General features: G+C 66.9%; 58 protein-coding genes and 1 tRNA gene (2 of these 59 running past the window's edge). 31 read left to right on the top strand and 28 right to left on the bottom strand.

From position 1 onward, the window contains the following. From larB to cgi121, 5 genes are all read left to right on the top strand, one after another. Positions 1 to 726: the 3' portion of a nickel pincer cofactor biosynthesis protein LarB gene (gene larB / locus OQF70_RS00605; RefSeq protein ID WP_280535296.1), read on the top strand. 96 nt of this gene lie to the left of the window's left edge; only the last 726 of its 822 coding nucleotides appear in the window; its start codon lies off the left edge, out of view; its stop codon occupies positions 724 to 726. A 101-nt stretch (positions 727 to 827) separates the two neighbouring features. Next, positions 828 to 1,073 carry a GIY-YIG nuclease family protein gene (locus OQF70_RS00610; protein ID WP_280535492.1) on the top strand — a complete coding sequence of 82 codons (246 nt, stop codon included), beginning with the start codon at positions 828 to 830 and terminating at the stop codon, positions 1,071 to 1,073. A gap of 60 nt (positions 1,074 to 1,133) precedes the next feature. After that, complete coding sequence (locus OQF70_RS00615) at positions 1,134 to 1,388, top strand: hypothetical protein (protein WP_280535297.1); 255 nt, start codon at positions 1,134 to 1,136, stop codon at positions 1,386 to 1,388. A 162-nt stretch (positions 1,389 to 1,550) separates the two neighbouring features. Then, entirely contained in the window at positions 1,551 to 4,016 is a 2,466-nt protein-coding gene (locus OQF70_RS00620) for an ATP-dependent DNA helicase (protein ID WP_280535298.1), read from the top strand. Next, positions 4,013 to 4,678 carry a KEOPS complex subunit Cgi121 gene (cgi121, locus tag OQF70_RS00625; protein WP_280535299.1) on the top strand — a complete coding sequence of 222 codons (666 nt, stop codon included), beginning with the start codon at positions 4,013 to 4,015 and terminating at the stop codon, positions 4,676 to 4,678. Before OQF70_RS00620 ends, cgi121 begins: the two co-directional genes overlap by 4 nt. Before the next feature lie 114 nt (positions 4,679 to 4,792). Here the strand turns inward: cgi121 and OQF70_RS00630 are convergent. Next, positions 4,793 to 4,865: transfer RNA gene (locus tag OQF70_RS00630), tRNA-Gln, on the bottom strand. 146 nt (positions 4,866 to 5,011) lie between these two features. On the opposite strand from OQF70_RS00630, the gene OQF70_RS00635 reads away from it, so the two are divergent. Further along, the gene (locus OQF70_RS00635) at positions 5,012 to 5,620 is read left to right on the top strand and encodes an IMP cyclohydrolase (RefSeq protein WP_280535300.1); all 609 of its coding nucleotides are present in this window, start codon (positions 5,012 to 5,014) and stop codon (positions 5,618 to 5,620) included. Between the two features lie 80 nt (positions 5,621 to 5,700). Here OQF70_RS00635 and OQF70_RS00640 read toward each other — a convergent pair whose 3' ends face one another. Further along, positions 5,701 to 6,885 (bottom strand): aspartate kinase, encoded by a 1,185-nt coding sequence (locus OQF70_RS00640; RefSeq protein WP_280535301.1) that lies wholly within the window; start codon positions 6,883 to 6,885, stop codon positions 5,701 to 5,703. 189 nt (positions 6,886 to 7,074) lie between these two features. On the opposite strand from OQF70_RS00640, the gene OQF70_RS00645 reads away from it, so the two are divergent. Next, positions 7,075 to 8,862 carry an excinuclease ABC subunit C gene (locus OQF70_RS00645; protein WP_280535302.1) on the top strand — a complete coding sequence of 596 codons (1,788 nt, stop codon included), beginning with the start codon at positions 7,075 to 7,077 and terminating at the stop codon, positions 8,860 to 8,862. A gap of 289 nt (positions 8,863 to 9,151) precedes the next feature. Further along, positions 9,152 to 9,601, top strand: coding sequence for a DUF5807 family protein (locus OQF70_RS00650; RefSeq protein WP_280535303.1), 450 nt, complete (start codon positions 9,152 to 9,154; stop codon positions 9,599 to 9,601). Positions 9,602 to 9,672: 71 nt separating this feature from the next. Here OQF70_RS00650 and OQF70_RS00655 read toward each other — a convergent pair whose 3' ends face one another. After that, on the bottom strand, positions 9,673 to 11,013 hold the full coding sequence (locus OQF70_RS00655) for a phosphohydrolase (protein ID WP_280535304.1): 1,341 nt from the start codon (positions 11,011 to 11,013) through the stop codon (positions 9,673 to 9,675). A gap of 78 nt (positions 11,014 to 11,091) precedes the next feature. Beyond that, positions 11,092 to 11,520 carry a universal stress protein gene (locus OQF70_RS00660; RefSeq protein WP_280535305.1) on the bottom strand — a complete coding sequence of 143 codons (429 nt, stop codon included), beginning with the start codon at positions 11,518 to 11,520 and terminating at the stop codon, positions 11,092 to 11,094. Between the two features lie 93 nt (positions 11,521 to 11,613). Here OQF70_RS00660 and OQF70_RS00665 point away from each other — a divergent pair, with 93 nt between their 5' ends. Continuing rightward, a complete protein-coding gene (locus OQF70_RS00665) occupies positions 11,614 to 12,063 on the top strand; it encodes a universal stress protein (protein WP_280535306.1) in 450 nt (149 codons plus the stop codon). Positions 12,064 to 12,105: 42 nt separating this feature from the next. On the opposite strand, the gene OQF70_RS00670 is transcribed toward OQF70_RS00665, so the two are convergent. From OQF70_RS00670 to OQF70_RS00685, 4 genes are all read right to left on the bottom strand, one after another. After that, positions 12,106 to 12,663: a GNAT family N-acetyltransferase gene (locus tag OQF70_RS00670; RefSeq protein WP_280535307.1), complete on the bottom strand. Its 558-nt coding sequence runs from the start codon at positions 12,661 to 12,663 to the stop codon at positions 12,106 to 12,108. Beyond that, on the bottom strand, positions 12,660 to 13,034 hold the full coding sequence (locus tag OQF70_RS00675; protein WP_280535308.1) for a universal stress protein: 375 nt from the start codon (positions 13,032 to 13,034) through the stop codon (positions 12,660 to 12,662). The genes OQF70_RS00670 and OQF70_RS00675 overlap by 4 nt, the downstream gene beginning before the upstream one ends. A 148-nt stretch (positions 13,035 to 13,182) precedes the next feature. Further along, positions 13,183 to 15,846: a cation-translocating P-type ATPase gene (locus OQF70_RS00680; protein ID WP_280535309.1), complete on the bottom strand. Its 2,664-nt coding sequence runs from the start codon at positions 15,844 to 15,846 to the stop codon at positions 13,183 to 13,185. A 23-nt stretch (positions 15,847 to 15,869) separates the two neighbouring features. Further along, positions 15,870 to 16,073, bottom strand: coding sequence for a hypothetical protein (locus OQF70_RS00685; RefSeq protein WP_280535310.1), 204 nt, complete (start codon positions 16,071 to 16,073; stop codon positions 15,870 to 15,872). Positions 16,074 to 16,173: 100 nt separating this feature from the next. On the opposite strand from OQF70_RS00685, the gene OQF70_RS00690 reads away from it, so the two are divergent. The 6 genes from OQF70_RS00690 (at position 16,174) to OQF70_RS00715 (ending at position 20,010) form a co-directional block, all read left to right on the top strand. Continuing rightward, positions 16,174 to 16,347, top strand: a complete 174-nt coding sequence (locus OQF70_RS00690) for a hypothetical protein (protein ID WP_280535311.1) — start codon at positions 16,174 to 16,176, stop codon at positions 16,345 to 16,347. Between the two features lie 3 nt (positions 16,348 to 16,350). Continuing rightward, on the top strand, positions 16,351 to 16,905 hold the full coding sequence (locus OQF70_RS00695; protein WP_280535312.1) for a cytochrome c oxidase subunit II: 555 nt from the start codon (positions 16,351 to 16,353) through the stop codon (positions 16,903 to 16,905). Next, entirely contained in the window at positions 16,902 to 18,791 is a 1,890-nt protein-coding gene (locus OQF70_RS00700) for a b(o/a)3-type cytochrome-c oxidase subunit 1 (protein WP_280535313.1), read from the top strand. The genes OQF70_RS00695 and OQF70_RS00700 overlap by 4 nt, the downstream gene beginning before the upstream one ends. After that, positions 18,791 to 19,015, top strand: coding sequence for a CbaC protein (locus tag OQF70_RS00705; RefSeq protein ID WP_280535314.1), 225 nt, complete (start codon positions 18,791 to 18,793; stop codon positions 19,013 to 19,015). Before OQF70_RS00700 ends, OQF70_RS00705 begins: the two co-directional genes overlap by 1 nt. 136 nt (positions 19,016 to 19,151) lie before the next feature. Then, positions 19,152 to 19,415, top strand: a complete 264-nt coding sequence (locus OQF70_RS00710; protein WP_280535315.1) for a hypothetical protein — start codon at positions 19,152 to 19,154, stop codon at positions 19,413 to 19,415. A gap of 133 nt (positions 19,416 to 19,548) precedes the next feature. Then, on the top strand, positions 19,549 to 20,010 hold the full coding sequence (locus OQF70_RS00715) for a universal stress protein (RefSeq protein ID WP_280535316.1): 462 nt from the start codon (positions 19,549 to 19,551) through the stop codon (positions 20,008 to 20,010). Between the two features lie 37 nt (positions 20,011 to 20,047). On the opposite strand, the gene OQF70_RS00720 is transcribed toward OQF70_RS00715, so the two are convergent. The 8 genes from OQF70_RS00720 to OQF70_RS00755 all read right to left on the bottom strand — a co-directional run bounded on the left by OQF70_RS00720 (position 20,048) and on the right by OQF70_RS00755 (position 26,262). Beyond that, a complete protein-coding gene (locus tag OQF70_RS00720; protein ID WP_280535317.1) occupies positions 20,048 to 20,395 on the bottom strand; it encodes a DsrE family protein in 348 nt (115 codons plus the stop codon). Between the two features lie 126 nt (positions 20,396 to 20,521). Continuing rightward, the gene (locus OQF70_RS00725; RefSeq protein ID WP_280535318.1) at positions 20,522 to 20,968 is read right to left on the bottom strand and encodes a pyridoxamine 5'-phosphate oxidase family protein; all 447 of its coding nucleotides are present in this window, start codon (positions 20,966 to 20,968) and stop codon (positions 20,522 to 20,524) included. Positions 20,969 to 21,031: 63 nt separating this feature from the next. Continuing rightward, complete coding sequence (locus OQF70_RS00730; protein ID WP_280535319.1) at positions 21,032 to 23,023, bottom strand: SLC13 family permease; 1,992 nt, start codon at positions 23,021 to 23,023, stop codon at positions 21,032 to 21,034. A 132-nt stretch (positions 23,024 to 23,155) separates the two neighbouring features. Next, positions 23,156 to 23,716 (bottom strand): class I SAM-dependent methyltransferase, encoded by a 561-nt coding sequence (locus OQF70_RS00735; protein WP_280535320.1) that lies wholly within the window; start codon positions 23,714 to 23,716, stop codon positions 23,156 to 23,158. 81 nt (positions 23,717 to 23,797) lie between these two features. Further along, positions 23,798 to 23,947 carry a hypothetical protein gene (locus OQF70_RS00740; RefSeq protein WP_280535498.1) on the bottom strand — a complete coding sequence of 50 codons (150 nt, stop codon included), beginning with the start codon at positions 23,945 to 23,947 and terminating at the stop codon, positions 23,798 to 23,800. Positions 23,948 to 24,037: 90 nt separating this feature from the next. Next, a complete protein-coding gene (locus tag OQF70_RS00745; protein ID WP_280535321.1) occupies positions 24,038 to 24,493 on the bottom strand; it encodes a YeeE/YedE family protein in 456 nt (151 codons plus the stop codon). Further along, a complete protein-coding gene (locus OQF70_RS00750) occupies positions 24,490 to 25,047 on the bottom strand; it encodes a YeeE/YedE family protein (RefSeq protein WP_280535493.1) in 558 nt (185 codons plus the stop codon). Before OQF70_RS00750 ends, OQF70_RS00745 begins: the two co-directional genes overlap by 4 nt. A gap of 21 nt (positions 25,048 to 25,068) precedes the next feature. Beyond that, on the bottom strand, positions 25,069 to 26,262 hold the full coding sequence (locus OQF70_RS00755; protein WP_280535322.1) for an MBL fold metallo-hydrolase: 1,194 nt from the start codon (positions 26,260 to 26,262) through the stop codon (positions 25,069 to 25,071). 429 nt (positions 26,263 to 26,691) lie between these two features. On the opposite strand from OQF70_RS00755, the gene OQF70_RS00760 reads away from it, so the two are divergent. From OQF70_RS00760 to OQF70_RS00770, 3 genes are read left to right on the top strand one after another with little or no spacing between them, the layout of a single operon-like run. After that, positions 26,692 to 26,937, top strand: a complete 246-nt coding sequence (locus OQF70_RS00760; RefSeq protein ID WP_280535323.1) for a sulfurtransferase TusA family protein — start codon at positions 26,692 to 26,694, stop codon at positions 26,935 to 26,937. Then, a complete protein-coding gene (locus OQF70_RS00765; RefSeq protein ID WP_280535324.1) occupies positions 26,937 to 27,569 on the top strand; it encodes a DsrE/DsrF/DrsH-like family protein in 633 nt (210 codons plus the stop codon). The genes OQF70_RS00760 and OQF70_RS00765 overlap by 1 nt, the downstream gene beginning before the upstream one ends. Before the next feature lie 56 nt (positions 27,570 to 27,625). Continuing rightward, positions 27,626 to 28,423 carry a ZIP family metal transporter gene (locus OQF70_RS00770; RefSeq protein WP_280535325.1) on the top strand — a complete coding sequence of 266 codons (798 nt, stop codon included), beginning with the start codon at positions 27,626 to 27,628 and terminating at the stop codon, positions 28,421 to 28,423. Between the two features lie 60 nt (positions 28,424 to 28,483). Here OQF70_RS00770 and OQF70_RS00775 read toward each other — a convergent pair whose 3' ends face one another. The 3 genes from OQF70_RS00775 to OQF70_RS00785 form a co-directional block, all read right to left on the bottom strand. Continuing rightward, positions 28,484 to 28,834 (bottom strand): hypothetical protein, encoded by a 351-nt coding sequence (locus tag OQF70_RS00775; RefSeq protein ID WP_280535326.1) that lies wholly within the window; start codon positions 28,832 to 28,834, stop codon positions 28,484 to 28,486. 3 nt (positions 28,835 to 28,837) lie between these two features. Continuing rightward, positions 28,838 to 29,953 carry an aminotransferase class V-fold PLP-dependent enzyme gene (locus OQF70_RS00780; RefSeq protein ID WP_280535327.1) on the bottom strand — a complete coding sequence of 372 codons (1,116 nt, stop codon included), beginning with the start codon at positions 29,951 to 29,953 and terminating at the stop codon, positions 28,838 to 28,840. A gap of 235 nt (positions 29,954 to 30,188) precedes the next feature. Next, positions 30,189 to 30,590: a helix-turn-helix domain-containing protein gene (locus OQF70_RS00785; protein WP_280535328.1), complete on the bottom strand. Its 402-nt coding sequence runs from the start codon at positions 30,588 to 30,590 to the stop codon at positions 30,189 to 30,191. 334 nt (positions 30,591 to 30,924) lie between these two features. On the opposite strand from OQF70_RS00785, the gene trxA reads away from it, so the two are divergent. The 4 genes from trxA (at position 30,925) to OQF70_RS00805 (ending at position 33,836) form a co-directional block, all read left to right on the top strand. Beyond that, positions 30,925 to 31,284 carry a thioredoxin gene (gene trxA / locus OQF70_RS00790; protein WP_280535329.1) on the top strand — a complete coding sequence of 120 codons (360 nt, stop codon included), beginning with the start codon at positions 30,925 to 30,927 and terminating at the stop codon, positions 31,282 to 31,284. A 408-nt stretch (positions 31,285 to 31,692) separates the two neighbouring features. Continuing rightward, the gene (locus OQF70_RS00795; protein WP_280535330.1) at positions 31,693 to 31,860 is read left to right on the top strand and encodes a hypothetical protein; all 168 of its coding nucleotides are present in this window, start codon (positions 31,693 to 31,695) and stop codon (positions 31,858 to 31,860) included. Between the two features lie 127 nt (positions 31,861 to 31,987). Beyond that, positions 31,988 to 33,031: a sulfite exporter TauE/SafE family protein gene (locus OQF70_RS00800; protein ID WP_280535494.1), complete on the top strand. Its 1,044-nt coding sequence runs from the start codon at positions 31,988 to 31,990 to the stop codon at positions 33,029 to 33,031. 112 nt (positions 33,032 to 33,143) lie between these two features. Next, the gene (locus OQF70_RS00805) at positions 33,144 to 33,836 is read left to right on the top strand and encodes a DUF5806 family protein (RefSeq protein ID WP_280535331.1); all 693 of its coding nucleotides are present in this window, start codon (positions 33,144 to 33,146) and stop codon (positions 33,834 to 33,836) included. Between the two features lie 283 nt (positions 33,837 to 34,119). Here the strand turns inward: OQF70_RS00805 and OQF70_RS00810 are convergent, their stop codons facing one another. Continuing rightward, the gene (locus tag OQF70_RS00810; protein WP_280535332.1) at positions 34,120 to 34,878 is read right to left on the bottom strand and encodes an Lrp/AsnC family transcriptional regulator; all 759 of its coding nucleotides are present in this window, start codon (positions 34,876 to 34,878) and stop codon (positions 34,120 to 34,122) included. Positions 34,879 to 35,085: 207 nt separating this feature from the next. Between OQF70_RS00810 and OQF70_RS00815 the strand changes: the two genes are divergently transcribed. Next, positions 35,086 to 35,499, top strand: a complete 414-nt coding sequence (locus OQF70_RS00815; protein WP_280535333.1) for a universal stress protein — start codon at positions 35,086 to 35,088, stop codon at positions 35,497 to 35,499. Continuing rightward, the gene (locus OQF70_RS00820; RefSeq protein ID WP_280535334.1) at positions 35,496 to 37,760 is read left to right on the top strand and encodes an amino acid permease; all 2,265 of its coding nucleotides are present in this window, start codon (positions 35,496 to 35,498) and stop codon (positions 37,758 to 37,760) included. The genes OQF70_RS00815 and OQF70_RS00820 overlap by 4 nt, the downstream gene beginning before the upstream one ends. Positions 37,761 to 37,878: 118 nt before the next feature. Here the strand turns inward: OQF70_RS00820 and azf are convergent, their stop codons facing one another. The 4 genes from azf to OQF70_RS00840 form a co-directional block, all read right to left on the bottom strand. Next, the gene (azf, locus tag OQF70_RS00825) at positions 37,879 to 38,667 is read right to left on the bottom strand and encodes an NAD-dependent glucose-6-phosphate dehydrogenase Azf (RefSeq protein ID WP_280535335.1); all 789 of its coding nucleotides are present in this window, start codon (positions 38,665 to 38,667) and stop codon (positions 37,879 to 37,881) included. 52 nt (positions 38,668 to 38,719) lie between these two features. After that, entirely contained in the window at positions 38,720 to 39,073 is a 354-nt protein-coding gene (sepF, locus tag OQF70_RS00830) for a cell division protein SepF (protein WP_092812795.1), read from the bottom strand. 191 nt (positions 39,074 to 39,264) lie between these two features. Further along, the gene (gene thsB / locus OQF70_RS00835) at positions 39,265 to 40,920 is read right to left on the bottom strand and encodes a thermosome subunit beta (RefSeq protein WP_280535495.1); all 1,656 of its coding nucleotides are present in this window, start codon (positions 40,918 to 40,920) and stop codon (positions 39,265 to 39,267) included. 421 nt (positions 40,921 to 41,341) lie between these two features. Continuing rightward, positions 41,342 to 41,503, bottom strand: a complete 162-nt coding sequence (locus OQF70_RS00840; RefSeq protein ID WP_177167385.1) for a hypothetical protein — start codon at positions 41,501 to 41,503, stop codon at positions 41,342 to 41,344. A 170-nt stretch (positions 41,504 to 41,673) separates the two neighbouring features. On the opposite strand from OQF70_RS00840, the gene OQF70_RS00845 reads away from it, so the two are divergent. The 3 genes from OQF70_RS00845 (at position 41,674) to OQF70_RS00855 (ending at position 43,797) form a co-directional block, all read left to right on the top strand. Then, positions 41,674 to 42,234 carry a TATA-box-binding protein gene (locus tag OQF70_RS00845; RefSeq protein ID WP_092812789.1) on the top strand — a complete coding sequence of 187 codons (561 nt, stop codon included), beginning with the start codon at positions 41,674 to 41,676 and terminating at the stop codon, positions 42,232 to 42,234. 6 nt (positions 42,235 to 42,240) lie between these two features. Next, on the top strand, positions 42,241 to 42,618 hold the full coding sequence (locus tag OQF70_RS00850; RefSeq protein WP_280535336.1) for a hypothetical protein: 378 nt from the start codon (positions 42,241 to 42,243) through the stop codon (positions 42,616 to 42,618). 201 nt (positions 42,619 to 42,819) lie between these two features. Next, complete coding sequence (locus OQF70_RS00855; protein ID WP_280535337.1) at positions 42,820 to 43,797, top strand: type II CAAX endopeptidase family protein; 978 nt, start codon at positions 42,820 to 42,822, stop codon at positions 43,795 to 43,797. Positions 43,798 to 43,832: 35 nt separating this feature from the next. On the opposite strand, the gene hisG is transcribed toward OQF70_RS00855, so the two are convergent. The 4 genes from hisG to OQF70_RS00875 all read right to left on the bottom strand — a co-directional run bounded on the left by hisG (position 43,833) and on the right by OQF70_RS00875 (position 49,236). Continuing rightward, a complete protein-coding gene (gene hisG / locus OQF70_RS00860) occupies positions 43,833 to 44,756 on the bottom strand; it encodes an ATP phosphoribosyltransferase (RefSeq protein ID WP_280535338.1) in 924 nt (307 codons plus the stop codon). Positions 44,757 to 44,870: 114 nt separating this feature from the next. Further along, a complete protein-coding gene (locus OQF70_RS00865) occupies positions 44,871 to 46,112 on the bottom strand; it encodes an ABC transporter ATP-binding protein (RefSeq protein WP_280535339.1) in 1,242 nt (413 codons plus the stop codon). Continuing rightward, positions 46,102 to 47,916 carry an iron ABC transporter permease gene (locus OQF70_RS00870; protein WP_280535340.1) on the bottom strand — a complete coding sequence of 605 codons (1,815 nt, stop codon included), beginning with the start codon at positions 47,914 to 47,916 and terminating at the stop codon, positions 46,102 to 46,104. Before OQF70_RS00870 ends, OQF70_RS00865 begins: the two co-directional genes overlap by 11 nt. A 204-nt stretch (positions 47,917 to 48,120) precedes the next feature. After that, positions 48,121 to 49,236 carry a thiamine ABC transporter substrate-binding protein gene (locus OQF70_RS00875; protein WP_280535341.1) on the bottom strand — a complete coding sequence of 372 codons (1,116 nt, stop codon included), beginning with the start codon at positions 49,234 to 49,236 and terminating at the stop codon, positions 48,121 to 48,123. 222 nt (positions 49,237 to 49,458) lie between these two features. Here OQF70_RS00875 and OQF70_RS00880 point away from each other — a divergent pair, with 222 nt between their 5' ends. The 4 genes from OQF70_RS00880 to OQF70_RS00895 all read left to right on the top strand — a co-directional run. Next, positions 49,459 to 49,698, top strand: a complete 240-nt coding sequence (locus tag OQF70_RS00880; RefSeq protein WP_280535342.1) for a hypothetical protein — start codon at positions 49,459 to 49,461, stop codon at positions 49,696 to 49,698. Positions 49,699 to 49,771: 73 nt separating this feature from the next. Continuing rightward, a complete protein-coding gene (locus OQF70_RS00885; RefSeq protein ID WP_280535343.1) occupies positions 49,772 to 50,773 on the top strand; it encodes an AI-2E family transporter in 1,002 nt (333 codons plus the stop codon). A 98-nt stretch (positions 50,774 to 50,871) separates the two neighbouring features. Beyond that, positions 50,872 to 53,904, top strand: coding sequence for an excinuclease ABC subunit UvrA (gene uvrA, locus OQF70_RS00890; protein ID WP_280535344.1), 3,033 nt, complete (start codon positions 50,872 to 50,874; stop codon positions 53,902 to 53,904). A 199-nt stretch (positions 53,905 to 54,103) separates the two neighbouring features. Then, on the top strand, positions 54,104 to 55,381 hold the 5' portion of the coding sequence (locus OQF70_RS00895; protein WP_280535345.1) for an adenosylhomocysteinase. The gene runs 42 nt beyond the window's last position; only the first 1,278 of its 1,320 coding nucleotides appear in the window; it begins with the start codon at positions 54,104 to 54,106; its stop codon lies off the right edge, out of view.

The raw sequence follows: 55,381 nt of genomic DNA on the forward strand, positions 1-55,381 counted from the left end.
TTCGACGCGGCCCGCGAGACGCGCCGTGGGATCCCCGAGGCGATCCTCGCCGAGGGAAAGACGCCGGCGGAGACGGCCGAACTCGCGCGGACCGCGGTCGAGACCGCGGGACGGGCAGTCGTGACCCGGATCGAACCGGGTGTCGCCGAGTCGGTCGCCGAAACGGTGATCGCCGCGGTCCCCGACGCCGAGATCGAGCACGATGACCGGACGCGAACGTTCGTCGCCCGCGCGCCGGAGTTCGATCGGCCCACGTTGGACGCTCGGGTGAGCGTGGTCACGGGCGGCACGAGCGACGCCCCGGTGGCCGGCGAGGCCGCGGTCATCGCCCGCGAGATCGGCGCCGAGGTCGAGGTGATCGAGGACGTCGGCGTCGCCAGCCTCGTCCGGATCGTCGACCAGATCGACCGGGTTCGTGGCGCCGCCGCCGTGATCGTCGCCGCCGGCCGAGAGGGTGCGCTCCCGACCGTGGTCGCCGGCCTCGTCGACGCGCCCGTGATCGCGTTGCCGGTCTCGACGGGCTACGGCGTCGGCGGCGACGGCGAGGCGGCACTCCACGGCGCACTCCAGTCGTGTACCGTCGTGAGTGCGGTGAACGTCGACGCCGGATTCGTCGCCGGCGCCCAGGCCGGTCTCATCGCCCGCGGCGTCGGGGCTGCACGCGAACGAAACGGTGAGGAAACCGGGACCGAAGCCGGTGACGAGAACGAACCATCCGACCGATGAGCGACCGGGGCGACAACCGATCGACCGACGAGGGTCCCGATCCATCGACCGACGAGGGTCCCGATCCATCGGCCGACGGCGCTGGTGGCCACCACGTATACGTGCTCGAGTGTGCGGATGGAACCCTCTATACCGGCTACACGACGGACGTCGACCGACGTGTCGCCGAGCACGATTCCGGCAAGGGTGCCAAATACACTCGCGGTCGGACGCCGGTCGAACTCCGGTACGTCGAGTCGTTCGACACGCGGTCGGCGGCGATGTCCCGCGAGTACGCGATCAAGCAGCTGTCACGCGCCGAGAAGGACCGACTGCTCGACGGCGGCGGGAGAACCGACCGTGGGTGAACAGGGACCGCGGAACGATCGAACCCGATCGATTAACCACCTGCCGCCCGGAAAAGGGGTATGCCCACGCTCTGGCTCGTCGATCGGGAGTTCGACTCGAAGGGACTCGTCAGGCTCACCTACGCGACGACCGACGGTGATCGGACGTACACGAAGGAACTGGCCGAACAGCGGCTGTACGCGAGCGGCGGCGTGACGGCGGCGACCGAGGTCGAGGCGGACGCGCTCGAGGCGGCCGACCCGGCCGACGAGGACCGGTTCGCCGCCGAGGCACGGCGGATGGCCGCGGACCACGACCCCGACGAGACGATCTGAGCACGGACGACGAACGGTGGGAGACGGTCTGAGCACGGACGACGAACGACGAGACGAACGGCAAGACGAACGGCAAGAGACGAACAGCGATCGAATTCCAGTCCACAGACGGAACGGTCCACTCCGAGCGTTTAAACCGAATCGGGAGCCAAGAAGGGGACAATGGAACCGACTTCGCTCTCCGGACTCCCGTCGGGAGTCGGAGAGGCGCTGGAAGCCGAGGGCGTCGCGGATCTGTATCCCCCGCAGGCCGAGGCGGTCGAGGCGGGACTGCTCGAGGGGGAGAACCTCGTGGCGGCGGTGCCGACGGCCTCCGGAAAGACGCTCATCGCCGAGCTCGCGATGTTGTCGGCGATCGAACGCGGCGGGACCGCCCTCTACATCGTCCCGCTTCGAGCGCTTGCCTCGGAGAAGCGTGCCGAGTTCGAACGGTTCGAGGAGTTCGGCGTCACGGTCGGCGTCTCGACCGGCAACTACGACTCCGACGGCGAGTGGCTGGCCACCCGCGACGTCATCGTGGCGACCAGCGAGAAGGTCGATTCGCTGATCCGCAACGGGGCACCGTGGATCGACGACCTCTCCTGTGTCGTCAGCGACGAGGTCCACCTGGTCAACGACCGCTCCAGGGGGCCGACCCTCGAGGTGACGCTGGCGAAGCTGCGCCGGATCAACGAGGGGCTCCAGACGGTCGCGCTCTCGGCGACGGTCGGGAACGCGCGGGAGATCGCCGACTGGCTCGACGCCGCCCTGGTCGACTCCGACTGGCGGCCGATCGACCTCCGGATCGGGGTGCACGCGAACGGGACGATCGACTTCGACGACGGCAGCCGGACGGAGGTTCCGGTTGGTGATCCGCCGACTGACGACCAGACGGCGGCGCTCGTCGACGACGCGCTTGGGACGGTGGAGGACGGACAGGGTGGCTCCTCGCTCGTCTTCGTCAACTCCCGCCGCAACGCCGAATCGGCGGCCGGCGATCTCGCCGCCGTGACCCGACGGCACCTCGAGGAATCAGAACGAGCGGAGCTCGACGCGCTCGCCGAGGAGATCCGGTCCGGATCGGAGACGGACACCGGCGAGACGCTTGCCGATGCGGTCGAGTCGGGCGCCGCGTTTCATCACGCCGGCCTCACGTCGGCCCACCGCGAACTCGTCGAGGACGCGTTCCGCGACCGGCTGATCAAGTGTATCTGTGCGACGCCGACGCTTGCCGCCGGGGTCAACACGCCCGCCAGGCGGGTGATCGTTCGCGACTGGCGGCGGTACGACGGGGACTTCGGCGGGATGAAGCCGCTCGACGTCCTGGAGGTTCACCAGATGTGCGGCCGGGCCGGCCGACCGGGACTCGATCCGTACGGCGAGGCCGTATTGCTCGCGAACAGCGCCGAGCGATCGGAGGAACTCTTCGACCGATACGTCTGGGCCGACGCGGAGCCGGTCCGGTCGAAGCTGGCGGCCGAGCCCGCGCTTCGAACGCACGTTCTCGCGACGGTCGCCACGGGGTTCGCGTCGACGCGCGACGGGCTCTTCGAGTTCCTGACCAACACCCTGTACGCCGAGCAGGCCGACGACGACCATCACCTCCGCAGCGTCACCGACGGCGTGGTCGAGTACCTCGTCGCGAACGACTTCCTCGAGCGCGATCGCGACGGCGACCGTGACGCGATCGCCGCGACGTCGATCGGCCACACCGTCTCGCGTCTCTACCTCGACCCGATGAGCGCGGCCGAGCTGATCGACGGGCTGCGTGCGGCAGGACGGAGGGACGGAGTCACGGATGCGGAAGGCACGGGCGACGAGCGGGCGGACCGAAAATACGCCCCGAGTGGTGAAACGGACGAGGCAGCCGAGGGGTTCGTGACCTACGGCCGCGTCGACGGGGACGACGGCCGTGAGGAGGCCGACTCCGAAGCGGCCGACGGCCGAGCCGAGCTCACGCCGCTTGGACTCTACCACCTCGTGAGCAGAACGCCCGATATGTACGAGCTGTACCTCAAGTCCGGCGACGAGAAGCGGTACACCCAGACGTACCACGATCGCGAGGACGAGTTGCTCGGACCTGCGCCCAGCGAGTACGAGGAGGTCCGGTTCGAGGACTGGCTCGCCTCCCTGAAGACCGCCCGGCTCCTCGAGGACTGGGCAACCGAGGTCGATGAGGAACGGATCGCCGAACGGTACCAGGTGGGTCCGGGCGACGTTCGCGGGAAGGTCGACACCGCCGAGTGGCTGTTGCGCGCCGCCGAAACGCTGGGGCGGGAGATCGGCCTTCCGGACGAGGCGGTCGCCGCGGTTCGAGACGCTCGAAAGCGCGTCGAGTACGGGGTTCGCGAGGAACTGCTGGATCTCGCCGGCGTCCGCGAGGTCGGGCGCAAGCGTGCGCGTCGGCTGTACGAAGCCGGGATCGAGTCCCGAAGCGACCTCAGGGAGGCCGAGAAGGCGACGGTGCTCGGTGCGCTCCGGGGTCGTGAGCGAACCGCCGAGACGATCCTCGAAAACGCCGGCCGAGAGGACCCATCGATGGACGACGTCCGTCCCGATGCGTCGGCCGCCGCGGCGGCGACGGCGGGAACCGCCGGCAATGACGGTGAGGGCGGGAACGGGCAATCGAACCTCGGTGATTTCCGATGACCGACGACCGATCGACCAACGGAACGACGGGCGACACGGCGTACCCGACGCCACATCTCCTCGCCGGCGATCTCGCGATCGACGACCTGGACGCGTTCCTCGGGACCGTCCGGACGATCCGCGAGGAGACGAACACCGTGATACAAGTCGTGGACGCACGCTACGTCGTCTCACGAACCCATCTCGACCGAGCGGTCGCACGTGCCGAACGGGCGATCGACCGGGACGCGGCGGTCGCAAGCGATCCGGCGGTCGAAGTCCTCCTGTATGCGGCCGGTCGGCGCCAGATCGACGAGGCGCTCGGGATGGGCGTCGCGGAGGGATCGATGCCCGCGATCGCGATCGTCTACGACTCGTCGTCACCGACACCCGGAGACGAGGACGACCGCCAGAACGAGACGGCACGGAGGGGCACGCCACCCCGAGAGACGACTCCGGAGGCGGTTTCGGCCGCCCTCGACCGGCTCGAAGAGCGGTTCGACGACGCCACGAGACATCCACCTGGGGAGCGAACCGCCGTCGAGTCGTGGCTCGAAGACGTGACCGATCCGGGCCGCGTCCGGTCGTTTCACGACGTCACGGAGACCGAACTCGCCGCAACGTCGGGTACGCTCAGGGACCTGATCGAGGAACGAGTGGCGCTGCTCGACGTCGAGAAGTGACGTGTTTCGAGCCCGGCGGGTCGCGTCGAACGGCGGGGATCTGACCGCGGGACGGGTGCGGATGGACACCGACGTCGAGCCGACCGGCTTATGGATCGACGTCGCCGGAAGAAGTAGTCCATCCTGGATTCGAACCAGGGTCGTTGCCCCCAGAAGGCAACAGGATTGGCCACTACCCCAATGGACTGTGTCGGCACCAATTGCTATCCCGTCGATGGTTATGAGTGTTGCGAACCGAGCCGGTCGGTCGTCGCCGACCGGATCGACAGGACCGGCCGGACCGGTGCGGACGGAACCGACATCGACATACCGATGCGGTCACCAGCGACGGGTATGTACATCGGACGATTCGTCGTCGTTGCCCCGGGGATCGGCGCCTACCGCGTCTCCTCGCGATCATTTCCCAACCGCCAGGTCGTCGATCGGGATGGAACACTCACCGTCTCGCCGACCCCGGATGCGCCGCCGACGGAGAACCCGTACATCTCCTACAACTGTGTTCGAGCAGTCGAAACGCCGAGCGGAAAGCGACTCGCCGCGGTCGGGAACGGGTCACACGTCGATCCGATCGCCGAGAAGCTCGAGATCGGATATCCGGAACGGGATGCACTCGCAGAGCCGCTGCTCGCGCTCGACTACGAGAAGGACGACTACGACACCCCACGGATCGCGGCCGTGATCGGTCCGGACGCCGCGACGATCGGCACCGTCCGCCGCGATGCGCTGCTCGTCGAGACGGTCAGCGAGCCCACGATCGTCGCCACCTACGAGATCGACTCGCCGGACGCACACTCCCTCGAGGCAACCACGGCGAGCGAGGCGGCAACCGAAGTGCTCACGGCGTCGTTCGAACACCCGGTCTGTGCGGCCGGCGTGACGGTCGACGACGGCGGCGTCGACGTCGCCTTGGATAACGGAGCAGCCGATACCACTGACGCTTAACCGGCCCGAACGGTCCGGTCGGCACCGGATCGATCCGGTCGTACAGTCGAACGCCTCGTCCGATCGAACACCTCGTGCAGCTATTGGTCGAACTCGTCTTGAACGATCTCGAGTGCCTGCTCGCGGTCGTCCCACGCCACGAAGAGGGCGACCGAGGTGGCGCTCGTGATCAGGTCGACGATGTTGATCCCGGCAGCCGCCAGCGGCCCGACGATCTCCTGAATGATCCCGGGCTGATTGGGTAGCTCGCCACCAGTCAGCCGGATGACGGCGATCGGGTCGTGAACGGTGACCGACGAGAGCGTGTCGTCCGCGACGACCCGCTCGTGAAGCACCGCCTCCGCGTCCTCGGAGCGCTCCCGATCGATGTAGAAGGTGACCGAGTCCATCCCTGACGCGACGGCGTCGACGTTGATCTCCTCGTTCCGGAGGGCGTCGGAGAGTTCGGCGAGGATCCCCGGACGGTTGCGGATCGCCCGACCCGCGACCGTGACGCAGGCGAGCGGCTGTTCTTGCATATCGATCAGGTTCTCGAATTCGCCCTCGATCCGCGTGCCGCCCTCGAGGAGATCGCCGTGTTGGTAGTGAACGACCCGAACGGCGAGATCCTCGTTCTTGTAGGAGAGCGCGCTCGGCGCGACCACTTCGGCGCCGCGGAACGAGAGATTCCGTAGCTCGTCGACCGAGATCCGCCCGACGTTTCGGGCGCCCTCGACGACGCGGGGATCGCCGGTCATTACGCCCTCGACGTCGGTGACGATGACGACCTCGTCGGCGTCCATATAGTTACCGAGCATCACGGCAGTGGTGTCCGACCCGCCGCGGCCAAGCGTCGTGACGTTTCCGAGGTGGTCCTGGGCCAGGAAGCCCGTGATGACGGGCACGACGCCGTCGAGTTCGGCCGCGAGCTGTTGGGCCCGTTCGCGGGTGGCCTCGACGTCGAGTTCGCCGACATCGTTGGTGATCACCGGCCACTGGTCGCTGCCGGGCTCGAGGAAGATGGCGTCGACGCCGCGGGCGGCGAGAGCGGCCTTCAGCATCCTGACGCTCGTCCGCTCGCCCATCGAGACGATCTCAGCACGGTCGGCCTCGTCGGCCTCGAAGGAGATCTCGTCGAGGAGCTCGTCGGTCGTCGACCCCATCGCGCTGGCGACGACCGCGATCTCGTGGCCCTTCTCGACCGCCGTCGCGATCGAGTCCGCCGCGCGGTTGATCCGGTCGCCGCTACCGAGGCTCGTGCCGCCGAACTTCGCGACTACTCGCATCCCGATCCCCCAGCATAGGCCGCGTGATGGTCAGTCATAGGCGGCCGTAACGGAGGGTCCTGCATAACTGTGTCTGTCTCGGTCGGCCGGAGACGGTCGATCGGCAACCGGATTCGGAACGCGATCCCGGCAGTCGTGCCGTCCCGCCGACCGCCGAGTTGAAACCCGCGAGAGACCAAGGACGGATCGATGGAGACCGGGGAGGTTCGAACGCGCGCCACCGACCTCCCGCGAGAGCCGGGAGTCTACCAGTTCCAAGCCGGGGAGACGACGCTGTACGTGGGCAAAGCCGTCGATCTCCGGAGCCGGGTTCGATCGTACACGGACCCACGGTCGGCACGGATCCGCGGAATGGTCGATCGGGCAGAGACGATCGACTTCGCGGTCACCGACACCGAGACGCAGGCGCTCCTGCTCGAGGCGAACCTGATAAAGCGTCACCAGCCACGGTACAACGTCCGACTAACTGACGACAAGTCCTACCCCCTCGTCCAGCTCACCGACCACGAGGTTCCCCGGATCACCGTCACGCGGGACCCGGAGGAGGGAGCGATCGCGTACGGACCCTTCACGGACAAGGGACGCGTCGAGACCGTCCTCAAGGCGCTCCGGGAGGTCTACGGGGTGCGCGGGTGCTCGGATCACAAGTACGAGGGTCGAGATCGGCCGTGTCTCGACTACGAGATGGGCCTCTGCTCGGCGCCGTGTACAGGCGAGATCGGCGTCGAGTCCTACCTCGAGGACGTCGCGTCGGTCCGGCGATTCTTCGAGGGGGAGACCGGCGTCCTCGCCGACCCGCTCGAACGGGAGATGGAGGCGGCCGCCCAGGATGCCGCCTTCGAGCGGGCGGCGAACCTCCGCGACGAGCTCGAGGCGGTCCGCGCGTTCCACGGCGACGGCGAATCGGCCGTCTCGTCACGCTCCGCGGACGGAACGACCGACGTACTTGCGGCAGCCATCGAGGGAGACATCGCACGAGTCGCGCGGCTGCACAGCGAGAACGGTCAACTCGTCGATCGAAGCCGCCACCGGCTCGATCGACCGTCGATCGAGACGGGCAACGGGAACGGCGGAGAGGGTGCAGCCGAGGCGAGTGACGGGTTCGGATCGACGCCTGCGACCGTCCTCTCAGCGTTTCTCACCCAGTACTACGCCGAACGCGACCTCCCGGACGTCGTACTCCTCGCCGAGCAGCCGACGGACGAGGACGTCGTGGCGTGGCTCGAGACACAGGGCGTCTCGGTGCGCGTGCCGAGCGCCGGTCGCGAGGCGCGGCTCGTGGAACTGGCGTTGAAGAACGCCCGGCGACGGAGTGGTCGGGATGACGAACTGGCGGCGCTCGGCGACCGGCTCGGGATCGATCGTCCAGATCGGATCGAGGGGTTCGACGTGAGCCACGCCGGCGGTCGCGACGTCGTCGGGTCGAACGTCTGCTTCGTCGACGGGTCGGCCGACACGGCAGCCTACCGCCGCAAGAAGCTCCCGGAACGGAACGACGACTACGAGAGTATGCGGGAACTGATCCGGTGGCGCGCGACCCGCGCCGTGGAGGGTCACGACGACCGGCCGGATCCGGACCTGCTGCTCGTCGACGGCGGCGAGGGGCAGCTCGGCGCCGCGATGGACGCCCTGTCGGCGGTCGGCTGGGACGTGCCGGTGGTCGGCCTGGCGAAGGCGGACGAGATCGTGATCACGCCGGATGGACCCCAGGACTGGCCGTCCGACGCGGCCGAACTGCACCTGCTCCAGCGAGTCCGTGACGAGGCACACCGATTCGCCGTGCAGTACCACCAGTCGCTCCGGGACGAGGTGTCGACAGTGCTTGACGAGGTTCCGGGCGTCGGACCCGAGACTCGCCGACGGCTTCTCAGACGGTTCGGGTCGGTCGAGAACGTCCGATCGGCGTCGATCGCGGACCTAACCGACGTCGACGGCGTCGGGGAAACGACCGCCGAGACGATCCGGAACCGGTTGTGAGGTTCGCGGGTGATCGAATCAGCGGAAGCGTGGATCCGATCAGGCGTCGCCGGGGGTGTGGCGAGCGGGCAGCGCTGGGGGTGTGGCGAGCAGGCGGCGCTGGAGGAGACACGGAACGACGCGCCGCGCACCCGCGACCCGTTCCGCGACGATGGTCAGGTGATGGGCCGGCTGCGTCGGTATCGCTTATAAACATCCGTGCGGCACGACGTGAGACGACCGACGCCCGGGTGACCCGTCGTAGGGTCGATGACGGGCGGCTTTTAGGTCGGGACGACCCAGGAGGGGTATGAGCGAACTCGACGAGTTTCTGGCCGGCGAGCGACTCGAGGACGTCGTGTTGTTCGTGAGCAACGACTTCCTCGACGACGACTCCCGGCTCCGGTCGATCGGAACCGAACGGGAACACGGCGTTCTCCTCGTTGTCGACGGGGAACGCGGCCGATCGGCGTTTCAGGCCGGCACCGGAATGGACGCGATGGGCTTTGCGAAGCAGGCGATGGGGACCGACGGGACGATCGCCAGGACGCTCGACGCGGCGACCTGTCCAGCTGCGGACGACGAGTCGGCGGATGAGGCCGGCGAGGAACACGCGATCAGCTTCATCTTCGCGTTCGCCGAGGCCGAAAACGAGGAGGTCGGTGGACTCTACGCCGAGGGCGACGTGGTGCACGCGTACGCACAGTGTGCCTGCGGCGAGAGTTTCTCGCACAAGTGGGTCGTCGGCGATCGAGAGTAGCAGTCCGCGGCGGTCGAAGCGGCGGTCGGAACGGTGGTCCGCGGCGATCGGGATACCGCCCGCTGACGGGGTTACTCCGCGTCGGCGTCGACGCTCGCCGCTTCCGCTTCGGTTTCGTCCTCAACTGCAGCCGCATCAGCGACCGCCTCGAAGGCGCCGAGGATGACCTTGCGCGCGGCCTGTCCCTCGGTCGTCCAGTGGTGGGCGTAATCGAGCATATCGTCGTAGATGTCGGGTTTGCAGCCGGCGGCCTTGGGGTGGCCACCGCCGTTGACGCGGCCGGCGACCTCGTGGGCACGCTCGAAGCCGTCCGATCCGCGGATCGAGGCGGAGCCGGCGGGCTTGACGATCACGGCCGCGTCGGCGCCGTCCTCGCGGAGCGCCTCGGCGACCTCGTTCTGTGAACAGCGGCCGTAGGTGACTGCGACCGACCAGTCGCCGATCGCGTGGGTGGTGGCCCGGTCGACGGCGGCGTCGATCCGGTCGCGTTTCTCCACGCGTCGGTGCTCGAGGAATCGGTCGACCGTCTCGGGGAGGTTCGCACCGTAGGCGCCGACGACGGTGGTGTACTCCTCCGCACCGGTCCAGTAGGCGTAGTCGGCCAGGTCGTCGGAACGGGGATCTTCCTTGATCCAAAGGTCGTGATCGCGGGTGACCGCGGCCAGCTCGGTCCAGCGGTCGTCGAACTCGTGGGGCAGCGAGCGGAGTGCGACGTCGGCGGTGCACTCCTCCTCGGAGTCGCCGACGACGAGATCGACGCCGGCAGATCGGACGGCGGCGGCGGTTTCGTCGTCCCACTGGTGGTGGTCGAACCACCGGATCGAGGAAGCGTGGTCGACGAGCTCCGTGAGAGGGTCGGCGATCCACTCGAAGTCGTCGGGACAGAGGTCACAGACGAACAGGTCGATCCCGGGATCGGCGTACTCGAGGACGCGTTCGAGCGAGTCGTCGATCGAGTAGGGCCCGGCCGCGAGGAGTGCGACCGTCGATCGTTCGTGGGGTTCCAGAGCGTCAGCAGTCGATTCGTCGGCGTCCCCGGTTGCGTCGGCATCAAGATCGTCGGCGTCCCCGGTTGCGTCGGCATCAAGATCGTCGGCGTCAAGATCGTCGGCGCCCGGATCGTCCCCGGCTGCGTCGCCGTCCGGATCGTCAGCGATGCGGTCGGCGATCTCGGCCTCGAAGTCGGCGACGTCGAGGGCGGCGCCGTACTGTTCGCGCACCATCGCGGCACAGGCGAGTCCGTCGGCGTCCCCGTCTGCGATCACGACCGCCTCGACGTCGGTAAGCGTCTCCTCGGCCCGGCGTTCGGCGCGGTCCTCGTCGAGCGAGTCGGGGTAGAAAAAGCCCGCACCCGGGAGCCGGGTGCGCCGGGACAGCGGGATCGAATCGTCGTCGATGAGTTCCTCGTCCATACGCGAGCGACGGGCGGGACGTGGAAAACTCCGCGGTTCCGTGGACGCCGGCCCGGTCGCTCGGCGATCGGAGCCGCCTCACTCCCCGGAGAGCTGGCGGACCGTGAGGACGGGAACGGGGCAGGTTCGGACGACACGCTCGGCGACCGACCCGATGAGGAACCGGTTCTCGCCGTGGCGACCGCGAGTGCCGGTCGCGACGGCGTCGGCGTCGACATCGCGGGCGTACGCCGAGATCTCGGCCGCCGGGCGACCCTCCCGAACGGCGGTCTCGACCGGGACGGTGGCGTCGTGTTCGACCGCCTCGATCGCCTCCCGGCCGCGGGAGTCGAGCGCGTCACGGAGGTCGTCACGGACCTCATCCGGGGAGGATTCGACCTCGCCGCTGTCGATCACGTACAGCGCGTGAACCGTCGCGTCGAAGCGGTCTGCCAGGTCGAGCGCGACGTCGACGGCGCGACGCACGCTGTCGGAGCCGTCGGTGGCGATCACGATGGTGTCGAACATACGCGACGGTTCAGCCGCCCCGTGCTTAAAAGGGCCGCTCGAGGAGCGGTCGGGACAGGGGGGTTTTTGAGGGGCGAGACGAACCGGTAGAACATGGCGACCCTCGACATCGACCTGGTGTTGGCCCCCGTAGACGGTAGCGACGAGTCACAGCAGGCGGTCGAGCACGCGATCGCGATCGCCGAGGAGTACGATGCGACCGTTCACGCGGTGTACGTCCTCGGGGAGGACGTCGCACGGGGGATCGAAACCGGCGCGGTCGACGAATCGGTCGTCGCGACCGACACGGAGTCGTTCACCCAGACCGTCTTCGATCGGGCCGACGAACGGGACGTCTCGGTGACGACCTCCATCGCGTACGGCTTCTCGACGAAGGTGAAAACGACCCATCCGGGCAGCGTCATCCTCGACACCGCCGAGGAGGTCGACGCCGACTTCCTCGTCGTGCCGCGGGAGCCGGTCTCGGGGGATCCGGGCGAGGTACTCGAGAAAGCGGCCGAATACGTGTTGTTGTACGCGAGTCAACCGGTACTCTCGGTGTGACCCCGATCGGCGGTCCAATTTCGATCAACGGTCCGACCCCGATCAGCCGTCCGTCTCCGGCGGGTTGAGACGGAGCGACATCCCGAGTTCGAAGCTCTCGGCGTCGGCGGTCTCGAAGCCGATCTTCTCGTACAGCGAGACCGCCGCGTGGTTCCAGCGCTCGACGGTGAGCCAGACGACCTCAACGTCGGCTGCCTGTCCGTAGCCGAGCAGGGCCTCGATGAGCCGGGTTCCGATGCCGGCCTCCTGGTACTCCTGGAGGACGAATATCGCGAGCTCGAAGCTCTCGGCGTCGTCGTGGGCCGGGACGAGCGTCGCGTGACCCGCGACGTCGTCACCGTGCCACGCGAGGACGTTGTAACAGTCCCCTTCGAGGATCGTCGAGAGCCATCGCCGGATCTCCTCGGCGCCTCCTGGCGGAATCCCCTGTGCGCGGTCGGCCGGGTCGAACGCCTCGTACATCGTCGCGAGCGCGTCGTGTTCCTGCTCGCTTCCGTCGTAGGCACGGACCTCGATCTCGCGGTCGTTGCGGTCGGTGAACGTGATCGGCGGGGACGGGAAGTCGTCCGCGACCGTCTCGGGGAAGCGATCGGGCGTCATCGGACGAGCGTAACGGTCGTCTTGGCGTTCAACAGGACGAACTCGGCGATGCTGCCCAGCGTGATCTTTCCCATCGGGCTCGTCTGACCGCCGCCCAGCACGATCCGGTCGAAGCCTTCGTGTTCGGCGATATCGACGAGTCGACTGCCCGGATCGCCCTCGACGAGGCGAACCTCGACGTCGATGTCGGCGTCGATGTCGACGAGCGAGGCCTCGACGTGCTCGGCGACCTCAGCAGGCGTGCGGTCGGAGTCGGGGTTCTCGAGCACCGCAACCACGAGTTCGTCGCCGGCAGCGACGGCGCGGTCGACCGTCCGTTCGAGCGCGCGAAGTGAATCGTCGCTGCCGCCGATCCCGAGCAGGACCTTCATACTCCGCAGTCGACGCCCCACGTAAAAAACGTTGTTCGTCGGAACATCCGTCAGCATCGACGGCTGATGGTTACGGGGTTGAGGGCTGACGGTTACGGCGTCGACGGCCGGCTTCCAACTGGTCGGTGGTCGTGGAGCACCCGACTGGTCAGCGGTCGTCAAGGATCGCTCGCGAGGAGTTGAGCACCACGAGGAGACTGCTCGACCCCATGGCGAGGGCGGCCAGCAGCGGATTCAACACCCCGGCGATCGCAAGCGGGATCGCGGCCGCGTTGTACAGGAGCGCCCAGCCGAGGTTGGCACGAATCCGACCGGTCGTCCCCGCGATCAGCGCGAACAGCTCCGGGATCGCGGCCAGTCGGTCCTCGAGAACGACCGCGTCGGCGGCATCAACGGCCAGATCCGTCCCCCCCGAGACCGCGATCCCGAGCGTCGCAGCCGCGAGCGCGGGCGCATCGTTGCTCCCGTCGCCGACCATCGCGACCGACCGCGTCGCCGCAAGCCGGGAGACCGTCTCGGCTTTCGCCTCCGGCGGAACCCCGGCGAACACGCGGTCGATCGACGGATGTGACTCGAACCGCGAGGCAGCCTCGGGACTGTCGCCGGTCAACACGACGATCTCCATCTCCCGATCGGCGAGGTCCGACACGACCGACTCCCAGCCGTCACGCACGTCGTCACCGACGGCGATCACGCCACGAACGGCGCCGTCCCACCCGACGAGCACGGGAACGTTACCTCGGGACCGAACGGTCGAAACGCGGTCGTCGATCGCCTCAGGGATCGTCCAGTCATCGAACAGGGATGGGTGGCCGACCCGATGGTCGACGCCATCGATCGTCCCGACGACGCCGCGATCCCGGACGTCCACGTCGACATCGAGGTCGGGATCGACGTCTCCGTCGACGCCGGTGTCAGCGGCGACGCCGGCGGCGACGTCGGCGGCGAGTGATGAACCGGCGGGTGACGGATCGGCGGCGGTTGACGGCGGATCGGCGTCAGTGGAATCGTCCATCCCGGTCGCGTCCTCGAGACGACCGCCATCGGCGACCCGGTCGGTGGTCGTCTCCGTCCGGTCGACGATCGCCGTCGCGACCGGGTGTGGGGAGGCACGCTCGAGGACGGCGGCCCGGGCGAGAATCCGGCCCGCGTCGGTCGGATCGCGCGGATCGTCGTTCTGGTCGTCGCTCGGAGCGTCGACCGACTCGCCGGCCGGGTGCGCATCGGTGACGGGCTGGACGTCGAGAACGCGCATCTCGCCGTCCGTGAGCGTGCCGGTCTTGTCGAAGACGATCGTGTCGATCGATCCGGCGCGCTCGAAGACGGCCGCGGAGGCGATCACGATCCCACGCTCCGCAGCCTCGCGGATCCCGGCGGCGACCGCGAGCGGGGTTGCAAGCCCGAACGCACACGGACACGAGACGATGAGCACGGTGAGCGCGACCAGGGCAGCGGTGGAGGGGGTCGCGCCGGTCGCCAGCCGAAGGAGGCCGACGACGACGGCGACCGTCACGACGAGGGGGACGAAGACCGTCGCGAGTCGGTCGGCCAAGCGCTGGGCGCCCGAGCGCGCACTCTGGACGTCCCAGAGCAACTCGACGAGCCGGTCCAGAGTACTCGTCGCGTCCGCGCCGACGCGAACGACGAGCGGCGCGTCGGTGACGACCGTTCCCCCGCGGACGGCGTCCCCGGGGCGTTTCGTGTCCGGGATCGACTCGCCGGTGACGAGCGCCTCGTCGACGGCGGCGGTTCCCTCGATCACCGTCCCGTCGAGCGGGACGCGCTCGCCCGGGAGAACCCGCAGGCGATCGCCGGGATCGACGTCCGTAAGCGGGACCTCCTCGCCGTCGGCCAGCCTGGCCGTGTCGTCCATCGCGGCGGTCAGCTCCGAGAGGAGGCCGGTTGCACGGCGCTTGATCCGGGTCTCGTAGATCCCGCCACCGGTGACCACGAGGATGACGGCGATCGTGACGTCGAAGTAGAGGTCGGTCCGCCCGAGAAGCATCGCGAGGGTGCTGTAGGCGTAGGAGCTGACCGCGGCGAGCGACACGAGGAGGTCCATGTTCGGCTGCCGGGCGCGAAGGCTCACGTACGCGCCGCGAAGGATCGGGAAGCCGGTATACAAGAGCACGACCGAGGTGAACACCCAGATCTGCGCGAACAGATACTGACCGGAGAGGCCGCCGAGATCGACGAGGGGATCGTAGCCGAAGTAGGTCGGGTACAAAAAGAGGACGTACCACAGCATCGCCATCATCCCGAAGAGCCCGCCCCCGACGAGGAACCGGACGACGTCGACGGCATCGTCCTCGGTCGACGACCGGTCCCGGCGATCGGTGGCCTCGTAGCCCGCGGTCGAGAGGACGTCCGTCAGGGCCGCGTCGTCGATCCGGTCCGGGTCGTGGTCGACGCGAACCGTGTCGGTCGCGTAGCTCGCGGTCGCTGCCTCGACGCCGTCGGCCCGTGCGGCGGTCACCTCGAGGAAGCGCTCGCAGGTCGCACAGTGCATCCCGTCGACGTGGAGGTACGTCGTCTTGAGGTCGTCCGCGGCTGCCGCCGTATCGGTGGCAACGGCTTCGGCACTGGCCGGATCGGCGACGGCAGCCTCGGTACTGGCCGGATCGGCGGTCGCTGAGCCGGCCTGGGTGCCGACCGCGGCGTCGACGTCCTCGGCGGCCGCCTCGAGGCCCGCCATCCCGCCGAGCGACCGGGAGACCTCGAGACAGCCCCGACAGCAGAACTCGCCCTCGACGTCAGGGTCGGTGACCGGGTCCGCGGGCGTGGGGAGATCACAGAGGGTACACGTGGCCATCTCGGAGCGAGGCTCTCCCTGGGCTATGCGGCCGACGTCTCGGCCTCGGCATCGTGGTGTGCCGACCCGGTTTCGCCGCCGGTCGCCCGAACGAGGCTTCCGACGATGATGAGCACGTTGACGACCGCGAGGGCGACGACCGGCTCGCCGCGGGAGAGGGCAAAGACGATCGCCGTCGGCGTCGCGAGGAGGCCGAGGAGCACGATCCGTTGCGGCGGAAGGTCCATACATCGAACGTGTAGGGCCGAGAATAAATAGACGTGGGGCGATCCCAGGCCGCGGGACCACCCTACGGATATAAGTGGCATAGTTCGGTAACTTTTGCCTATGGGTACGACAGACGGCGAGCAAACGGCGGCGGGGCTGATCGAGGACCCGAAGTCGTTCGACCCGAAGGGAACCCTCGCGTTGATCTTGGTGTACTTCTGCATCCTGGTGACGATGTGGGTGTACATCTATTTCGTGGAGTTCCTCGGGAACGACCTGATCGTGGTGGGGTGACCGATGCACGTTCACAGCTACGAGAAGATCTGGCTGGCGCTGGGACTGGGACTGATCCTGCTGCTGATCGGCTCGGTCACCTACGGCGCGGTCGGCCCCGGCGTCTCGATGGTCGCCGCCGACCAGCCGACGGTCGATCCGACGGCGCTCGACGAGGACGACCGCTTCGCCGAGCCGCGCGTCGAACAGGTGGGCGAGAACGAGTACGAGGCGTACGTCGTCGCCTACCAGTTCGGCTTCGAGCCCGATCCGATCGTGATACCGGCGAACAGCACGGTGACGTTTATGGTGACCTCCCGGGACGTGACCCACGGCTTCGAGGTGGTGGGAACGAACGCCAACACGATGGTGATCCCCGGCGAGGTTTCGACGCTGACCGTCGAGACCGGGGGACCGACCGAGTACGGGGTCATCTGTAACGAGTACTGCGGGGCCGCCCACCACGGGATGGAGGCCACGGTCGAGGTCGTTCCGCAGGACGAGTTCGAGTCGTCGACCGGTGGCTCGACCGATTCCGGGGGATCGACCGACGGCGACGGAAGCGGAGGTGACCAATGACCGCGACCGCGGACGCACCGGCGACCACGTCGCCCGACGCGACCAATGAACCAGTGACGAACGAGGACGACCCGGACGGGGACGGGGATGGAGCCGCGACCCCGGAGGGAACCTTCTACGACCGGTTCCCCGCGGAGGCGCGGATCGTCCGGGCCACCTTCCTCGGGGCGTTCCTGGCGTTCGCGATCGGGACGACGTTCGGGATCATTCAGACGCTCCATCGGACCGGGATCGCCCGGCCGTTCAGCTCGGTCGACTACTACACGTTCCTCACGGCACACGGCGTGTTCCTGGTGTTGAGCTTCACCATCTTCTTCCTGGTCGGCGTGTTCACCTGGGCGCTCGTGCGGAGCCTGGACCGCCCGCTCGTGAACACGCGATTCTCCTGGGCGTGGTACGGACTGATGGCGGTCGGGATGACGCTGACGGGGATCACGATCCTCGCCGGGTTCACGAGCGCCGTGGACCTGAGCGCGGACGTGCTCTTCACCTTCTACGCGCCGCTGCAGGCGCACCCGCTGTTCTACGGCGGACTGGCGGTATTCCTCGTCGGCACCTGGCTGGCGGGGCTCGACTGGTGGCGGACGTACCTCGCCTGGCGCCGCGAGAACCCGGACGAGCGGATCCCGCTGCAGACCTTCATGGTCTTGACCACGACGATCATGTGGTACGTGGCGACGTCGGCGCTGGCGATCTCGGTGCTGTTCTTCCTACTGCCGTGGTCGCTGGGGCTGATCGAGACGGTCAACCCGACGCTGACGCGGACGCTGTTCTGGTTCTTCGGCCACCCGGTCGTCTACTTCTGGCTGATGCCGGCGTACCTCCTGTGGTACACCGTCCTACCGTCGATCGCCGGCGGCCGGCTGTTCAGCGACCCCCTCGCACGGGTGGTCTTCGTGCTGTTCCTGCTGCTGTCCACCCCGGTCGGGATCCACCACCAGTACCTCGACCCGGGCATCGCGGAGGGCTTCAAATTCGTCTCGATGACGAACACGATGTTCCTCCTGCTTCCGAGCCTGCTGACGGCCTTTACCGTCGTCGCGAGCGTGGAATACGGTGCCCGCGTTCGCGGCGGAACCGGCCTCTTCGGCTGGCTGCGCACGCTGCCGTGGCGTGACCCGGCGTTCACCGGAATGATGCTCGCCGGGCTGATGTTCGCGGCCGGCGGCTACTCGGGGATGGTCAACGCGGGAATGAACATCAACTACCTCATTCACAACACCATCTGGGTTCCCGGCCACTTCCACCTCACCGTGGGGACCGCCGTCGCGTTGACGTTCATGGCGGCGACCTACTGGCTGTGGCCCCAGATCACCAACAAGCCGATCTACAGCAAACAGATCGGACTGGCGCAGGTCGTCCTCTGGTTCGCGGGGATGGCGCTGATGTCCAACGCGATGCACGCGCAGGGACTGCTCGGCGCCCCACGCCGGACGGCTGAGCCCGAGTACGCCGGCTTCGAGTACGGAACCGCCTTCGGCGGCTTCCAGGAGCTGAACGTCCAGATCGCCATCGGCGGGACGATCCTCTTCGCCTCCGCCGTGTTGTTCCTCAGCAACGTCGTCCTGACGATGGGGAACAGCCGGACCGACGGGCTCGCAGAGACGATCTCCGAGCCGATCTCCGGGCCGGAGGACGCGCCGCTCGTCCTCGACAACATCCGCCTGTGGGGTGGGATCGCGGTCCTGCTGGTACTCCTCGCGTACGCGCTGCCGATCGTCGCGATCATCCAGCGTGGCGGCCTGTTCGGACCCGGCGGCGAAGCGTTCCCGATGGTCCTCGACGCGCTCTCGATCCTCGTGGACCAAACCCCGGACGCCATCGCGCTCCTCGCTGACCGGACGGTCGACGCACTCGGCGGCGGCCGGCTTGGGGGGTGGCCGTGATGGTCGATCTGTCGGTCACCCGCGGCGGCCTCCTGGTCGCGCTCGCGGTGCTCGGAGTCGGGCTCTACGAGTTCCGCACGCTGCTTGAGTTCCTCGGAATGAGCGTGCCGATCATCCCGTACCTGGTCGCCGTCGTCCTGCTCGTGTTCGGGATCTACGGCTACGTCTCCTTCTTCGACAAGTGGGGCACGGGGACGGAGATCGTCGAGGCCGACTCGGAGTAGCGGGACGGGACAGCCAAGACGTCGCCGGTCCGGGTCCCGCTTGTTCCGTTTCACGAACCGTTCGTACCGATCGGTGTTCCAACGTCGTGAGAATCGGCGTCGTTGGTTTAAGAGTAGGATGTGTATGTCTACGTGTATGTCACAGAATCGATCGGTCTCACGGCTCGACGGAGCGATCAAGCTCATCGGTGCGGTCCTGCTCGGAGTCGCCGTGGTCCTCGGCGGCGCGGTGGCCGCGATCACGGTCGCCGGAATGGGTGTCATTTCGGTCTCCCCGGTGGGGATCGGGACGGTTATGTTCGGCGCGATCGCGGTCGCGTTGTTCCTGCTGGCGGGCCGGAACGTCGGCCGGGACCGGAACCGGCGAAACGGTCGATCGTCGACGGACCGAACCGCGTGAATCGCCCTGACCTGCATCGCCGGTGAACCGCCTCGGGGTCAAGCCCCGAGGCACTCGCCTTGTTCCCCCTGTAGAGACGGACGATCCAGCCGGACCGCATAGACCTTTGTAGGACCCGCTCGAACCCGCGGGCGTGTACACCGACGTACTTCTCGCGACCGACGGCAGCCGGACCGCCAGGGAGGCGACCGACCACGCGATCGCCCTCGCGGCCGCTCACGACGCGACGCTACACGCCGTCTACGTCGTCGAGACGCGGACCGCCTACGACAACGCGATCGTCGACCCGGAAACGGTCCGCGAGAACCTCCGGCAGGAGGGTGAGGCGGCCACCGAGGCGGTCAGATCGGCCGCCGGCCCGGACCCGGAGGTCGTCACCGAGATCCGGACGGGCGTCCCCCACGAGGAACTACTCGCGTACGTTCGGGAGGCGGAGATCGACCTCGTCGTGATGGGGTCGACGGGACGATCCACGATGAAGACCGTGTTGCTCGGCAGCACCGCCGCGGCGGTCGTCGAGGAGGCCGACGTTCCGGTCGTCCTCGTCGGCGCCGCGGAATCGGATGATGCCGAACCGATCGGTACGGACGAGTGATCGACCGGCGTTGCGGGCTACCGGATTCGTCCCACGGTCACCCGATCGTCAGGACGCGGTCGGACTCGGTGACGATTTCGAGCAGGTCCTGCATCGTCGACATCGGGCAGTAGTCGCTTCCCTCCTCGTTGCGAAGGTCCAGACAGGTTCCACAGGCCTCGAGGTCGCCACCAGCGTCGACGAACGCCGTCATCCGGTCGCGGACGTCGAAGGTGTCGTGGGTGATCTCCTCGCTCTCGACGCCGGCACCCAACAGGAAGACGGAGACGTCGTGGCCGTCCTCCACCGCCGTAATCCCGAGTCGAAAGGCGTTCCACACGCGTTCGGGGTCGTTCGTTTCGATCACGATGCCGAGTTGCTCGACGGCGGAGTCGTCGTCCTGCATAGTAATATTGTATAGTATCCCCAATCTTATAAACACGCCGATGAGCGCGGGACCCTCACGAAGGACGTGACTGGACGCTCGCGAAGGACGTGACTGGACGCTCGCGGAAGGTGTTCGGCGTGCGCGTCAGCGACGGACCGGCTGTTCGGTTCGGGCGGTCAACTCCTCGGGGTCGAGGCGGTAGAATTCGAAGTCGATCGTCTCCGGCGGGGCGCCGAAGATCTCGACGAAGGGAATGTGGACGCGCTCGAGGCCCTGCAACGCCTCCAGAGCGACGTCGTCGTCGGTCGTCGCCACGAGCCGACCCTCGGCGACGACGCTGTTCCAGCGGTCCTCGCGTTGCCCGTACGCAACGAACGAGACGGAACGGTCCGCCGGATCGCCCTTACGACTCTCGACGCCGGTGGCAAGCCGGAAGTAGAACGCCTCGTCGGCCGAATCGTAGCCGTAGGAGACGGGAATCGAGTGGGGCGGCGTCTCCGTGTCCGTGCTGAACGACAGCACGCCGGTGCCGCCGGCGCCGAGGAACTCGTCGCGCTCGTCGTCGCCGAGCTGGATGACGTCCGGAGCCATACCGGACCTACGGGCGGCACCGGGAAAACCGTTCCCCGGGTCGATCCGGATCCGGCGTTCCCGTCACAGTCCCCAGCCGACCGCGATCCCAACCGTGGTCACGACCGCCACGAGCAGTTGCAGCGGGCCGCCGACACGGAGGAAGTCGCTGAACCGGTAGCCGCCCGGCCCGTAGACCATCAGGTTCGTCTGATAGCCGACCGGGGTCATAAAGGACGTCGCTGACGCGAAGGTGACCGCGAGCAGGAAGGCGAACGGATTGGCGCCGAAGCCGATCGCCGCGTCGACGGCGACCGGGATCATCAACACGACGGTGGCCACCGGCGTGATGACGTTGGCGAGCAGCGCCGTCACGACGGTGAACAGGAACAGGACGCCGATGGGCGGAAGGACCCCAGCGGTCGCGACGAGCAGCTCCGAAAGCATCGCGGCGCCGCCGGTCCGGTCCATCGCCAGACCGAGAGGAATGACTCCCGCGAGCAGGAAGACCACGTTCCAGGAGACGGCGTCGTAGGCGTCCACAGGGCGTAGACAGCCGGTGACGACCATCGCGAAGACGCCGGCCAGCGCGGCGATCACGATCGGGAGTGCGCCGAGGGCCGCGACCCCGACGACGCCGACCATGATCGCCACCGCGACCGGTGCGGAGTCCGATATCGGCGCGATGTCGGCCGGGTCCGCGGACGCGAGCCGGTCAACGGCGGTCTCCTCGGCGACGAGGAGGTCGCCGGTATCGGTGAAATACCGGATCGAGGGCGGTGTCGTACGGACCAACAGCAGGTCGCCCGCCTGAAGCGGGAGGGTCGAAAGACCGGACCGGTGGAGTTCCCCCGCCCGTCGAACCGCGAGGACGGTCGTGCGGTGGTACTCGGAGAGCCCGGTTTCGGCGATCGTCTCCCCGACGTATCGGGACCCCTCCGGAACGATCGCCCTGGCCAGCGTCCCGTCCGTCTCGGCGGTCTCGAAGGTCTCCTCGGTGACGTCCTCACGCACCAGCTGTGCGAGATCGGCCGCCTCACGGAACCGGTTGATCGCCTGGAGCGTCCCGTGGACGACGAGGCGATCCCCATCACGGATCGGCTCCGTGGAGTCGGGACCCGAACGGGCCGACCCGTTCCGCCGGAGCTGCAGGATCCGGACGTCCGGAACGTCGGCATCGAGCGCGTCGATCGATCGCCCGATGACGGGCGAGTCGGACCGAACGCGCATCATCGCGAGGTGGTCCTCGAGATCGAACTCGTCGATCGGGTCGGCGTCGACCGGAACCCGTGCAGGGACCAGGCGTCGACCGACCGTCAGCAGGTAGACGGTCCCCACGCCGAGGACCACGACGCCGAGCCCCGTGAACTCGAACATCCCGATCCCGTCGCGGCCGTCGATCAGGATCCGGGCGAAATCGCTCGCAAGGATGTTCGTCGAGGTGCCGATGACCGTGAGGGTACCGCCGAGGATCGCCGCGTACGAGAGCGGCAACAGCAGCTTCGAGGGGCTGATTCGCGTCTCCGCGGCCAGGTCGGTGATCATCGGCACGAAGACCGCGACGACCGGCGTGTTGTTGATGAATCCCGCCAGCGGGCCGGCCGTACAGACGGTCGCCACGAGCGCCCGGAACTCGCTGCCCGCGGTGAGGTCGGCGAGATGAACGCCGAGGCGGCGGACCAGACCGGTCGCCTGGATCCCGGCGCTCAACATGTACATCGCGATGATGGTGACCGTTGCCGGGTTGGCGAACCCCGAGATCGCACCGCGGGCGTCCACTCCCGTCCACGGTTCCAACAGGACGAGCGCGGCGATGATGCCGATCGCCGTGACGTCGTTGGGGATCGCCTCGGTGACGAAGAGCACGAGCGCCGTGAGGATGAGCCCGAACACGACCGTCGCACCGGAGACCTCGACGATCGCCGCCGCGTCCAGCGCTGCAGGGGGCAGCTCCAGTCCGTTCGGGACCGCCGACACGGCCATCGCTGCCTCGAGGGCATCGTGCGCATCGTATGCATCGTGCACATTGAGCACAGCAAGCGCATCGGGCACGTCGAGGACCGAGTCGGACACCATATCTCACCGTGGGTGGTCCGCGACTTGATTGTTCGTACACCGACGGCGGCGTCGATCGATTCCGAACCGTGTCGACAGCCGGATCGCCACGACGAGAACCGGCTACTCCCGGATCGCTACGACGAGAACCGGCTACTCCCGGATCGCGACCACGAGGAAGGTCTCCGGTCGCTCCTCGGCACGAACCACCTCGAAGCCCCCCGCCTCGAGCGCGTCGGTGGCATCGGCCGCGTCGTATCGCTCCTCGACCGGCGGGCCCACCTCGCGCATCCCGTCGGCCGACCAGTCGGCGATGACGAGTCGGCCGCCGGAGGCGATCGTCCGGGCGAGCGTCGCGATCGACTCCTCGGTCGCGAACTCGTGGTAGGTCATCGTCGAGAACGCGCCGTCGAGGGCGTCCGTCTCGAACGGGAGGTCGGCGACGTCGCTCGTCACGAACGCCACGTTGTCAGGCGCACCCTTCTCGCGGTAGTAGTCGTGCATCTCCGGTTGGACGTCGACCGCGTGGACGGTGTCGACGTACGGAGCGACGTCGTCCGTGTAAAAGCCGGTCCCGCTGCCCAGGTCGGCGAGAACGTCGTCCGGAGCCGGATCGATCGCCGCGATCAGCTCATCACGGGACAGATACCGGTAGCGTTGCTCGGCCTCCTCGAGTTTGGACGCACGGTCAGCGTCGAAGGTATGAAACCCCATACCCCGGATTTGCGGCGCATCGGTAAAACCGGTCGGGTCGATCGCCGCCCGGTAAACGGCCTTCAGTCAGATCGCCGCCCGTCAGATCGCCGCCAGAGCGATCCCGTACCCGAGCAGGAACGCGACCGCGAACGAGGCGATCCACGCGAGGATCGTGAGGCCGATCTTTCGCGAGTCGATCGCGTGCGCCGGCCGCGGGCGCGAACGGGGTCGCGCCGCTCGACCCGGCACCGATGACCCACGCCATGAACAGGCTGGCGATGGCTGCGGCCACGAAGAGGAGTATCGTCGTTGGATCTATGTCCGAAAAGCGCCTGCGGGCTACCGTGCCGATGCGTCGCCGGATGACGGGCGGCTTCGCCACCAGCCCTGGAGGTACGCGCCGAGGAACATCCCGGCGATCGCCCAGAGGATGGTCACGTTGCCGATCCCGAGGCTGGCGTAGGCGGCGCCCGGACAGATCCCGGACAATCCCCAGCCGACGCCGAAGATGGCGCCGCCGACGAGGACGTTCCGGTCGAACGACTTCAGGCGGCGCTCGAAGGGATCGCCGGTCAGCGGCGCCGCATCGGCGATCCGCGGCAGCACCGCGAAGGCGATCCCGGTGACGATCGCCGCGCCGAACATCACGAACGGGAGGCCGAAGTCCTCGAACTGCAGGAACGCGAGCACGACCTCCGGGCGCGCCATCTGGCTGAAGCCGAGCCCGAACCCGAAGACCACTCCGCCGAGGAGGATCAGCGGGAGGAACGCGGGATGGCGGTCCCGGTCCGTCACGGTGACACCCCCAGTGCCGCGACGACCTGCGCGGTGACGATGGCGACGAGCAGGAAGGTCATCACGCCCGCGATCGAGGTCTTCGAGGCCGATCCGACCCCACAGACGCCGTGACCGGAGGTACACCCCTTCCCGACCCGGGTGCCGATCCCGACGAGGATCCCGCCGAGGAACAGCCGCCACGGCTGGACCTCGGTGAGCCAGAGCGTCACGCCGCCGAGCTCGTAGAGCTGGCCCGTCGATCCGGACTGGTACAGCGAGGTGGTGACCAGTCCGGACTGGACCGTCGCCGCAAAGAGCGCGGCCCCGAGGACAATGCCGAACGTGAACACGAGCCGCCAACCCCGCGAGGCGACGTACCGCTGGAACCGCGACTGGTCGGAGACGTACGAGAGCGTCGACTCGAGGAACGTGCTCGCGCCCGCCGCGATCCCCGTGCCGACGTAGATCACGGTCGCGCCGAGCCCGACCAGCAGCCCCCCGACGACGTATCGGCTGAGCCCGTTCGGGAACGGATCGGCGAACACCTGAAGCAGCGCCGGATCGATGGTCATCGACGCGATGGGCATCGGCGCTTAGTCACCCGCCAGCGATTCCTGGCTGGCCGCACAGTTGTTGGGGCCGAGTTCGAGGGTGAACGCTTCCTCGTCGTCAACGACCTCCTGGCCGAGGTTCGTTGCGATGATCGACTCGTAGTTGGCGGGACGCGGCGGCATGTCCGAGAGGACCAGCTCGACGAACGCGTCCTCGTCCATCGAGAGCGCGTCCATCCGCCGCTTCAGATCGCCGATCGAAGCGGTGTAGGTGCCGTCGGCGGCCGATTCGGCCGCGTCGCTGAAGTGGGCGCCGCCGACGAGCGTGTCGTCCGGCAGCGTGAGCACGCGGTCCTGCAGCGACTCGTAGAGCATCCGGGCGGCGTCGGGGGCGCCCTCGTCGCCCTCCTCGAGGTCGGGGCGGGCGACGCTCTCGATGAAGAGCCCGTCACCGGTCGCGAGCAGGCCGTCATCGACGAGGTAGGCGGTCATCCCGGTCGTGTGACCGGGCGTGTGAACGGTCTCGATCGTGGCGTCGCCGACCGCGAAGTCGTCGCCGTCGGCTGCGGTGGTCAGATCGTCGGCGTAGGTGACGCCACGATCGACGGCCGGCCCCGGGATCACGCCCTCGACTCCGCGGTCGGCGAGCGCGCGAACGCCGGAGATGTGGTCGGCGTGAATGTGGGTATCGAGCGCGTAGACCAACTCGGCCCCGCGTTCCTCGGCATCGGCCAGGTAGCGGTCGGTGAACGCCCGCAGGGGGTCGATCACGGCCGCCTCTCCGCCGTCGACGAGGAGGTACCCCAGACAGCCCGAGGAGGGGCGCTGATACTGCAACAGCGTCCCGGCGCCGTCGTAGCCGGTCACCTCGACGGCCTCGTAGATCCGGGCCCAGCCGTTCATCCCGTCCACGACGTGGTTCACGTCGTAGCCGAGTTCGGCGAGCGTTCCGGCGACGTACTCGCTGGCGCCGCCCTTCGCACAGATGACCGAGACCTGGCGATCGGCCGGAATCCGATCGAGGACGTCATCGTCGACCTCGTCATCGAGGAACTCGAAGTACGGGACGTTGATCGACTCGACCGTCTCGCCGTCGACGTGCCACTCCTCGTACTCCGACTGCATCCGCGCATCGAGGAGCGTGACGTCCTCGCCGGCGTCGATCCGGTCCTTCAGCGTCTCTGGTTCGATCGACTCCACGTCCGCATCCGGTGTGGGGAAGTCTTCCGGGTTCATTGCGTGTACACCACCATACCGGTTGGCGGCATATAAGAGTTTGTATGGTAATTCATATATCACACAATATAGCTCGACCGCGGTGCCGGCCGGCCAGTGCGGCGGGACGGTCGGTAACGAGACGAGCGGCAACGGACGAACGGGGACGAGTGGCAGCAGGACGAACGAGGACGAGAAGGCCCGTGACGGGACGAGCGGCCACGGACTGACGCTGGCGGCGTTCGATCGGCCACGATCGGTTTCCAGAGAGGCGATCCGGCCGCCGAGATCGCTTCCACACACTCGCGTGCGTATCAATAAATGGATATATACGAGTGACGGCCGTAACCGGAGTACAGTCGTGTATAGAAAATACAAGAATCAACATTCTTATAACACCTCATCCGGTATTGTGTGATATCTCCAATACAACAACGGAGTGCATATCCAATGACCACAGCATACGACGTGACGGAGACGCTCGACGTGAAAGGCGCATCGTGTCCGATGCCAGTCATCAAGACGAAGGGAGCGATCGACGATCTCGACGTCGACGACGTCCTGGAGGTACTGGCCACCGACGCCGGCAGCATGAGCGACCTCGACGGCTGGGCGGCCGGAACCGACGGCGTCGAACTCCTCGAGCAGGTCGAGGAGGGCGACGTGTACAAACACTACGTGCGGAAGACGGCGTGATGAGCACGGATACCGAACCGGCGGCGGACGGATCGGCGGAGGCGGCCGACGACGCCGAGGCAGCGAACGCATCGGAGGCGGCCGCAGAGCAGCCGGCCGAGGCCGAGCTTCGCGACCGCATCGCGGAACTCGAGGACACGGTGGCGAGCCTCGAGGCCGACGCCGACGACGGCACGACCAAGCTGACGATCGTGGCGACCCAGGGGAGTTTCGACATGGCCTATCCCCCGCTCATCCTCGCGAGCACGGCGGCCGCCTTCGGCTGGGACGTCGTCGTGTTCCACACGTTCTGGGGGCTCGACATCCTCCACGAGGAGAAATCCGGCGATCTGCGGCTGTCCGCGGTCGGCAATCCGAACATGCCGATGCCGAACGCGCTCGCCGCGCTGCCCGGGATGGACCGGCTCGCCACGCGGATGATGGAACGGAAGATCGACGAGAACGGAACCGCGACGATCGACGAGCTCATCGAGCTCTCGCTGGATCAGGGCGTCGACCTCCAGGCGTGTCAGATGACGATCGACCTGATGGGCTACGACGAGGACGACTTCCACGACGGCGTCACCGTCGGCGTCGGCGCCGCGACGGCCCTGCAGCACATGGCCGAATCCGACGTTCAACTGCTCGTGTGAGCGGTCCGAACCGTTCGGGACTGGACTTTTAAACGACGTGGACGAACCACGGGACGATGGCACTTCTCGAGAACCTCGTCGTAGTGTTTCTCGCCGGCCTCGTGACGGCGCTTGCGACCGGCCTAGGCGCCCTTCCGTTCTTCGTCTTCGAGGAGATCAGCGATCGGTGGACGGTCGTGTTGTGGGGGATCGCCTCGGGGATCATGGTCTCAGCGTCGCTGTTCGGCCTCGTCGAGGAGGGCCTCGCCGAGGGAACTCCGACCGAGATCGCGATCGGGATGGCCGCCGGCGTCGCCCTCGTCGTGGTCGCCCACGAGGTGCTGCTCGACGTCGAGATCGATCCCCGCGAGTACGAGCAGGCCGACTTCACGAAGCTCGTGTTGATCCTCGGCGTGTTGACCGTCCACAGCTTTCCGGAGGGGATCGCCGTCGGCGTCTCCTTCGCGGATCTCGGACTCGAGGGGGGATACCAGATCCTCGGGCTGACGGTCCCGCTGCTTGCGGTCTTTATGACCGTCGCGATCTCCATCCACAACGTCCCCGAGGGGACGGCGATCGCGATCCCGTTGCGGGCGATGGGCGTCTCGAAGCCACGGATGGTCTGGTGGGCGGTCTTCTCGAGTCTCCCGCAGCCGATCGGCGCCGTGATCGCCTTCGCGTTCGTTCGAACCGCCCGCGAGTTCCTCCCGTACGGATTCGGGTTCGCGGCGGGCGCGATGATCTATCTGGTCCTCTCGGAGTTCATCCCGGAGGCGCTGTCGATCGGCGAGTCGCTGCCGAACGGAGGGAAACGCGAACTCGTGACGGGAGTGCTCCTCGGCGTCGCCGTGATGCTCCCGCTGTCGATCATCTAGGCGGTCGGTCGTCGATCATCGATCGTCGATCACCGACCATCCATCGTCGATCACCGGTCGTCACACGACGTCGTCCGGGTCGTGATCCGCGGTCATCCGGGACGCTTCCGTCGCATACCGGTCCCGACGATCGGGGTCCTCGACGGCGCCGAGGTTCCCGGGCTCGACCTCGATCGCGGCGGTCGTGTCGCGCACGTCGGTGAAACTCGTCAGCGCGCGTTCCTTGCGGAAGTACCGCGCCCCGTCGGGGGTCGCGTACACGAGGATGACCATGTTCTGCTCGTCGTCCGAGTAGGTCCGCTCCACGAGCCAGACGCGAACCGTGCCGGGCTCGCCATCGGCGTCGCCGTCGGCGTGAGAGTCGGGAGCGCCATCGGAGTCTCCATCGCCATCGGCGTCGGGATCACCCATCGGTCACCACTCCGCGGAGAGGGCGTCGATCAGTCGGTCGACCTCGCGTTCGGTATTGACCGCGTGCACGGAGGCCCGGACCGCTTCCGGGAACGGGAGATCCCGGAGGCGGATCCCCTCGTCCGCGAGCCGGTCGACCGTCGTGGCCGGGTCGTCGACGTCGATCGTCACGAGGCCGGATTCGGGCTCGGCCGGACTCAGGAGACGGTCCTCGGGGACTCCCTCGGCAAGCCGCCCGGCAAGTTCGTGGATCCGGCCCTGGATCCGGTCGACGCCGACCGACTCGATCGTCGTGATCGCCTCCCCGAGCGCGACGTGTGGGGCCGGGTTCGCGGTCCCGACCTCGAAACGGCGGGCCCCGGCCGCGAGCTCGTAGGGGTCCGCGGTCGGCGTCTCGACGCTGCGGTAGCCCAGCGATCGGGGATGGAGATCGTCGACGACGTCCCCGTCGACGTGGAGGAAGCCGCCGCCCCAGAGGCCCAGCAGCCACTTGTGGCCGGCGGCGGCGACGGCGTCGGCACCCCAGTCGGTGACGTCCATCGGGGCCTGGCCGGGGACCTGAACCGCGTCGACGAGGGTGAACGCCCCGGCCTCGCGGGCGACGTCGACCAGCTCCGCGACGGGGAGCCAGGTGCCGTGAGTCCAGGTGAGCGCCGAGACACAGACGAGCCGCGCGTCCGCGACGGCCTCGGCGAAGGCGTCGCGGTCGATCCGGCCGCCGCTCGTCGGGACGACGCGAACCTCGATCCCCTCCCGTTTGAGCCGGTCCCACGGGAGGATCCCGGCCGGATGTTCGAGGTCGGTTCGGACGACCACGTCGCCGGGCTCCCAGTCGATCGCGTTCGCGATCGCGTTGATCCCCGCGGTCGTGCTCTCGGTGAGGGCGATCTCCTCGGGGGCCGCGCCGACGAAGGACGCGACCGTCTCCCGGACGTCGTCGATCGCCTCCGCGGCGGTCTGGTAGGGGTTCTCCCGGACCGGCGCGTCGTACTCGAAGGACTCAAGGAACGAGTCGGCGGCCTCGACGACGTATCGCGGGCTCGGCCCGTGTGCCCCGTAGTTGAAGTAGTCGACGTCCGCAAGCGCCGGTACGTCCGCCCGAAGCTCACGCGGGGTCATCGCCACACCGTCCGGATACGGGGCGTCGTCCTCCCGATCGGCGGTGCCGCCGTCGACGGGACGTCACTCGATCCGACGCGGGTCTCCGTGATCGTCGTCGCATTCATCACGTGCGAGTTCGGCCGGAGGACACATTAATCTTGTGAGCATTGTACAATATTTATATATGGATGTATCCAACGGGACGTGATCGGGGACGGCCACCCGATCGACTGCACCCACGCCACCGTATCACCTAGCTCTCGGCGGGGACGGTCGCGTCGGTCGATTCGTACTTGGTCTCGAACTCCTGGATGAGCTGCCCCATCTTGGCGTACCAGTCGTTGAGCAACCGCTGCATATCGTCGGCGATCTTCGAGGGATCGGTCGGCGAGTAGACGTGATAGTAACCGCCCTGGTCGTAGTTGACCTGGTCCTTCCGGATGAATCCCGTCTGGAGGAGCCGCTGGACGGCGCGGTAGGCGGTCGATCGTTCCCGATCGACGACCTCGGCGATCTCGTCGACCGTCAGGGGCTCCTCGGCGCGCACGAGCGCCTGAAAGCAGTCCCTATCAAGCTGTTTGAGGCCGTGGAAACACTCGAGCAGGCCCTCACACTCCATATCCTGCTGGAGTTGTTCCGACATCGAGTCTGGCATCGTTACTCGAGTGTTGTCGTCGAGTGCTTAAAAGGCTTGTGTAGATCGTGCAAGGCTACCTCGACCCGGGTCCACCGATTCGCCGACTCACCACGGTGCAGCAGTGAGTTCTCAGCGCGCTCCGGAGTCCCACGTACGAACCCTCACATCACACAGACTCGTCGTGCATCGCCCCCGAATCGTCTCGGATCGTGTCGGCGTCGATCGACCGAATCGGTGACGTTCGGATCAACGAGCGGCGGTAGCTACGGTATCGTGTGCCACAGATCTGACGTACTTATATTGTGTTATACTCCCAAAACTCTTAACTACCGTCGACGCCTAACGAACGATGATGGCAACCAATTCATCGGTCGATGCGAACGGGATGAACCGCGACGAGCCGGTCCACGTGAACGGGCAGGACGCGCTCGACGGGATCGTCGCCGACGGCGGCGTCGTCCTTGTCGACTTTCACGCCGAGTGGTGTGGCCCCTGTAAGATGCTCGAACCGGTCGTCGAGACGCTCGCGGCCGAAACCGACGCCACGGTCGCGAAGGTCGACGTCGACGAGAACCAGGCGCTCGCGAGCGCCTACGGCGTTCGCGGCGTCCCGACGCTCGTCCTGTTCGCCGACGGCGAGCAGGTCGAGGAGGTCGTCGGCGCCCAGCCCGAAGACCAGCTCCGGGCGCTGATCGACCGCCACACCGCCTAACCCGAGCCGAACCCGATCGCCACCGGACGCCCGCCGCGGGCGGCCCGACTCCCGCCGTTTTCGTTCCCTTCTCGCCGATCGGTTGCATCGCGTTCGCCCAGTCGTCGCTCCCGTGACCGATCACCGCCGTCCGCCCGAAAGCGGACGCCAGCCGACGAGGTGATCCGTCAAAGAGATTCGTCAAAGGTGATCCGTCGACGATGACCACGCAGCCGTGATCCCGCGCCGATCGAACTCATAACCTATTCATAAGTTATCGATGGTGGTGGAGGAGTTACGGAGATATAGTATTGTACTATAGACCCACAACCGTTATATCCCCGTAAGCGGTACGATGAAGTGAGCAGAAATGTACGAACTACGAACGACCGTCCGGCGGTCGGATCGGCGAACGGAGGATCGACGACAATGGCGGGACTGACGGTTCCGAGCTGGGACCCGGTCGCGGCACGATTGATCGGGACGGTGCTGCTCGAAGCGATCGTGTTGTACGTCGGGTACGCGGGACTTGAACGGCTCGTGGGACCGGCGATCCTGAACGCGTTGGTTGGGGGTGACGGCGTTGGCAGCGAGTGAGATTCCGGCGACGGACGTCGGAAGTCTGATCGGTGGTGGCCTCGGCGATCTCCTCGGGAGCGTCGGCCTCATCGGGAGTAGCCTCGGCGGCGTCGACGAGTTCTCGGTGTTCGGGACGGGTCCGGAGATGGCGGCGCTGTTCGTCGGGTTCGGGCTCGTCGTCGGGATCCTCTTCGGATTCTTCGGAATGGGCGGGTCCTTCCTCGTGACGCCCGCGTTGTTGCTGTTCGGCTACCAGCCCAGCGTGGCGGTCGGCAGCGGGATGGCCTTCGTCTTCGGGACCGCGGTGATCGCCACCCTGAAACACCACGACCTCGGCCAGGTCGACTACAAGCTGGGCGGGTTGATGATCGTCGGCACGACGATCGGCATCGAGGTCGGTCGGATGACGGTCTTCTACCTGCAGGATCTCGGCCTCGCCGGCGGCGTGATCAACGTCATCTACGTCCTGCTGCTGGGCGGGATCGGCGCGATGGTGACCCGGGACGCACTCTCCGACGACGGGGACGCTGACGAGGAGGCCGACGAGAACTCGGGGGCGGGCGGCCACGGTCACGGCGGATCCGACGAGGACGCCGACCTCTCGAACCACACCCCGCCGGCGATCGCGAAACGGATCCAGGAGACGGTCCGGATCCCGCCGATGGTCACCCTCCGCGGCGACGTTCGCGTCTCCGTGTGGGTGATCACGGCCGTCGCCTTCGCGACCGGGCTCCTCTCGGGGCTGCTCGGCGTCGGCGGCGGGTTCATCCGGATGCCCGCGATGATCTACGCGATCGGCGCGCCCGTGCCGGTCGCGGTCGGTACCGACCTCTTCGAGATCGTCTTCTCGGGCGGGATCGGCAGCTACCTCTACGGACAAAGCGGCGGGGTCGATCTCGGGATCGTCGTGCCGCTGCTGTTCGGCAGCGCGCTCGGCGCCCGGATCGGCTCGGCGGCGACCGCGGTCGTCGATTCCGAGGGCATCACGGTGTACTTCGGCGGAATGCTGCTTGCCGGCTCGGTCGCGGTCGCGATCGGCGAACTCGGCGGGGTCCTGGGGATCGCCCTCCTCGAAACGGTCGGACTGGTGTTGGTGCTGGGCGCCGCCGTGGCCGTCGCCGGCGCGATCGTCGTGACGACGCTGCGGACGCTCCGAACCGGGTCCCGAACGACCTCGGTCGCGGAGTGAGGATTACCACCCCGACACGACCGACGCCGCGATCGACCAGGGAGCCGACGATCGACCGAGAAACGACGATCGACGGGGAACGCTTTTGGCCGCCGGTCGGGTTATCCACGGTATGAGCGAGGACCAGGATCCGGCGCCGGGATCGGTTGACGGCGGCGGCGCCGAAGCGAACGCGACCGGTGAACCGGTCTCGACCGAAGCGGGTGAATCGGAACCGGCCGAGGCGACGGACGAGCCGGACGAGAACGCAAACGAACCTGACGAAACCGACGTCCCCGCGGACGTCCGGAAGTACGAGCGGTTCACGAAGATGGACGGCGCACAGTACGAGCGCGTCAACGAGTTCCTCCGCGACCGGACCTACATCACCGCCCGCGAGTGGGCGATCGCGCGGCTATGTGCCGACTTCCGGACCGAAACGGGCGTCGAGATGACGAAGATCGGCGAGAACCTCCCCGAACTGGTCCCCTTCATGACCGACACCTACACGCCCCAGGCGGTCAATCAGGCGCGCCACTCCTTCGAGGAGAAGGTGACGAAGGCGGGCGCGACGTTCCTCTACGGGGCAATGTGTGGCTTCTTCACCGCCGAGGACCTCGACGAGATGATGTACGAGGTGACCGAGATCGCCAAGTTCCTGATGGAGGTGGAGGGCGTCGATCTCGCCGTCGAGGACGAACTCGAGGCCGAAGAGCGGATCTCGAGCGTGATGCGGGAGGTCCGGGAGTCGAGCCAACGGATCCGCGGCGAGGAGGTACGGTGTCCGGAATGCGGCCACGTGCACGAGGCCAACGCGGAGGAGTGAAGAACCTGCCTGGTTACGTCGAGTGGCGAGGGGTCATAGAGATCGTACCACGGTGGTTTGTTTCAGGATCAGACAACTAAATCAGCCTTGAGACTCTGGTTGCGTATGTACCGGGCTGGTTTCCGAAGGGTGTAGCTTATAAAGACCCAGAAGCTGATCTCCGGCAACAATCACTCTTCTTGGATGGCGTTCCATTTCTCCACGCACTCGGTGCAGAGGTGGCCAGTAAACCCATCAATATCGTACCGTTGAGTCAGTGTATCTTCACCACACCGTTCACACATCATATTTCGTTTACCTCCTCAGCGATGAACGGCTCTAACACCCGGTCTGTGTCGTCCCTTCGACAAAGCACGGTCACGATGTCGTCTGCCTGGATTGTGGTGGTTCCGTCCGGCGTGATCACGCTGTCGCCCCGTTCGACCGCAATTACGAGTGTATCCTCGTCGAGAACCCCCTCTGCGACCGCTTCCTTTAGACTAAGCCCGACTATAGGAGCTTCACTCGAAATAGTCACATCCACAACTTCTGCACCTCCCGTGAGACTGATCACGTCTGTCGGATCGCTTGCGGGACTCTTCCGATCGGGACCGAATGGAGCGTAGGGGACATGCCTTTCAGCCTCTAAGAGCGTTTCATCTTCGACTTCGATACCGAGTCCCGACAGTGCACGCGCAACGCGCCGGAGACTTTCCGTGTCTTCGCCGACAGCCAGGATATGGAGATTCTTACGGCCGGTCATTAGCTCCCGGACGTTGATCACACCTGGAATCGAATGGGCCTCCCGCGCAAGCGACTTGCGCTCCGAGATCGGTGCAGTACAGATGTAGAGGTTCGTCAACCGATCGTCGGCCCGTTCGAAGTCTATCTCGGTGGTGTACGAGCGGATAATCCCGTAGTCTTCGAGTTGGTTGATTCGGTTCCGGATCGTCCCCGACGAGACATTGGTTGCTTCGGCGATCGCCGGTGCTGTTGTGTCGTGTGCGTTGCGCATAAGTTCGTAGATGATACGCCGATCGATTTCATCCAATCGATAATCCATATCATAAAAACGACGGACTGATACTTTATACTACTGCTCAGATTCAGGTTTTAGGAATACATCACCGTAGAAAATATTTGAAACTTATTTGAATGGGTTTTATCTTACAGAATCATCAATCATATCCAGATATTTATATACGAGGCGACTGACACCGTTGTATGAACCGTTCGACCTTCGAATTTTCCAGCCACAGAGGGGTAAGGTATGAACATCCTTGAACACGTACTTCTCCCGGTAGCCCACAAGGAAGATGCTTTGGCCACAGCCAAGGAACTCGAACCATACGAGCCCGAACATGTGACAGTATTACACGTGGTGGAGAAAGGTGGCGGTGTTCCGGACAAGACTCCGGTCGAACAATCGGAAGAATTGGCAGCAGAATCCTATGCGGCTGTCCAGCGCGTCTTCCCCGGCGCAGATACTCATACCGCCTACTCCCGAGATATCGTTGGAGCCATCTTCGATGCTGCTGATGAAGTTGGAGCGAGCGCGATTGTCTATCGCTCCCGCGGTGGCAACCGGATCATGCAGTTTTTGTCCGGTGATCTTTCACTGAAACTCGTCACGAATACGGATCGGCCTGTAATTGCGCTCCCGCAAGACGGCCTCTCCGAATGAGCGACGAGGAACTCGCCAAAGACATCGGGCTAGTCTCGGCTATGACCATCGGTATCGGAACGATGATCGGGGCCGGCATCTTCGTGTTGCCCGGCGTCGCCGCAAATGCCGCCGGACCGATCGTTGTCGTCTCCTTCGTCGTTGGTGGCGTAATCGCAATGGTCAACGCGCTGTCGATCTCGGAACTCGGTACCGCGATGCCGAAAGCTGGCGGGGGCTACTACTACATCAACAAGTCGCTCGGACCGATGTTCGGCTCCATCGCTGGAATGGGTGATTGGATGGGGCTGGCGTTCGCGTCGGCGTTCTACTGTATCGGCTTCGGTCAGTATCTCGCCGTTTTCGTTGGCCTGCCAACGATCGCGTTTCTCAACCCAATTCAACTCGGCGCACTGCTTGCTGGTCTCGTCTTCGTCGGCGTCAACTACATCGGAGCCAAGGAGACCGGTGGCATTCAGACAGTTATCGTCTTCATCTTACTCTCGATTCTTACCGCCTTCGCTATTGCAGGGTTTTCCTCGTTCGAGTACGCGACACTCGCCGGTGAAGGTGGTCTGACGCCGTTCGGTGCTGGCGCAATCTTACCGGGGACGGCGTTGGTCTTTGTCTCATTCCTCGGATATGCCAAGATCGCCACCGTCGCCGAGGAACTGAAAAATCCGGCGCGGAACCTTCCGATAGCGATTATCGGGAGCGTCGCGATCGTCACGGTCATTTACACGATCCTGGTGACGACGATGCTGGGCGTCGTCTCCTGGCCCGAACTCAGCCAAGATGCGCCGGTTGCGCAGGCTGCCGAGTTCGCGTTTCCCGCATCGATTGGGCCAATCGGTGGGGTGGCTGCGGCCGCCGCCGCGGTGATGACGCTTGGCGCGCTGTTGGCGACTGCGTCATCCGCGAACGCCTCGATTCTCGCCTCGGCACGAATCAACTTCGCTATGGGTCGTGACAAAATCGTCACGAACTGGCTCAACGAAATCCACCCCAACTACGCGACGCCTTATCGATCGATCCTCGTCACGGGCGGGTTGATCCTCGTCTTCATCGCGGTTCTGGGGCAAGACATTGAGGTGCTTGCGAAGGCAGCTAGCGTACTACATCTCATCGTGTACGCGTTGATGAACGCAGCACTGATCGTTTTCAGAGAGGCTGACACTCCGGAATACGATCCCGATTTTACGGTTCCACTCTACCCTATTACGCCGATACTCGGCGGGGTACTATCCCTCGGTCTCGTCGCGTTTATGGATGGGATCGAAATCGCGCTCTCGGCGGCGTTCGTGATCGCTGCTGTGATATGGTACTTCGTGTACGCTCGGTACAAAACAGAGCACCAAGGAGTGCTGTCGAATTACATCCGTGGTCGCGATGAAGAACTCCCTGACCAGCTCGTTGAGGCGGCTGACGCCGTCGCACCGACTGGAGAGGAGGGGCCGACGATTATGGTTGCCATAGCAAATCCACGGACTGAGAGTGCGCTCATAACGCTGGCGGGCGCGATTGCGAAGCACAAGGGTGGACGTGTGCTTGCGACACATATCGTCACCGTGCCCGACCAGACATCGCTTGCAACTGCTGGTGAGCACAAAGCAGAACTTGATGCATCATCCGAAAAGTTGCTTACAGAGGCTAAATCAGACGCTGAGGCCTTCGATGTCCCGATCGAAACGAGAACAATTCTTTCACACAGGGGCGTTGCGGAAGTGTTCGATGCTGCACGCTCAAACGATGCCGATACCGTGGTGATGGGCTACGGTGGCACACAATTCGCAGGCGGGCGTGCCGAAGGTACTCTCGAGGAACTAACACACGACCTTCCGTGTGACTTCCTCGTGCTGGACGGTCAATCGCTCGAACTTTCTGATGTGCTCGTGCCGACCGCCGGTGGTCCGTCCTCAGACCTCACTGCAGAGGTCGCCCATGCATTACAGGACACTGTCGATGTGGACGTTTCACTGCTACACATCGTGGAGTCCGGCAACGAAGATGCAGGACGGTCGTTCTTGAGTGAATGGGCGGAGGGCCATCAGTTAGAGAATGCAGAGTTACGAATTGAATCAGGTGATGTAGAGACAGTAATCGGGCAACTGGGGTCCGAGTATAGCTTGGTGATTGTCGGAGCGACAGAGCGGGGCTTACTGTCTCGGATTATTCGTGGCTCGCTGGCATTCGATACGATCGAGCGGCTTGAGACACCAGTGTTGTTAACCGAACGCCCCTCGTCCAGATCGCTCCGGGGACGAATTTTTGGCCGACACTGAGGGCCTATAACGACACAGATGTTCCCTGTGTCTGATATGACCTCTCCGGAATTAACCCCTTTCAGTAACTGCGGATCGAGATGGTTGAATCGTTCTTACAGGACCGTCGGAACGGTCCTCAGACGTCGTCCTTCGGCTCACCCTCGAAGGTGTAGTCGGCGGAGTTGTCCCGCGGTTCGTACCCGAGCACCTCGCGGGCGCGATCGATCGAGTAGTACTTGCGGTCGTTGTCGGAGATCCCGTAGACGATCTCGAAGCCGTAGTCGGCGCGGAGACAGCGGTCGAACAGGTGCGCACAGTCACGGTGGGAGAGCCACATCGCCTGGCCGCGCTCGTACTCGCGAGGCGGGTGGTTCCGGGTCAGGTTCCCGATCCGGACGCAGACGACGTCGATCCCGTACTCGTCGTGGTAATACCGACCGAGCAGCTCGCCGGTCGCCTTCGAGACGCCGTAGAGGTTCGAGGGCCGGGGGAACTCCGTCCCGTCAAGGCGGTAGTCGTCGTCGGTCCGGTACATCCCGGGCGTCCGCTCGTCGGTCTCGTAGTGACCGACGGCGTGGTTCGAGGAGGCGTAGGCGATCCGATCGACGCCGGCGTCGACGGCGGCCTCGAAGACCGTCTGGGTCCCGTCGATGTTGTTCCGGAGCACGCTCTCCCAGGAGGCGTCAGTCCGGGGGTCGCCGGCGAGATGGACCACCGCCTCGACGTCCTCCATCGCCTCCCGGAGCGCGTCCATATCGGTGACGTCGGCGACGTACAGATCGGCATCGGCGACGCGGTCGGGTATCCGGTCGGCGGCGAGCGGTTCCCGGTCAAGCAGTCGCCAGTCGTGTTCGTCGCCGATCCCCCGGAGGATGGCCTGTCCGACCCGTCCTCCCGCACCCGTCAACAGGACTGGCTGTGCCATTCGGATGAGTGTGGGCGGGTGACGGGGAAATATCGTGCGGTTCGCCGGACGTCTACTCCAGTTTCTCGCGGGAGATCGTGACGCCGGTCGGCGCGAGGATGAGCTGGTCGTCGCCCTTCTGAACGATGTCGCCGTCGACCTCCTGGGCGACCTGGCGGAGCTCGTCGACGATGTGTTCGACGGTTCGGTCGGATGTCGAGTGGCGCGTGATGTCGGCGATGACGAGATCGCCGTCGTAGACCGCGTCCTTGATCGGGATGACGTCGCCCTGATCGGCGATCTCAGCGATGTGTACCTGTGTCCGTGCCTCGCCTCGTGCCTCGGCGAAGTCATCGAGATCGAGTTCGACGTAGTCCTCGACCGACCGGTTGCCCCCGCCGCCGAGGATCTTACTCATAATTCCCATACACCCTACTGCCGCCGAGAGAACATTAGTTCTTACGTCAGACACACCGGAATCGCTCGGAAAAACGAGAGGGTCGGATCGGCGTCGACCGTGTCGTGGTCGAGTGGGTCGCGGATCGCGTTCGACCCGGACTGATGAATCGCGCTGGACAGACCGTCGGTGGGGAATGGTGGCGTGTGCTCCGGACGCGGTTACATCATGCCGCCCATGCCGCCGCCCATGCCGCCCATACCGCCGGCGCCGCCGGGCGCGCCGCCCTCGTCGTCGCCGCCCGCGGTGGACAGGTCGCCCGCGGAGATGATGTCGTCGATCTTGAGAACGAGGTTGGCGGCCTCGGTGGCCGAGGAGAGCGCCTGCTCTTTGGCGTGAGCCGTCTCGACGACGCCGGCGTCGAAGGTGTCGACGACGTCGCCGGAGAAGGCGTCGAGCCCGGCGCGGGAGTCGCCCGCCTCGTGAGCCGCGCGGAGGTCGACGAGCAGGTCGATCGCGTCGAGTCCGGCGTTGGCCGCAAGCGTCCGGGGGACGATCTCGAGCGCGTCCGCGAACGCTTCGACGGCCAGCTGCTCGCGACCCTCGATGGAGTCGGCGTGGTCACGGAGCCGGCTGGCGAGTTCGACCTCGATGGCGCCGCCGCCCGCGATGGTGCGGCCGTCGGAGACCGTGGTCGAGACGACGTCGATCGCGTCGTTGATGCCGCGTTCGAGCTCGTCGACGACGTGCTCGGTCGAACCGCGCAGCAGGAGCGTGACGCCGTGGGAGTCCGCGCCCTCGACGTAGAAGAGGCCGTCAGCCGCATCGCGGGAGATGGTGCCGGTCGCGAGGTCGTCGGCTGACAGGTCGTCGATGTCGGTGACGATCGGCGCGCCGAGCACGTTCTTCAGGAACGCGAGGTCGGACTTCTTCACGCGACGGACGGCGAGGATGCCCTCCTTCGCGAGGTAGTGTTGGGCCATGTCGTCGATGCCCTTCTGGCAGAAGACGACGTCGGCGCCGGACTCCGCGATCCGGTCAACCTTCTCGCGCAGCTGCGTCTCCTCCTGGTCGAGGAACTGCTGGAGCTGGTCCGGACTCTCGATGGAGACGGACGTGTCGACGTCGGCGTCCTCGACCTCGATCGGGTCGTCGATCAGGAGGACGTTCGCGGACTCGAAGTCCGTCGGCATTCCGTCCTGGACGGGGTCCTTGTCGATGACCGCACCCGAGAGGAGCTCGGACTCGCTGGCCGGGCTACCGGTCTGGGTCTCGATCTTGAGGTTCTGCAGATCGACCACGTGGGAGCCGTCGTCGGCCTCGACGGTGATGGCCTGGACCGCGCGGACGACGAGGTCCGCGAGGACCTCCTTCTCGAGTTCGGCGCCCTTGCCGGTCATCGAGGTCTCGGCGACCGATTTGATGAGGTCGGTGTCGTCGGGGTCGACCGGCTCGGCGATCTCGTCGACCTGCTGGCGGGCGTACTCGCTGGCGATGTTGAAGCCCTTGATGACCGCCGTCGGGTGAATGTCCTGCTCAATGAGGTCCTCAGCGTTCTTGAGGAGCTCGCCCGCGATCGCGACGGCCGTCGTCGTGCCGTCGCCGGCCTCGTCCTCCTGTGTCTCGGCGACCTCGACGACCATCTCGGCCGTGGGGTTGTCGATGTCCATTTCGGTGAGGATGGTGACGCCGTCGTTCGTGATGGTGACGTCGCCCATCGAGTCGACGAGCATCTTGTCCATCCCTTTCGGTCCGAGCGTCGATCGGACCGCCTCGGCGACCGCGCGCGCCGCCGAAATGTTGTACTCCTGCGCGTCCTTGTCCTTGACGCGCTGGGCGTCCTCGCCCATAATGATCATCGGCTGGCCTTGCTGCATTCGCTGACTCATAGACAGCGAGTGATTGATTGTGATTCTATATAAAGGTGTCGTCACCGGCTCGACTCTCGTCCGACGGGTATCAGCCGAGGAGAGCGAAAACCGCCGGATGGCGATACGGCGTTCCGATCGTCTCCACGATCGAGATCGATCCGGATGGGACACCGAACGGGGACGATATCACTCGTTTAAATGTGGTAACTCGTCGCACGGGGCGGTCACCCCACGAAGCGAGGAATCGCCGTCGAGGACGGCACCGAAAGAAGAAGAACGTCGTCAACGCGATGGAGGTGGACCTGCGGCGAGCGTCCCTCCCGCGGCAGCGGCCGGCGGTCGGAGAGCGATCGGACGACGGTCGAACGACGATCGACGACGGTCGGAAAACGATCGGAAGACGGTCGGACGACGATCGGTGAACGGCCTACTCCGCCTCGTCCTCGACGAGGAGCTCGGAATCGATCGATTCCTCCTCCGGGTCCGGTGGCTCCTCCTCCGCGGTGAGTTCCTGCTCGGCGAGACGATTCTCGAGCTGGCGACGCTTGTTCTTCCCCTTCTTTTCGCGTCCGGATTTCGTGTCTGGCATCGTTGGTTGTGCTAACACCACACATACATAAGAACGTTTCCACGGATTGTGGACGATCGGCGGATTCACATCCACATAATCGGCCGAACGATGGCGGCAGCAGAGACCCATCGATCGCCGAGATCCAACGACCACCTTTTTAAAGCATCCAGCCGTCGATCCGTCCGTTGATGACCGATCCGAAGGACACGATCACGATCGAGAACGTCGTCGCCTCGACGGGGATCGGCCAGGAGCTCGACCTCGAGAGCGTCGCGATGGACCTTGAGGGCGCGGACTACGACCCCGAACAGTTCCCCGGGCTCGTTTACCGCACCCAGTCGCCGAAATCGGCGGCGCTCATCTTCCGGTCGGGAAAGATCGTCTGTACCGGCGCGAAGTCGACGGACGCGGTCCACGAGAGCCTCCACATCGTCTTCGACGAACTGCGCGCACTCGAGATTCCGGTCGAGGACGATCCCGAGATCACGGTTCAGAACATCGTCACCTCCGCGGACCTCGGCGACGACCTCAACCTGAACGCGATCGCGATCGGCCTCGGATTGGAACACATCGAGTACGAGCCCGAGCAGTTCCCCGGACTCGTCTACCGGCTGGATGACCCCGACGTCGTCGCGCTGCTGTTCGGCTCCGGCAAGCTCGTGATCACCGGCGGCAAGGAGCCGGCCGACGCCGAACGCGCCGTCGACGTCATCGTCGACCGGCTCGAGGAACTCGGACTGTTCGGCTGACTCGCGATGGCACTGATCTCGCTTCCGCTGCAGACCGGACCCAGTCCGATCGCCGTTCTCGGAACCCTCCTGCTCTTCTCGATGGGACTCGCGGTGACGGCTCACGTCGCAGCCCGGTACGTCGTCGGCGACGCCGACCCGAAACGCGCCCTCCTCGTGGGGCCGTGGCCCGCGATGGTGAGCGTCGTCGGCGGGACGATGACGCTCCCCGCCGCGGTCACCCTCCCCGTCGCGATCGCCCTCGATGCCGCCGCGATCCGGTGGGCCTACGGCGGGACACGGCGACGCACCGCGATCATCACGGTCGTCCACTTCACGGTGACCGCCCTCGTGACCCTGATCGTCCTCGTCGCCTCGATCATCTGGGCGAGCCGGCCGACGTGACCGGAGCGCTCGAATCCGGCTGACGCAACCGGCTCGTTCGAACCCGGCCGACGTGATCGACGTCGAGGTGGCTACCACGCCGACATTTTTACCCGTTGCCGCGTCATCGAACGATGAATGCCGCCCCGAACCCGAGTCGGCCGAATAGTTCCGGATCCGGTCCGGCGAGTCCTCTGGAACGATGCAGAGGCACGACCGCGCATGCCGGTCCGACTCACCCTCGCGGTCGCAGTGTTCCTCGTGGTCGCGATCGGCGTCAGTCTCGCGGCCGGTATCCTCCCGCTGCCGGTGCCCGGCGGATCCGCCGCGCTCGTCGGCGTCGGGGCGGCGAGCCTGGCCGTGACGGTCCTCGGCTGCGTCGTGGCCGCCCGGGTGGTCGACCGGCGCCCGCTCACCGATTACGGGCTCCGAATCGGCCGGGAGTGGTGGATCGACTGCGGGTTCGGGCTCGCGCTCGGTGCAGTCCTGCAGGCCGGGATCTTCCTCGCCGGCTGGGCCGCGGGCTGGTACGTCCCCCGCGGAACGCTCGTCTCGCGGTCGGGCGAGTCGTTCCTGCTCGGGATCGCGGGCGTGATCGCGTTCTTCCTGGCGGTCGGCGTCTACGAGGAGCTGCTGGTCCGCGGCTGGCTGCTCACGAACCTCGCGGAGGGATTCCGCCTCGTCGGGGACCGGACCGCCGCAGGGTTGGCGACGGTCCTGTCGGCGGGCGTCTTCGGCGTCCTCCACGCCACGAATCCGAACGCAACCACGCTCTCGACCACGATCATCGGCCTGGCGGGGGTGTTTCTCGCGCTCGGCTACCTCCTCACCGGGGAGCTCGCGATCCCGATCGGCGTCCACGTGACGTGGAACCTCACGCAGGGCGCGGTGTTCGGCTTCGGCGTCTCCGGCGTCTCCCTGCCGGTCACCGTGGTCGAGACCCAGGTCGTCGGACCGTCGGTCCTCACCGGCGGCCAGTTCGGGCCCGAAGGTGGCGTCCTCGGGCTGGCCGGCGTCATCCTCGGCTGTGTGGCGATCGCGTGGTGGGTCCGCCGGCGGACCGGACGTCTCCGGCTCCATCCGGCCGTGACCGCTCCCGAGCTACTGGACGGGGAGGGCGAGGGATCGGACGGTGAAGACGAGGGATCGGACGGTGAAAGCGAGGGATCCGACGACGGGAGCGACGTCGAGGCCGACTGATCGCCCCACCCCCACGCAGTTGCCCCCCATCCCGCTCACTCGACCAGTCGTTCGATCTCGGTGACGAGGATCCCGCTCGCCCCGACGTCCTTGAGGTCGGTGATGACCGAGAAGACGTCGCGTTCGTCGACGACCGCGTGGACCGCCACGGTCCCGTTCCCGTTCTCGTCGGCCTCGACGTCCATCACCGTCGGGCCGCCGAGCCCGGGAAGGACGTCCTTGACCGCCGGAAGCTGCGCTTTCGGGGCGTTCATCATCAGGTACCGTTTGTCCTCGGCGGCGAGAACGGACTCGACGGCGGTCACGACCTGTTGCACCTTCGCGTCGTCGACCACGTCCGGCCGGGCGAACAGGCGCACCGAGGAGTCGAGCACCTCGTCGATGACCGCGAGACGGTTCACCCGCAGCGTCGTGCCGGTCGAGGTGATGTCGACGATGGCGTCGGCCATGTCGACGTGGGGGGTGAGTTCGGTCGCGCCGGTGACGGTGACGATCTCGGCATCGACGCCGACCGACTCGAAGTACGACCGCGTGATCGTGGGGAACTCGGTCGCCACCGTCCGCCCCTCCAGGTCCGCGACCGACTCGATCCCGCCGTCCTCCGGCGCGGCGAGGACGAGCCGACAGGACCCGTACTCGAGGTCCAGCAGGTCGACGAGGGCGTTCTCCTCCACTGCGTCGTCGGCATCGGAGTCCCCCCCTCGGGCCGCGGCCGCGGTCTCGATCACGCCCCCGGATTCGGTGGCCTGATCGAGCCCGGTGATGCCGAGATCGGCGGCGCCGTCGCGGACGTATTCGGGGATGTCGGCGGCGCGCGCGTACAGGATCGAGACGTCGGGGTCGACGGTATCGGCGTACAGCTGCCGGTCCGCCGTCCGCTCGACGTGCAGTCCGGCGCGTTCGAGCAGCTCGATCGTCGGCTCGTGGAGACGGCCCTTGTTGGGGACGGCGATGCGCATACCCGACCAACGCGGGGCGGGTGGAAACCGTTTTCGTCCCGCGCGATCCCCGCGATCACGGTCCGTGTTCGATCCGCGGGCGTCTCACCGGCGTCCATCACACCGGCGTCAGTCTCACCGGCGTCCGTCGATCGCTTCATCGCCGCCGGCATCGGTGACGTCGATGACGTGGACGTCGGCCGGATCGAAACGGACCGACACCGCCCCCGAAAGCGGGTCACGCGTCCGGCCCACGAGCGACCGGGCGTTCCAGCGAAGGTGAACCCGCGTCGTCTCGCCGAGGAACTCGGCGCTCTCGACCGTGGCCTCCAGGGCGTTCGTGGCGGCGGGTGCTCGGCTCGCGTCCGGGTCTCGGTCGAACCGAAGGTTCTCCGGCCGCACGCAGACGGTGAGTCGGTCCCCAACGTGGACGGATCGTCCACCGTCGTCGGCGGGACGGTCCGGCAGGGCGACCCGGATCGGCGCGCCGTCGATCTCGAGCGTCGCGACCCGGTCGCCGTGATCGCCGCGGTCACCGTGATCGCTGCGATCGTCGCGGTCGCCGACCGTACCGTCGTCCGCCGCGTCGTCCGCCGCGGCGACGTCGCGAACGGTCCCCGACAGCACGTTGTTGTCGCCGATGAACTCGGCGACGAACCGAGTCGCCGGCTCCCGATAGACGCGTCTGGGTGTGGCGACCTGTTCGATACGCCCCCCGTTCATCACGGCGACGCGGTCGGAGACGGCGAGCGCCTCCTCCTGGTCGTGGGTGACGTAGACGGTGGTGATGTCCAGTTCGCGCTGGATCGACCGGACCTGCATCCGGAGGCGCTCGCGAAGCTTCGCGTCGAGCGCACTCATCGGTTCATCGAGCAACAGGACCTGCGGCCCCGGAGCGAGCGCCCGGGCGATCGCGACACGCTGGCGCTGCCCACCCGACAGTTCGTCCGGATCGCGGTCAGCCATCCCCGACAAGTCGACGAGATCGAGCAGCTCCTGGACGCGCTCCGTCCGGGAGACGTCCCCGGGTGGATCCGCGAACCGGAGCCCGTAGGCGACGTTCTCGCCGACGGTCATGTGCGGGAACAGCGCATAGTTCTGGAAGACGACGCCGACATCGCGTTCCTCGGGCGGGACGCCTGCGACGTCCCGGTCGCCGAACCGGAGCGTGCCCGAGGAGGGAGTCTCGAAGCCGCCGATCAGTCGGAGGGTGGTCGTCTTGCCGCAGCCCGAGGGACCCACGAGCGTGAAGAACTCGCCCTGCCGGACGCGCAGGGAGACCCCATCGACCGCGGTCGTGTCGCCGTACCGGCGCGTGACGTCGGCGAGCTCGAGGGCGATCGAGGGGTCCGCAGGGGGGCCGGGGTCAGATCCCACCGTGATCACCCCCGAGCCGGTCGATCACGACGAAGCTCGCCGTGGTGACGAACAGGAGGACGACGCCCATCGCGGTCGCGGGGCCGAGCCGGCGGCCGATGAACCGTTCGATCGCGATCGGCATCGTGTACTGGTCGGTCCCGGTCGCGAGCACGACGGTGGCCGAGAACTCGCCGGTCGAGATCGCGAACGCGAACGCCGCGCCGGCGACGACGCCGGGCCAGACGAGCGGGAGTTCGACGTCGAGAAGCGCCCGGAGGCGGGACGCCCCGAGCGCCCGAGCCGACTCGACAAGCGACCGGTCGAGCGACTCGAGCCCCGGCGCGACGGTCCGCACCACGAACGGGTAGCCGGCCACGGCGTGGGCGGCGACGATCGCGACCGCCCCGCCGACCGCGATCCGGGTCCCCGCGATCTCCACGCCGAAGACGAGCCCCCGGAGGAGACCGAGTCCGACGATGATCCCGGAGACGGCAAGCGGGGCCATCGCCACGGCGTCGACCAGCTTTCGACCGCGGTACTCCCGAGTCGTCAACACGGAGACGACCACGCCCATCGGGAGCGCGACCGCGAGCGCGGCGAGCCCGAACAGCAGCGAGTTCCGGACGGCGTCCCACGGCCGCACCTGAAACGCCGCCCCGGTTCGCTGTCGCTCCACCAGGAACCGGTAATGCTCGAGGGTGACGCCGGTGGGACCGGTCAGGCTGGCCCAGACCATACTCGCGATCGGCGCGAGAAACACGAGCGCGGCGACCAGGGCGTAGACGGCGAGGCCGGCGCGCGGCAGGAGCTCGCGCAGGGATCCGGCCCGAAGCCCCGACGGCGGGCGAAGCGATCGACGAGGAAGGGGGCGGGCCCCACGGGACCGGACCGTATGGGCGGCCTCGTACCGGAGGTAGCCGTACAGCAGCGTCAGCGAGATGGCCAGCTCAACGAGCGCGAGCGCGGCCGCCTCGGCGTACTCGAGGTCGCGAACGAGCCGATAGACGAACACCTCGACGGTCGCGAGTTCGAACCCGCCGAGCGCGAGCACGATCGGGAAGCTCCCGAAGGTGAACACGAACGAGAGCGCGGCGCCGAGGAGGACCGCCGGATAGACCTGTGGCGCGACCACGTCGACGAAGGCACGAAGCGGGCTCGCGCCGAGGCTGCGCGCGGTCTCGACCGCGCTCGCGTCGACCGACTCCCAGGCGGCGGTCGTCACGCGCGTGACGAGCGGCGCGTTGTAGAAGGCGTGAGCGATGACGATCGCCTCGAGCGTGTACAGGAGTTCGAGGCGGGGGAGCCCGACAGCCGTCAGGACGGCGTTGAGCGTGCCCGTCCGGCCGAACGTGGCGACGAAGCCCGCCGCGACCATGATCGACGGGAGCACGAACGGGAGGATCGTCACCGACCGCAACGTCCGGCGGCCGGGGAACTCGAACCGGGCCAGCAAGTAGGCGCCCGGAAGACCCAGCGCAACGCTTGCAAGCGTCGACAGCGCCGCCTGATAGGCGGTGAATCCCACGATCCCGAGCTGCCGGTCAGCGCTCAGGACGTCCCGGAGGACCGCTCCCGGTGACTCACCCGCCAGCAGCCTGGCGAGGTCGCCGAAATAGAACGGATCCTGGAGGATCCGCCGGAACGCCGCGAGCGTGGGCGTGCCGTCGACGACGACCGCCTCGATCAGGACGGTGGTGACGGGGTAGTAGAACACGACGGCGAGCACGAGGACCGTGGGGATCGCCAGCGCCGCGAGCGCGTGGCCCTCAAGACGTCGGCGGATCCGATCGCCGAGGGCGAGGAGGGATGCGGGGACGGTCACGGATCGACATCGACCTCCAGTCGACTCCGCCACCGGTCGCGAGATCGGCGACGTCGATCGCGGGACCGCTGATCGCCAGGATCGGCGTCGGAGCGACCCACATTGGAGCGACCCATACCGGAACGGCCCACATTGGAGCGACCCATACCGGAACGGCCCACATTGGAGCGACCCACATCGGAGCAACCAGGGTCGAGACGCCCGTCAGTCGTCACCGGCGAACTGGCGCTCCCAGTCGTCGATCCAGCCATCGAGCGAGCCTTGGAGGTCGGCATACGTGAAGGTGACCGGTTCGGGCGGCTCGTGGGCGAGGTCGGCGTAGTCGTCCGGGAGCTCCGCCGTCTCGGTCGCGGGGAACTGGACGTTCCGCTGAGCGATCTCCCCCTGGACGTCCGGGCGGAGCACGAACGACATAAACTCCCGAGCGAGATCGGGGTCGGCGGCGTCGGCGAAGGTCGCCATCCCCTCCGGGTTCGCGTAGCCCTGGTCGTTGAAAAACCGGATCTGATGCTCCTCGAGGTTCGCGTCGCTCTGGGCGGCGAACACCTGGTCCGTCGAGTAGGAGACGACCATCGGCGCCTCGCCGGCGGACCAGGCGTCGTAGGCGTCGCTCCAGGTCCCGAGCACGCGGACGTCGTTGGCCTGGAGGTCCGCCCAGTAGTCGAGGTAGTCGTAGTCGCCGCCGACGCCGAACTCGTGGATCGTGTGCAGCAGAAACGCGCGTCCGGTGTCGCTGCCAGGGGTTTGGGCGATCAGGTCCCCGCGGTGGTCCTCCTCGAGCAGTCCCTCGAAGGTCTCGGGCGCCTCCGTCGCGGTGCCGTCGTACACGAGGCTGATGTAGCCGGTGTCGTAGGGGACCGCCCGGTCGTTGGGATCGAAATCGAGGCCGGATTTGACGTCGTCGCGTCCCTCGACATCGCCGGCCTCGGCGAACAGGTCGCCATCGACGTTCTCGTCGATCTGGACCATATCGTCCGGGTTGAGACCGAGGTAGAGGTCCGCCTCGACGTCGACGCCCGCGTTGTGGCGCTCGATGTAGTAGTTGAGGCCGTTCGGCGGGGTCTGCCAGACGAGTTCCGCGCCCGTCTCTGCCTCGAAGGCGTCCTTGAGCCACGCGCCCGGGCTCGTCGACGGCGCGTCGATGAACGCGCCGTAGGTCCCGACGACGAGGGTCCGATCGCCGTCGCCGGTGGTCGTCCCGTTTTCGCCGCCGCTCTCCTCGGTGGGCCCCTCAAAGGAGGCACAGCCCGCGATCCCAACGGCGGCGGCCGTCCCAGCGGCCGATAGGAACGATCGCCGGTCAACGTTATCGTCCGTCATTACCGGGTTGTTTCTCCGAGTGGTATTTAAACGCCGTGCTTCAACGGGTGCGTTCGGAGCCGAACGGTCCCGCCGATGACCGGTACCGATATGTTGATCACGTGCCAATAACGGGGCGGTGACGGCGAGTCGACGATCGAGGTCGAGGCCGGCCACGAAGCGACCCAGTACACCTACCGAGGGTCGTTCCCGCTGACGGCACCGGTCGACGTCGGCGGCGGGATGACCCGGACCGTCCCCGGATCGGTGGAGATGGAGGATCGCGTCGCCGTCTGGCACGATGGGACCGACGTCCTGCTGGCTGGTGGGGCGTACCCGGTGGAGCGGATCACGGCCGCGATCGACGAGGCGTTACCGGCGGGTGCGCCCGACGCCGACACGCTCGTCGAGGACGAGACGCTGGCGGCCGACCCGACCGCCTTCGAGGAGGACGTCGGGACGCTCATCGTCGCGGTCGAGTGACGGGTCGGGTCGGCGGAGCGGCCGGCCGATCGTGCGCCCCGATTTATAAGCCCTCGTGACGCAGGGACACACGATGGTCAAGCGACGGTACGTGCTCGGCGGGCTGCTGGTGTTCGCCGCGCTCGTGGCCGCGGTGTTGCTCTGGGAGGTCGCCGGAACGGTCTTCTTCGCGATCACCGTCGCGTACGTGCTTTCGCCGATCCGGCGGTCGCTCCGGAACCGTGGCGCATCACGGCGGATCGCCTCCGTCGCGGCGACGGTCGTCGGCTTCCTCGGCACGCTCGTCCTCCTGGCGCCGCTCGGGATCGTGTTGTTTCTCCGGCTGGACGCCGTGATCGCGTACCTCAACGAGGCGCCGGAGACGATCCCGATCATAGTCGGGGACTGGTCGACCACGATCGTGACCGCGGACGTGATCGATTCGGCGATCGGTCAGTTGCTCTCGGCCGCGACCGAGATCGCCGCGGCGATGCCGGTGTTGCTCATCAAGTTCGCGCTGTTCGTCTTCGTGGTCTATTCGGTGCTCTACTACGAACAGCGAACCCGGAAGGCGATCATCGCGGTCGTCCCCCCGGCCTATCGGGATCTCGCGGACGCGCTTCATCGGCGGGCACAGCGAACGCTCTACGGGATCTACGTCGTGCAGGCGGCCACGGGGATCGGGACCTTTTTGATCGCCATTCCGGTCTTTTTCGTCTTCGGCTATCCCTCGCCGGTGATGCTCGCGGCGGTGGCGGGGATCCTCCAGTTCGTCCCGGTGGTCGGGCCCATACTGCTCATCGCAGCGCTGGCGGCGACCCACGTCATCGCCGGGGACCTGGTGCTTGCGGTGGCGATCCTCGTGATCGGCGGCGGCGTGATCGGATGGATCCCGGATCTGGCGATCCGGACGCGGCTGGCGGCCGAAACGGCCGAGCTGGCGGCGAGCCTCTACTTCATCGGGTTCGTCGGCGGCGTCCTGACGACGGGGCCGATCGGCGTGATCGCCGGGCCGCTCGCGGTGGCGACCGTCTCCGAGGTCGCGACCCAGCTCTCCGAGGAATTCAACCGGCTTCCAGTGAGCGAACGGCGGTAAGTCGGCAGGGGCGGATGGAACCGACGTGACCCGATCGGTGGGGGCCACGAACCGCGAACCGACGGGTATTCCCGCGCGCGCGAGCAACAAGGGGCTGAATGAGCAAGGACTACATCGAGGTCCGAGGCGCCGAGGAGCACAACCTCACGGACCTCGACGTCCGGATCCCGCGCGAGGAGTTCACCGTCGTGACGGGGCTGTCGGGGTCGGGGAAGTCGTCGTTGGCCTTCGAGACCGTCTACGCCGAGGGACAGCGCCGCTACATCGAGTCGCTGTCGGCGTACGCGCGCAACTTCCTCGGGCAGATGGACAAACCGCAGGTCGAAAGCGTCGAGGGGCTCTCGCCGGCCATCTCGATCGATCAGAAGAACGCCGCCAACAATCCGCGGTCGACGGTCGGAACCGTCACCGAACTCCACGACTACCTCCGACTGCTGTACGCCCGGATTGGGAACCCGCACTGTCCGGAGTGTGGCCGCGAGGTGGGCGAGCAGTCGGCCCAGCAGATGGTCCGGCGGATCCTTGAGCTGCCAGAGGGTACTCGTGCGAAGATCGCCGCGCCGGTCGTGCGCGACCAGAAGGGCGCCTTTGAGGACCTGTTCGCGGACCTCCAGTCACGGGGCTACGCCCGCGTCGAGGTCGACGGCGAGCGGTACGACCTCTCGTTCGACGATCCCGACCTCGACGAGAACTACGACCACACGATCGACGTGATCGTCGACCGGATCGAGGTCTCGGCGGACGAGCGGTCCCGGATCACCGACTCCGTCGAGACGGCCCTCGAGGAGGCTGACGGCGTCATCAAGCTGATCGTGCCGGATCCGCCGGCGGAGGCGGCCGCGGAACTGGGGGGATCGACGGCGCGATCGACCGGAGATCTGGCTGGGGGCGAGGAGTCGGCCGCGGACGGCGAGGACGGAGCAGGCGACGACGCCGAATCCGCCGATCCGGATTCGACGGCGACGGCCGCCGACCGACTCGTCGTCGAGTTCTCCGAGGAGTTGGCGTGTACACACTGCAACATCGACTTCTCGGAGATCGAGACCCGGTCGTTCTCCTTCAACTCCCCGCACGGCGCCTGCCCGGAGTGTGAGGGGATCGGCTCGACGAAGGAGGTCGACGAGGACCTCGTCGTGCAGGACCCCTCGAAGCCGCTGACGGACGTCTTCGAGGCCTGGTCGTACAACCGGTCGTACTACCGGACCCGGATCGACTCCGTGGCAGCCCACTTCGGCGTCTCCGTCGAGACGCCCTTCGAGGACCTCGATCCGGCGGTGCGCGAGCAGTTCCTCTACGGCACGGACGAGCAGGTCGTCTTTGAGCGGCAGACGAAAAACGGCGTCCGTCGCAAGGAGAAGCGGTTCGAGGGCGTGATCCCGAACCTCCAGCGCCGCCACGTCGAGACGGAGTCGCAGTCGACCCGCGAGCACATCGAGGACTACATGGCCGTGACGACCTGTCCGGCCTGCGAGGGAACCCGGCTGAAGCCGCAGTCGCGGTCGGTGCTCGTCGACGGCACGCCGATCACCGCGGTCAATCAGCTGTCGATCGGCGACGCGCGCGAGCACTTCGAGGGGATGGAGGGGACGCTCTCCGAGCGCGACCGGACGATCGCCGAGGAGATCCTCAAGGAGATCCGCGCCCGGCTCGGGTTTATGGAGGAGGTCGGCCTGGAGTACCTCACCCTCGACCGGGAGGCGTCGACCCTCTCGGGTGGGGAGAGCCAGCGCATCCGGCTCGCGACCCAGGTCGGCTCCGGACTCGTCGGCGTGCTCTACGTCCTCGACGAGCCCTCGATCGGGCTCCACCAGCGCGACAACGACCGGCTGTTGAACACCCTGGAGGGGCTTCGCGACCTGGGGAACACCCTGCTCGTCGTCGAGCACGACGAGGAGACGATGCGGCGGGCGGACTCGATCATCGATATGGGTCCCGGCCCCGGCAAGCGCGGCGGCGAGATCGTCGCGCAGGGCGACTTCGAGGACGTCTGTGAGGCGCCGAAGTCGGTCACCGGCGACTACCTGTCCGGGCGAAAGTCCGTCCCGGTCCCCGAGGACCGCCGCGAACGCGACGGCGAACTCGCCATCCGCGGCGCGCGCCAGCACAACCTCGACGATCTCGACGTGGCCATCCCGCTCGGCGTCTTCACCGCGATCACGGGCGTGTCGGGGTCCGGAAAGTCGACGCTGATGCACGACGTTCTTTATAAGGGATTGGCGCGGGAGATGAACGACAACACCTCCGTCGATCCCGGCGACCACGACGCCATCGAGGGGATCGACGCGGTCGAGACCGTCCGGCTCATCGACCAGTCGCCGATCGGCCGGACGCCGCGCTCGAACCCGGCGACGTACACGAACGTCTTCGACGGGATCCGCGAGCTGTTCGCGGAGACGAAGCTGGCGAAGCAACGCGGCTATGAGAAGGGTCGGTTCTCCTTCAACGTCAAGGGCGGCCGGTGTGAGGAGTGTGGCGGCCAGGGCACCGTCACGATCGAGATGAACTTCCTCTCGGACGTCCACGTCCCCTGTGAGGAGTGTGGCGGCGACCGGTACAACGACGAGACCCTCGAGGTGACCTATAAGGGGAAGACGATCGCGGACGTCCTCGAGATGAGCGTCGAGGAGGCCCACGAGTTCTTCGAGAGCCACGAGGGGCTCCGTCGCCGGCTGAAGCTGCTGCTTGACGTCGGGCTCGGGTACATGCGACTCGGGCAGCCCTCGACCACGCTCTCTGGCGGGGAGGCCCAGCGGGTCAAGCTCGCCGAGGAGCTCGGCAAGCGGGACTCCGGCGACACGCTCTACCTCCTCGACGAGCCCACCACCGGCCTCCACAAGGAGGACGAGCGCAAGCTGATCGAGGTCCTCCACCGGCTCGTCGACAACGGGAACAGCGTCGTCGTCATCGAACACGAACTCGACCTCGTGAAGAACGCCGACCACGTGATCGATCTCGGTCCGGAGGGCGGCGACGGCGGCGGCGAGCTGGTCGCCGCGGGCACTCCCGAGGAGGTAGCCCGCGAGGAGGACTCACACACTGGACGCTACCTGCGGGACCTGCTTCCGGCGATCGACGCGGAGGGACCGCGAAGCGACCGGCGAAAGCCGGCGGCGGCGCCCGGCGACGACTGAAACCGGCTCGTCATCGGTGGACCCGGACGCGTCATCGGTATCCCACTACCACTGCGAAAGAGCAGATCGAGTCACTCCCGCGGATCAAGGGCGATCACGCCTCGTGTTCACCAACGTCGGATTGCGAAGTTTCCTCCGACGGCGTGTTTTCGTGCCCGGTCGGCGGAACCGTTTTGTCGACCCACGCGTGCGATCGGTTATGACTGACGACGCCGATCCTGATGCCGCCGCTCCCGACGCCGCCGATGGCGATCGCGGGATCGCGGCCGACCACCCAGCTGCCGACGAGCCGGACGTGATCGATCGCCTCGCCGACCGGGCGCCGCTCCTCCAGCGGTGTGCGAACCGGTTCTCTGACCGACAACCGTTCGCGGACCGGCGAATCGGCGTTTCTGCACCGTTAACCCCGCATACGGGGCGGTTCCTCGAGGTCCTCGCAGCCGGTGGCGCGACGGTATTGGTCGTCGGAGAGGCCGGATCGACCCACCCCGACGTCGTGGCCGCGCTCCGTCGACGCCCGGGGATCACGCCGATCACCGCGTCGGGGGATGCGGCGACAGCAGGGGACGGGGAGGCCACGGCGGACGAAGCCACGTCGCTTGAGCGGGCCCGCCGCGAGGTGCTAACGGCGGCGCCGGATCTGATCGCCGACGACGGCGCGAACCTCCTCGTGCCGCTGTGTCGAGAGTTCCCGGACGTCGCCGCGGACGTCGCCGGTGCCTGCGAGCAGACGACCGGCGGGATCACCCGTCTGCGGCGGCTCGTCCGGCCGGACGCCGAGGGCAAATCGGTACGGATCCCGTTCCCGGTCTACGACGTCAACGGGGCGCCGATGAAGCAGCGATTCGACAACGTTCACGGGACCGCCGAGAGCTCGATCGCGGCGATCACGACCCTGACGAACGCGATGATCGCCGGCTCGACGGCGGCCGTGATCGGGTACGGACACTGTGGTCGGGGGATCGCCCGGAAGCTCCGGTCGTTGGGTGCGCGGACGACGGTAGCCGAGATCGACCCGCGAAAAGCCCTGGAGGCAATGGCCGACGGGCACGACGTCCGCCCGGCGACGGAGGCGGTCGCGGACGCCAGGTTCGTGATCGCCGCGACCGGCCGAGCGGGCGTGCTCAGCCGCGAGCAGTTGGCGGCGATGGCCGACGGCGCCGTCCTCGCCTCGATCGGCTCCGAGACGGAGATCGACCGCGATGCGCTCGCGACGTTGGCGGTCGATCGGACTCGAATCGAACCGGGAGTCGAGCGGGTCACGTTCGCCGACGGACGGACGATCCGGCTGCTCACGGAGGGACGCGTGGTGAACCTCTCGGCGCCAGGCAGCGCCGGCAATCCGGTCGACGTGATGGACGCGACTTTCGCGCTGATGGCGCGCGGGCTCGAGGCGATCGTCGACGGCGACCCGACCGGAACCGGCCTCGAACCGTTTCCCGAGGCGATCGACCGGGCGGTCGCCCGCGAGAAACTG

Source organism: Halopenitus sp. POP-27, from assembly GCF_029889855.1.
Taxonomy (GTDB): domain Archaea; phylum Halobacteriota; class Halobacteria; order Halobacteriales; family Haloferacaceae; genus Halopenitus; species Halopenitus malekzadehii.

Excerpts from the sequence above, each read along its gene's own strand:
- OQF70_RS00720 (WP_280535317.1), bottom strand. The coding sequence starts at position 20,395 with ATGCAGGACGACGACTCCGCCGTCGAGCAACTCGGCATCGTGATCGAA.
- OQF70_RS00645 (WP_280535302.1), top strand. The coding sequence starts at position 7,075 with ATGGAGACCGGGGAGGTTCGAACGCGCGCCACCGACCTCCCGCGAGAG.
- OQF70_RS00640 (WP_280535301.1), bottom strand. The coding sequence starts at position 6,885 with ATGCGAGTAGTCGCGAAGTTCGGCGGCACGAGCCTCGGTAGCGGCGAC.
- uvrA (WP_280535344.1), top strand. The coding sequence starts at position 50,872 with ATGAGCAAGGACTACATCGAGGTCCGAGGCGCCGAGGAGCACAACCTC.
- OQF70_RS00840 (WP_177167385.1), bottom strand. The coding sequence starts at position 41,503 with ATGCCAGACACGAAATCCGGACGCGAAAAGAAGGGGAAGAACAAGCGT.
- OQF70_RS00725 (WP_280535318.1), bottom strand. The coding sequence starts at position 20,968 with ATGGCTCCGGACGTCATCCAGCTCGGCGACGACGAGCGCGACGAGTTC.
- OQF70_RS00875 (WP_280535341.1), bottom strand. The coding sequence starts at position 49,236 with ATGACGGACGATAACGTTGACCGGCGATCGTTCCTATCGGCCGCTGGG.
- thsB (WP_280535495.1), bottom strand. The coding sequence starts at position 40,920 with ATGCAGCAAGGCCAGCCGATGATCATTATGGGCGAGGACGCCCAGCGC.
- OQF70_RS00675 (WP_280535308.1), bottom strand. The coding sequence starts at position 13,034 with ATGAAGGTCCTGCTCGGGATCGGCGGCAGCGACGATTCACTTCGCGCG.
- OQF70_RS00615 (WP_280535297.1), top strand. The coding sequence starts at position 1,134 with ATGCCCACGCTCTGGCTCGTCGATCGGGAGTTCGACTCGAAGGGACTC.
- OQF70_RS00805 (WP_280535331.1), top strand. The coding sequence starts at position 33,144 with ATGAGCGAGGACCAGGATCCGGCGCCGGGATCGGTTGACGGCGGCGGC.
- OQF70_RS00770 (WP_280535325.1), top strand. The coding sequence starts at position 27,626 with ATGGCACTTCTCGAGAACCTCGTCGTAGTGTTTCTCGCCGGCCTCGTG.
- OQF70_RS00765 (WP_280535324.1), top strand. The coding sequence starts at position 26,937 with ATGAGCACGGATACCGAACCGGCGGCGGACGGATCGGCGGAGGCGGCC.
- OQF70_RS00685 (WP_280535310.1), bottom strand. The coding sequence starts at position 16,073 with ATGGACCTTCCGCCGCAACGGATCGTGCTCCTCGGCCTCCTCGCGACG.
- OQF70_RS00845 (WP_092812789.1), top strand. The coding sequence starts at position 41,674 with ATGACCGATCCGAAGGACACGATCACGATCGAGAACGTCGTCGCCTCG.
- hisG (WP_280535338.1), bottom strand. The coding sequence starts at position 44,756 with ATGCGCATCGCCGTCCCCAACAAGGGCCGTCTCCACGAGCCGACGATC.
- OQF70_RS00850 (WP_280535336.1), top strand. The coding sequence starts at position 42,241 with ATGGCACTGATCTCGCTTCCGCTGCAGACCGGACCCAGTCCGATCGCC.
- OQF70_RS00660 (WP_280535305.1), bottom strand. The coding sequence starts at position 11,520 with ATGTTCGACACCATCGTGATCGCCACCGACGGCTCCGACAGCGTGCGT.
- OQF70_RS00695 (WP_280535312.1), top strand. The coding sequence starts at position 16,351 with ATGCACGTTCACAGCTACGAGAAGATCTGGCTGGCGCTGGGACTGGGA.
- OQF70_RS00800 (WP_280535494.1), top strand. The coding sequence starts at position 31,988 with ATGGCGGCGCTGTTCGTCGGGTTCGGGCTCGTCGTCGGGATCCTCTTC.
- trxA (WP_280535329.1), top strand. The coding sequence starts at position 30,925 with ATGGCAACCAATTCATCGGTCGATGCGAACGGGATGAACCGCGACGAG.
- OQF70_RS00760 (WP_280535323.1), top strand. The coding sequence starts at position 26,692 with ATGACCACAGCATACGACGTGACGGAGACGCTCGACGTGAAAGGCGCA.
- OQF70_RS00775 (WP_280535326.1), bottom strand. The coding sequence starts at position 28,834 with ATGGGTGATCCCGACGCCGATGGCGATGGAGACTCCGATGGCGCTCCC.
- sepF (WP_092812795.1), bottom strand. The coding sequence starts at position 39,073 with ATGGGAATTATGAGTAAGATCCTCGGCGGCGGGGGCAACCGGTCGGTC.
- OQF70_RS00710 (WP_280535315.1), top strand. The coding sequence starts at position 19,152 with ATGTCACAGAATCGATCGGTCTCACGGCTCGACGGAGCGATCAAGCTC.
- azf (WP_280535335.1), bottom strand. The coding sequence starts at position 38,667 with ATGGCACAGCCAGTCCTGTTGACGGGTGCGGGAGGACGGGTCGGACAG.
- OQF70_RS00735 (WP_280535320.1), bottom strand. The coding sequence starts at position 23,716 with ATGGGGTTTCATACCTTCGACGCTGACCGTGCGTCCAAACTCGAGGAG.
- cgi121 (WP_280535299.1), top strand. The coding sequence starts at position 4,013 with ATGACCGACGACCGATCGACCAACGGAACGACGGGCGACACGGCGTAC.
- OQF70_RS00620 (WP_280535298.1), top strand. The coding sequence starts at position 1,551 with ATGGAACCGACTTCGCTCTCCGGACTCCCGTCGGGAGTCGGAGAGGCG.
- OQF70_RS00665 (WP_280535306.1), top strand. The coding sequence starts at position 11,614 with ATGGCGACCCTCGACATCGACCTGGTGTTGGCCCCCGTAGACGGTAGC.
- OQF70_RS00650 (WP_280535303.1), top strand. The coding sequence starts at position 9,152 with ATGAGCGAACTCGACGAGTTTCTGGCCGGCGAGCGACTCGAGGACGTC.
- OQF70_RS00690 (WP_280535311.1), top strand. The coding sequence starts at position 16,174 with ATGGGTACGACAGACGGCGAGCAAACGGCGGCGGGGCTGATCGAGGAC.
- OQF70_RS00700 (WP_280535313.1), top strand. The coding sequence starts at position 16,902 with ATGACCGCGACCGCGGACGCACCGGCGACCACGTCGCCCGACGCGACC.
- OQF70_RS00655 (WP_280535304.1), bottom strand. The coding sequence starts at position 11,013 with ATGGACGAGGAACTCATCGACGACGATTCGATCCCGCTGTCCCGGCGC.
- OQF70_RS00635 (WP_280535300.1), top strand. The coding sequence starts at position 5,012 with ATGTACATCGGACGATTCGTCGTCGTTGCCCCGGGGATCGGCGCCTAC.
- OQF70_RS00815 (WP_280535333.1), top strand. The coding sequence starts at position 35,086 with ATGAACATCCTTGAACACGTACTTCTCCCGGTAGCCCACAAGGAAGAT.
- OQF70_RS00705 (WP_280535314.1), top strand. The coding sequence starts at position 18,791 with ATGGTCGATCTGTCGGTCACCCGCGGCGGCCTCCTGGTCGCGCTCGCG.
- OQF70_RS00880 (WP_280535342.1), top strand. The coding sequence starts at position 49,459 with ATGACCCGGACCGTCCCCGGATCGGTGGAGATGGAGGATCGCGTCGCC.
- OQF70_RS00670 (WP_280535307.1), bottom strand. The coding sequence starts at position 12,663 with ATGACGCCCGATCGCTTCCCCGAGACGGTCGCGGACGACTTCCCGTCC.
- OQF70_RS00810 (WP_280535332.1), bottom strand. The coding sequence starts at position 34,878 with ATGGATTATCGATTGGATGAAATCGATCGGCGTATCATCTACGAACTT.
- OQF70_RS00755 (WP_280535322.1), bottom strand. The coding sequence starts at position 26,262 with ATGAACCCGGAAGACTTCCCCACACCGGATGCGGACGTGGAGTCGATC.
- OQF70_RS00750 (WP_280535493.1), bottom strand. The coding sequence starts at position 25,047 with ATGACCATCGATCCGGCGCTGCTTCAGGTGTTCGCCGATCCGTTCCCG.
- OQF70_RS00855 (WP_280535337.1), top strand. The coding sequence starts at position 42,820 with ATGCCGGTCCGACTCACCCTCGCGGTCGCAGTGTTCCTCGTGGTCGCG.
- OQF70_RS00795 (WP_280535330.1), top strand. The coding sequence starts at position 31,693 with ATGGCGGGACTGACGGTTCCGAGCTGGGACCCGGTCGCGGCACGATTG.
- OQF70_RS00780 (WP_280535327.1), bottom strand. The coding sequence starts at position 29,953 with ATGACCCCGCGTGAGCTTCGGGCGGACGTACCGGCGCTTGCGGACGTC.
- OQF70_RS00785 (WP_280535328.1), bottom strand. The coding sequence starts at position 30,590 with ATGCCAGACTCGATGTCGGAACAACTCCAGCAGGATATGGAGTGTGAG.
- OQF70_RS00885 (WP_280535343.1), top strand. The coding sequence starts at position 49,772 with ATGGTCAAGCGACGGTACGTGCTCGGCGGGCTGCTGGTGTTCGCCGCG.
- OQF70_RS00730 (WP_280535319.1), bottom strand. The coding sequence starts at position 23,023 with ATGGTGTCCGACTCGGTCCTCGACGTGCCCGATGCGCTTGCTGTGCTC.
- OQF70_RS00820 (WP_280535334.1), top strand. The coding sequence starts at position 35,496 with ATGAGCGACGAGGAACTCGCCAAAGACATCGGGCTAGTCTCGGCTATG.
- OQF70_RS00680 (WP_280535309.1), bottom strand. The coding sequence starts at position 15,846 with ATGGCCACGTGTACCCTCTGTGATCTCCCCACGCCCGCGGACCCGGTC.